General features: G+C 62.9%; 48 protein-coding genes and 1 pseudogene (1 of these 49 running past the window's edge). 22 read left to right on the plus strand and 27 right to left on the minus strand.

Annotation, left to right across the window (positions count from 1 at the left end):
- Nucleotides 1-36: 36 nt before the first annotated feature.
- The gene (locus ASD02_RS04530) at nucleotides 37-321 is read right to left on the minus strand and encodes a MarR family transcriptional regulator (RefSeq protein ID WP_225968538.1); all 285 of its coding nucleotides are present in this window, start codon (nucleotides 319-321) and stop codon (nucleotides 37-39) included.
- 28 nt (nucleotides 322-349) lie between these two features.
- Between ASD02_RS04530 and ASD02_RS04535 the strand changes: the two genes are divergently transcribed.
- Entirely contained in the window at nucleotides 350-1,465 is a 1,116-nt protein-coding gene (locus ASD02_RS04535) for an IS630 family transposase (protein WP_057221884.1), read from the plus strand.
- 125 nt (nucleotides 1,466-1,590) lie between these two features.
- Here the strand turns inward: ASD02_RS04535 and ASD02_RS39495 are convergent.
- From ASD02_RS39495 to ASD02_RS04550, 3 genes and pseudogenes are all read right to left on the minus strand, one after another.
- Nucleotides 1,591-1,728: pseudogene (locus ASD02_RS39495) on the minus strand (Zn-dependent hydrolase); the annotation flags it as partial.
- Nucleotides 1,729-1,772: 44 nt separating this feature from the next.
- Nucleotides 1,773-2,948, minus strand: coding sequence for a M20 aminoacylase family protein (locus ASD02_RS04545; RefSeq protein ID WP_057221943.1), 1,176 nt, complete (start codon nucleotides 2,946-2,948; stop codon nucleotides 1,773-1,775).
- Nucleotides 2,949-2,953: 5 nt separating this feature from the next.
- Nucleotides 2,954-4,162, minus strand: coding sequence for a diaminopropionate ammonia-lyase (locus tag ASD02_RS04550; protein WP_057221886.1), 1,209 nt, complete (start codon nucleotides 4,160-4,162; stop codon nucleotides 2,954-2,956).
- A 104-nt stretch (nucleotides 4,163-4,266) separates the two neighbouring features.
- Between ASD02_RS04550 and ASD02_RS04555 the strand changes: the two genes are divergently transcribed.
- Nucleotides 4,267-4,761, plus strand: coding sequence for an Lrp/AsnC family transcriptional regulator (locus ASD02_RS04555; RefSeq protein WP_057210102.1), 495 nt, complete (start codon nucleotides 4,267-4,269; stop codon nucleotides 4,759-4,761).
- Nucleotides 4,762-4,764: 3 nt separating this feature from the next.
- Here the strand turns inward: ASD02_RS04555 and ASD02_RS04560 are convergent, their stop codons facing one another.
- Together ASD02_RS04560 and ASD02_RS04565 are read right to left on the minus strand one after the other, a co-directional pair.
- Nucleotides 4,765-5,577: a hypothetical protein gene (locus ASD02_RS04560; RefSeq protein ID WP_057219139.1), complete on the minus strand. Its 813-nt coding sequence runs from the start codon at nucleotides 5,575-5,577 to the stop codon at nucleotides 4,765-4,767.
- Nucleotides 5,574-6,116 (minus strand): RNA polymerase sigma factor, encoded by a 543-nt coding sequence (locus tag ASD02_RS04565; protein WP_057221887.1) that lies wholly within the window; start codon nucleotides 6,114-6,116, stop codon nucleotides 5,574-5,576. Before ASD02_RS04565 ends, ASD02_RS04560 begins: the two co-directional genes overlap by 4 nt.
- 158 nt (nucleotides 6,117-6,274) lie before the next feature.
- On the opposite strand from ASD02_RS04565, the gene ASD02_RS04570 reads away from it, so the two are divergent.
- Entirely contained in the window at nucleotides 6,275-7,681 is a 1,407-nt protein-coding gene (locus ASD02_RS04570) for a S8 family serine peptidase (protein WP_082555443.1), read from the plus strand.
- A gap of 128 nt (nucleotides 7,682-7,809) precedes the next feature.
- On the opposite strand, the gene ASD02_RS04575 is transcribed toward ASD02_RS04570, so the two are convergent.
- Both ASD02_RS04575 and ASD02_RS04580 read right to left on the minus strand, forming a co-directional pair.
- On the minus strand, nucleotides 7,810-8,982 hold the full coding sequence (locus ASD02_RS04575) for a glycerate kinase (protein WP_057219144.1): 1,173 nt from the start codon (nucleotides 8,980-8,982) through the stop codon (nucleotides 7,810-7,812).
- A 168-nt stretch (nucleotides 8,983-9,150) separates the two neighbouring features.
- On the minus strand, nucleotides 9,151-10,629 hold the full coding sequence (locus tag ASD02_RS04580; RefSeq protein ID WP_234907815.1) for an SLC13 family permease: 1,479 nt from the start codon (nucleotides 10,627-10,629) through the stop codon (nucleotides 9,151-9,153).
- Nucleotides 10,630-10,904: 275 nt separating this feature from the next.
- Between ASD02_RS04580 and ASD02_RS04585 the strand changes: the two genes are divergently transcribed.
- Nucleotides 10,905-11,369 (plus strand): pyridoxamine 5'-phosphate oxidase family protein, encoded by a 465-nt coding sequence (locus ASD02_RS04585; protein ID WP_025429268.1) that lies wholly within the window; start codon nucleotides 10,905-10,907, stop codon nucleotides 11,367-11,369.
- Between the two features lie 197 nt (nucleotides 11,370-11,566).
- Here ASD02_RS04585 and ASD02_RS04590 read toward each other — a convergent pair whose 3' ends face one another.
- From ASD02_RS04590 to ASD02_RS04615, 6 genes are all read right to left on the minus strand, one after another.
- Nucleotides 11,567-12,811, minus strand: coding sequence for a Gfo/Idh/MocA family oxidoreductase (locus ASD02_RS04590; protein WP_057219146.1), 1,245 nt, complete (start codon nucleotides 12,809-12,811; stop codon nucleotides 11,567-11,569).
- 74 nt (nucleotides 12,812-12,885) lie between these two features.
- Nucleotides 12,886-13,911, minus strand: coding sequence for a LacI family DNA-binding transcriptional regulator (locus ASD02_RS04595; protein WP_057219148.1), 1,026 nt, complete (start codon nucleotides 13,909-13,911; stop codon nucleotides 12,886-12,888).
- Nucleotides 13,908-14,864: an ABC transporter permease gene (locus ASD02_RS04600; protein WP_025429271.1), complete on the minus strand. Its 957-nt coding sequence runs from the start codon at nucleotides 14,862-14,864 to the stop codon at nucleotides 13,908-13,910. Before ASD02_RS04600 ends, ASD02_RS04595 begins: the two co-directional genes overlap by 4 nt.
- Nucleotides 14,861-15,853, minus strand: coding sequence for an ABC transporter permease (locus tag ASD02_RS04605; RefSeq protein WP_057219153.1), 993 nt, complete (start codon nucleotides 15,851-15,853; stop codon nucleotides 14,861-14,863). The genes ASD02_RS04600 and ASD02_RS04605 overlap by 4 nt, the downstream gene beginning before the upstream one ends.
- Nucleotides 15,853-17,358 (minus strand): sugar ABC transporter ATP-binding protein, encoded by a 1,506-nt coding sequence (locus ASD02_RS04610; protein ID WP_025429273.1) that lies wholly within the window; start codon nucleotides 17,356-17,358, stop codon nucleotides 15,853-15,855. The genes ASD02_RS04605 and ASD02_RS04610 overlap by 1 nt, the downstream gene beginning before the upstream one ends.
- Before the next feature lie 67 nt (nucleotides 17,359-17,425).
- Complete coding sequence (locus ASD02_RS04615) at nucleotides 17,426-18,451, minus strand: ABC transporter substrate-binding protein (RefSeq protein ID WP_025429274.1); 1,026 nt, start codon at nucleotides 18,449-18,451, stop codon at nucleotides 17,426-17,428.
- 464 nt (nucleotides 18,452-18,915) lie between these two features.
- Between ASD02_RS04615 and ASD02_RS04620 the strand changes: the two genes are divergently transcribed.
- From ASD02_RS04620 to ASD02_RS04640, 5 genes are all read left to right on the plus strand, one after another.
- Nucleotides 18,916-19,731 (plus strand): DUF3100 domain-containing protein, encoded by an 816-nt coding sequence (locus ASD02_RS04620; protein WP_057219155.1) that lies wholly within the window; start codon nucleotides 18,916-18,918, stop codon nucleotides 19,729-19,731.
- A gap of 17 nt (nucleotides 19,732-19,748) precedes the next feature.
- The gene (locus tag ASD02_RS04625) at nucleotides 19,749-20,264 is read left to right on the plus strand and encodes a hypothetical protein (protein WP_025429276.1); all 516 of its coding nucleotides are present in this window, start codon (nucleotides 19,749-19,751) and stop codon (nucleotides 20,262-20,264) included.
- A 62-nt stretch (nucleotides 20,265-20,326) separates the two neighbouring features.
- On the plus strand, nucleotides 20,327-21,484 hold the full coding sequence (locus tag ASD02_RS04630) for a M20 aminoacylase family protein (protein ID WP_057219287.1): 1,158 nt from the start codon (nucleotides 20,327-20,329) through the stop codon (nucleotides 21,482-21,484).
- A 22-nt stretch (nucleotides 21,485-21,506) separates the two neighbouring features.
- Complete coding sequence (locus ASD02_RS04635) at nucleotides 21,507-22,424, plus strand: LysR family transcriptional regulator (RefSeq protein WP_225906260.1); 918 nt, start codon at nucleotides 21,507-21,509, stop codon at nucleotides 22,422-22,424.
- A gap of 107 nt (nucleotides 22,425-22,531) precedes the next feature.
- On the plus strand, nucleotides 22,532-22,897 hold the full coding sequence (locus ASD02_RS04640) for a VOC family protein (RefSeq protein WP_057219157.1): 366 nt from the start codon (nucleotides 22,532-22,534) through the stop codon (nucleotides 22,895-22,897).
- A gap of 159 nt (nucleotides 22,898-23,056) precedes the next feature.
- On the opposite strand, the gene ASD02_RS04645 is transcribed toward ASD02_RS04640, so the two are convergent.
- Entirely contained in the window at nucleotides 23,057-23,956 is a 900-nt protein-coding gene (locus tag ASD02_RS04645; RefSeq protein ID WP_057221889.1) for a LysR family transcriptional regulator, read from the minus strand.
- Between the two features lie 104 nt (nucleotides 23,957-24,060).
- On the opposite strand from ASD02_RS04645, the gene ASD02_RS04650 reads away from it, so the two are divergent.
- The 3 genes from ASD02_RS04650 (at nucleotide 24,061) to ASD02_RS04660 (ending at nucleotide 27,741) form a co-directional block, all read left to right on the plus strand.
- Nucleotides 24,061-25,050, plus strand: coding sequence for a zinc-dependent alcohol dehydrogenase family protein (locus ASD02_RS04650; protein WP_057221890.1), 990 nt, complete (start codon nucleotides 24,061-24,063; stop codon nucleotides 25,048-25,050).
- Nucleotides 25,051-25,293: 243 nt separating this feature from the next.
- The gene (locus ASD02_RS04655) at nucleotides 25,294-26,178 is read left to right on the plus strand and encodes an NAD(P)-dependent oxidoreductase (protein WP_057219165.1); all 885 of its coding nucleotides are present in this window, start codon (nucleotides 25,294-25,296) and stop codon (nucleotides 26,176-26,178) included.
- 18 nt (nucleotides 26,179-26,196) lie between these two features.
- Nucleotides 26,197-27,741, plus strand: coding sequence for an aldehyde dehydrogenase family protein (locus ASD02_RS04660; RefSeq protein WP_057219167.1), 1,545 nt, complete (start codon nucleotides 26,197-26,199; stop codon nucleotides 27,739-27,741).
- Nucleotides 27,742-27,812: 71 nt separating this feature from the next.
- Here ASD02_RS04660 and ASD02_RS04665 read toward each other — a convergent pair whose 3' ends face one another.
- Together ASD02_RS04665 and ASD02_RS04670 are read right to left on the minus strand one after the other, a co-directional pair.
- Nucleotides 27,813-29,714 carry a methyl-accepting chemotaxis protein gene (locus tag ASD02_RS04665; RefSeq protein WP_057219169.1) on the minus strand — a complete coding sequence of 634 codons (1,902 nt, stop codon included), beginning with the start codon at nucleotides 29,712-29,714 and terminating at the stop codon, nucleotides 27,813-27,815.
- 284 nt (nucleotides 29,715-29,998) lie between these two features.
- Nucleotides 29,999-33,619, minus strand: coding sequence for a hydantoinase B/oxoprolinase family protein (locus tag ASD02_RS04670; protein WP_057219171.1), 3,621 nt, complete (start codon nucleotides 33,617-33,619; stop codon nucleotides 29,999-30,001).
- Nucleotides 33,620-33,740: 121 nt separating this feature from the next.
- Here ASD02_RS04670 and ASD02_RS04675 point away from each other — a divergent pair, with 121 nt between their 5' ends.
- The 9 genes from ASD02_RS04675 (at nucleotide 33,741) to ASD02_RS04715 (ending at nucleotide 44,647) form a co-directional block, all read left to right on the plus strand.
- Complete coding sequence (locus ASD02_RS04675) at nucleotides 33,741-34,325, plus strand: winged helix DNA-binding protein (RefSeq protein WP_057221891.1); 585 nt, start codon at nucleotides 33,741-33,743, stop codon at nucleotides 34,323-34,325.
- A gap of 13 nt (nucleotides 34,326-34,338) precedes the next feature.
- On the plus strand, nucleotides 34,339-36,171 hold the full coding sequence (locus tag ASD02_RS04680; protein WP_057219175.1) for an ABC transporter ATP-binding protein: 1,833 nt from the start codon (nucleotides 34,339-34,341) through the stop codon (nucleotides 36,169-36,171).
- 51 nt (nucleotides 36,172-36,222) lie between these two features.
- Nucleotides 36,223-37,755, plus strand: coding sequence for an ABC transporter substrate-binding protein (locus ASD02_RS04685; RefSeq protein ID WP_057209860.1), 1,533 nt, complete (start codon nucleotides 36,223-36,225; stop codon nucleotides 37,753-37,755).
- Between the two features lie 61 nt (nucleotides 37,756-37,816).
- The gene (locus ASD02_RS04690) at nucleotides 37,817-38,740 is read left to right on the plus strand and encodes an ABC transporter permease (RefSeq protein WP_025429288.1); all 924 of its coding nucleotides are present in this window, start codon (nucleotides 37,817-37,819) and stop codon (nucleotides 38,738-38,740) included.
- Between the two features lie 4 nt (nucleotides 38,741-38,744).
- Entirely contained in the window at nucleotides 38,745-39,599 is an 855-nt protein-coding gene (locus ASD02_RS04695) for an ABC transporter permease (RefSeq protein WP_057219179.1), read from the plus strand.
- Nucleotides 39,596-41,335: a M14 family metallopeptidase gene (locus tag ASD02_RS04700; RefSeq protein ID WP_057221892.1), complete on the plus strand. Its 1,740-nt coding sequence runs from the start codon at nucleotides 39,596-39,598 to the stop codon at nucleotides 41,333-41,335. Before ASD02_RS04695 ends, ASD02_RS04700 begins: the two co-directional genes overlap by 4 nt.
- Nucleotides 41,336-41,778: 443 nt before the next feature.
- Nucleotides 41,779-42,453, plus strand: coding sequence for a response regulator transcription factor (locus ASD02_RS04705; RefSeq protein ID WP_025429291.1), 675 nt, complete (start codon nucleotides 41,779-41,781; stop codon nucleotides 42,451-42,453).
- Complete coding sequence (locus ASD02_RS04710; protein ID WP_057221893.1) at nucleotides 42,450-43,787, plus strand: HAMP domain-containing sensor histidine kinase; 1,338 nt, start codon at nucleotides 42,450-42,452, stop codon at nucleotides 43,785-43,787. Before ASD02_RS04705 ends, ASD02_RS04710 begins: the two co-directional genes overlap by 4 nt.
- Nucleotides 43,788-44,008: 221 nt before the next feature.
- Entirely contained in the window at nucleotides 44,009-44,647 is a 639-nt protein-coding gene (locus ASD02_RS04715) for an outer membrane protein (protein WP_025429293.1), read from the plus strand.
- A 224-nt stretch (nucleotides 44,648-44,871) separates the two neighbouring features.
- Here the strand turns inward: ASD02_RS04715 and ASD02_RS04720 are convergent, their stop codons facing one another.
- From ASD02_RS04720 to ASD02_RS04755, 8 genes are all read right to left on the minus strand, one after another.
- Entirely contained in the window at nucleotides 44,872-46,404 is a 1,533-nt protein-coding gene (locus ASD02_RS04720) for an FGGY-family carbohydrate kinase (RefSeq protein WP_025429294.1), read from the minus strand.
- Nucleotides 46,405-46,438: 34 nt separating this feature from the next.
- The gene (locus ASD02_RS04725) at nucleotides 46,439-47,281 is read right to left on the minus strand and encodes a class I fructose-bisphosphate aldolase (protein WP_025429295.1); all 843 of its coding nucleotides are present in this window, start codon (nucleotides 47,279-47,281) and stop codon (nucleotides 46,439-46,441) included.
- On the minus strand, nucleotides 47,254-49,002 hold the full coding sequence (locus tag ASD02_RS04730) for a glycerol-3-phosphate dehydrogenase/oxidase (RefSeq protein ID WP_057221894.1): 1,749 nt from the start codon (nucleotides 49,000-49,002) through the stop codon (nucleotides 47,254-47,256). The genes ASD02_RS04725 and ASD02_RS04730 overlap by 28 nt, the downstream gene beginning before the upstream one ends.
- A gap of 11 nt (nucleotides 49,003-49,013) precedes the next feature.
- Nucleotides 49,014-50,009: an aldo/keto reductase gene (locus ASD02_RS04735; protein WP_057221895.1), complete on the minus strand. Its 996-nt coding sequence runs from the start codon at nucleotides 50,007-50,009 to the stop codon at nucleotides 49,014-49,016.
- A complete protein-coding gene (locus ASD02_RS04740) occupies nucleotides 50,006-51,016 on the minus strand; it encodes a sugar-binding transcriptional regulator (protein ID WP_057221896.1) in 1,011 nt (336 codons plus the stop codon). The genes ASD02_RS04735 and ASD02_RS04740 overlap by 4 nt, the downstream gene beginning before the upstream one ends.
- A 2-nt stretch (nucleotides 51,017-51,018) precedes the next feature.
- Entirely contained in the window at nucleotides 51,019-52,008 is a 990-nt protein-coding gene (locus ASD02_RS04745) for an ABC transporter permease (RefSeq protein WP_025429299.1), read from the minus strand.
- 28 nt (nucleotides 52,009-52,036) lie between these two features.
- Nucleotides 52,037-53,584: a sugar ABC transporter ATP-binding protein gene (locus ASD02_RS04750; protein ID WP_057221897.1), complete on the minus strand. Its 1,548-nt coding sequence runs from the start codon at nucleotides 53,582-53,584 to the stop codon at nucleotides 52,037-52,039.
- Between the two features lie 66 nt (nucleotides 53,585-53,650).
- Nucleotides 53,651-54,679 (minus strand): substrate-binding domain-containing protein, encoded by a 1,029-nt coding sequence (locus ASD02_RS04755; RefSeq protein WP_025429301.1) that lies wholly within the window; start codon nucleotides 54,677-54,679, stop codon nucleotides 53,651-53,653.
- A 233-nt stretch (nucleotides 54,680-54,912) separates the two neighbouring features.
- Between ASD02_RS04755 and ASD02_RS04760 the strand changes: the two genes are divergently transcribed.
- Nucleotides 54,913-55,899, plus strand: coding sequence for a substrate-binding domain-containing protein (locus ASD02_RS04760; RefSeq protein WP_057221898.1), 987 nt, complete (start codon nucleotides 54,913-54,915; stop codon nucleotides 55,897-55,899).
- A gap of 79 nt (nucleotides 55,900-55,978) precedes the next feature.
- Here ASD02_RS04760 and ASD02_RS04765 read toward each other — a convergent pair whose 3' ends face one another.
- Both ASD02_RS04765 and ASD02_RS04770 read right to left on the minus strand, forming a co-directional pair.
- Nucleotides 55,979-57,244: an ABC transporter substrate-binding protein gene (locus tag ASD02_RS04765; RefSeq protein WP_057221899.1), complete on the minus strand. Its 1,266-nt coding sequence runs from the start codon at nucleotides 57,242-57,244 to the stop codon at nucleotides 55,979-55,981.
- Nucleotides 57,245-57,266: 22 nt separating this feature from the next.
- Nucleotides 57,267-57,671, minus strand: the 3' end of a protein-coding gene (locus ASD02_RS04770; RefSeq protein WP_057219202.1) for a carbohydrate ABC transporter permease. Its footprint extends 432 nt past the window's final position; the window shows 405 of its 837 coding nt (coding positions 433-837); its start codon lies beyond the right edge, outside the window; its stop codon occupies nucleotides 57,267-57,269.

Raw genomic sequence — 57,671 nt, forward strand, 5'->3', positions numbered from 1 at the left:
MCTAGTACCGCGCCACAGAGATTATGACGGTTTGTCTTATCGTAGAATGGGCAGGGCTTCTGGTGGGATGAGAAGCTGGATGCTTCGTGCGGCGCCTGGCACGCGGGATATGAAACCCGCCTTCTCGAGGGTCAGCACCATCTGGTGAACAGACGGAGCCGTAACGCCGAAGTGGCGACGCATGTCGGCTTCGGCCGGAGGCTGTTTGAAGATGCGGCTGTAGGCGTAGATGAAGGCCAGGTACTGGCCTTGGATTTGCGTAAGGCGATGTGTTGCCGTTGCGGCTTGCGGGTCAAGTGAGGGACTCATTTTCGGATTCATCTGCGTCTCCGCGCTGAAGGAGGTGTCGATGAATATAAAGTTTCACATAGAGCTTAGCCAATCGGAACGTGATCAACTGGCCGCTTTGTTGAGCGGGGGACGCCATGCGTCGCGCAAGATCAAGCGCGCCCAGATCCTGGTCGCGGCGGACGAAGGCTTCAGCGACGAGGCGATCGCGGCAACCTTGAACGTCAGCGGATCGACGATTTACCGGACCAAGCGCCGGTTTGTGGAAGCCAATCTGGAGGGCGCGCTCAGTGAAGAACCGCGCCCGGGCGTTGGGCGCAAGCTATCAGCCAAGGAGGAGGCGCTGTTGGTGGCGACCGCCTGCTCAAAGCCGCCGCCCGGGCGAGCCCGCTGGACGCTTGAGCTTCTGGCCGATGAGATGGTCCGGCTCACCGATCATGACGAGTTGTCCTCCGAGACCGTGCGTCGCCGGCTGGCTGAGAACCATCTCAAGCCTTGGCGCAAAAACATGTGGTGCATCCCAAAGATCGATGGGGAATACGTCGCGCGCATGGAGGATGTTCTCGACCTCTACGCAGAAACGCCTGATCCACAAAGGCCCGTGGTCTGCTTCGACGAGAGCCCGACCCAACTCATCGGCGAAGTGCGCGAGCCCATTGCGGCCAAGCCTGGCCAGCTTGAACGCTACGACTGCGAGTATCGTCGAAATGGCACGGTCAATCTGTTTGTCTTCATGGACGCCCACCGGCCCTGGCGCAGGGTGAAGGTCACCGATCGGCGAACCAACCAAGACTTCGCCGAGTGCATGCGCGAACTGGTCGACGTCGATTATCCCGACGCCCCGATCATCCGCGTGGTGATGGACAACCTCTCCACCCATTCCGCCGGGGCGCTTTACGACGCATTTCCCGCCCCGGAGGCTCGAAGGGTGCTGAAGCGACTCGAGTTCCACCACACGCCCAAGCACGCCAGTTGGCTTAACATGGTCGAGATAGAGATCGGTGTCCTGCGTAGCCAGTGCCTCGACCGTCGTATCGACAACAAAGACACCATAATCGCCGAAGTCGCAGCCTGGGAGCAGCAACGCAACACCCATGGCGCAAAGATCCAATGGATGTTCACAACCGAAAATGCCCGCCAAAAGCTCCGCAAAGCCTACCCCGTCAAAGAGTCATAATCTCTGTGGCGCGGTACTAGNAACACCCATGGCGCAAAGATCCAATGGATGTTCACAACCGAAAATGCCCGCCAAAAGCTCCGCAAAGCCTACCCCGTCAAAGAGTCATAATCTCTGTGGCGCGGTACTAGGCGGTCCCGCCCGAGCTTGTCGGTGTCAGACGCAGCAAGCCGTGTCAGTTGCCCCTGATCGTTGCGCCCGATCGCGCCGAGTTCGCGGATGCGGGTAAGCAGACGTTCGGCATTAATGGACTGATGAGACATGACGGCGCCGCCTTCAATCGTGTTTGTATTGAGCATCGCGACTGTCACTGCCCCACATCCGGTGCGGCCAGCCGTTGCCGGACGATTTCGGCGTGGAACCGGGCACCGAAGATCAAGGCATCGTCATTGAAGTCGTAATGCGGATTGTGCAGCGGCGCGGATTCCTGGCCGTTGCCGATAAAGACGAAGCAACCCGGCACATGCGCGAGGAACCGGGCAAAATCCTCCGATCCGGTCATCGGCTCGGCGGCGACGGCGACATTGTCCGTCCCGAACACCGCACCGGCCGCTGCGAAGGCATGATCGACGAGAGCCGGATCGTTGAGCAGCGGCACGAACTCACGCGTATAGGTCACCTCGACCTCGCAGCCATAGGCATCCGCCGTCCCCTTGGCGATCGTGCGCATCTGCTGTTCGATCCTGGCGCTCACCTCAGGTCGGAAGCTGCGCGCATCACCAAGAATGCGGGCCAGGCCTGGCAAGGCATTGCGCGTGCCGTCGGTGATCAATTCGGTCACGGAGACGACGGCGATATCGGCCGGAGAGAGCCTTCGCGAAACGATGGTCTGGAGATTGACCACTGTCGCGCAGGCAGCGACCAGCGTCTCGTTGCCCGCGTGAGGTCGCGCGGCATGGCCGCCGACGCCCTTGAGCGTGACCTCGAAATTGTCTTCGGCCGACATGATGGCGCCGGCACGGGTCTCGAACCTTCCGACCGGCAGGCCCGGCATATTGTGCAGCCCATAGATCTCGTCGAAGGGAAAGCGTTCCAGCATGCCATCGGCGAGCATGGCAAGTGCACCCTTCCCCCATTCTTCAGCTGGCTGGAAAACGAAGCGCACGGTCCCGTCAAAGCCACCCTCCTCGGCCAGCAGCTTTGCTGCGCCGAGCAGCATCGCCGCATGGCCGTCGTGGCCGCAGGCGTGCATCGTGCCGGGCCGGGTGGAGCAATAGGCAATTGTCCCCTGTTCCGCGATACGCAGCGCATCCATATCGGCACGCAGCGCTATGGCGCGATTTCCCGTTCCATGCCGCAGCGTGCCGATCACCCCGGTGCCACCGATACCTTCGGCGACCTCGTCAAGGCCGAACTCCCGCAGCTTGGCGGCAACGAAGGCCGCTGTCCGCTTTTCCTCGAAACCGAATTCCGGATGGGCGTGCAGGTCATGACGCCACGCCGTCATCTCCGCCACAAGCTTGTCGATATCCGTGTTTGCCATCCGCGTCATACCCTTTCCAATTTCTCAGCCCCGGCGACATCAGCCGGCGCGAGGCCAACCAGCTCTTCGTAGCGTTCAGGATCCGTGGCACCTTCGGTATTGATCACCAGGATCCGCGAATTGGCATCAAGGCCGAGGGCGGCGCGCATGTTCGGGTCTCCGGCGACCGTGATGAGGCCAGCCAGCCCGACACCGCCGCTTTCGCCAGCAACGATTGCCGGATCGCCCCCTTTCGGGCGAGCGAGGCGGTTCATGATCGAAACGGCATCCTCCTCGTCGATCATCATGAAGGCGTCGGCAACACGCGAAAGAATGCGCCAGGCGACAAGAGAAGGCTCGTAACATTCGAGCATCGCCATGACAGTTGGCTCGCCATGTAACACTTTCACCGGATGGCCGGCCCTTGCCGTTTCCAGCAGGCAGGCAGCTCGGGCCGGCTCGACTACGACGAAGCGCGGCCGGTCATGACCGTAACGCAGCGCCAGGTGCCCGGCCGTTGCAGCAGCGATTCCGCCGACGCCGGCTTGCACGAAGACATGCGTCGGTGGTGCGTCGATCGTCCGCAAGGCTTCGCACAAAAGCGCCGTATATCCCTGCATGACCAGACCGGGAATATATTCGTATCCCGGCCAGGAGGTGTCCGATACGACGGTCCAGCCACGCTCGTTGCAGACCTTCGCCGCAAACTCCACCGAGTCGTCATAGGTTCCTTCGACCCGGACGATCTCGGCGCCGTAATGCGCAATCGCCTCTATGCGTTTCTGGCTGACACCGGAATGCACGAAGATCACCGATTTCGCACCGACAAGCTCAGCGCCCATCGCCACTGAGCGACCATGGTTGCCATCCGTGGCGCAGCCGAACGTCATTTGGCGCGCAACCGCGCGAACGTCAGGGCGCGTGAGATCGTCTATGTCGACGTCCAGGCCTGTCTGCTTCCGGACCTCGTCAAGCACCAGCCGGATCACCGCGTAGGATCCGCCAAGCGCCTTGAAACTGCCGAGCCCGAGCCGATGGCCCTCGTCCTTGACGAAGATTGCTCCGACCCCGAGTTCGGCCGCAAGCGCCGGCAAGGAATGAAGCGGCGTCGGCCGATGATCGTCACGGCGCGATAGCTGCCGCTCAACCTCTGCAGCCGCAGCAATCGAGAGCATTTCGGCATCGTCAGGCAGCAGCGGCGATCCGAAATCGGCATGGTGGTTGCGAATGAGCATGTGGGCAATCTCCTCGTTCGATGAAGTTATATTTCACCGAACGAGAGAAATGCGCTCTAAATGGAGAGCCCTTACGCAAGTTTGTAAATGACAATGAGGAAATGATGGCCGTTTCAAAGAGCACATCGGCGGAGCTCGACCGCTTCGACCTGGCAATCCTCTCAATCCTGCAGAAGGACAACACGACGCCACAGCGACAGATCGGCGAGGCCGTCAACCTGTCTGCGCCGGCCGTGCAACGGCGGATCAAGCGCATGGAAGAAACTGGGGTCATCCGCAGCAATGTCGCGGTGATCGAGCCGGCGCGGGTCAACCAGGCCCTGACGATCCTTGTCGAAGTGGAGGTGGAAAGCGAGCAGATCGACCTGCTCGATGCGGCCAAGGCCGCCTTCTCGGCCGCTCCGGAAGTCCAGCAATGCTATTACGTCACGGGCGACGTGGACTTCATGCTTGTCGTGATCGTGCCGACGATGGGCGATTACGAGGCCTTCACCCGCCGCATGTTCTTCGGCAACCCTAACATCCGGCGCTTTAGAACCTTCGTCACCATGGATCGCGTCAAGGTCGGCCTTTCCGTACCGGTAGAAAAGCCGCGCTGAAGGCTACTTTCGTCCGGCGAGCGCCTTCTTCTCCGCCGCCGCCCCCAGCGGCGCGCCGGCACCGATCGAGGACAGATAGGCATCGACGGTTTCAAGCGACGAGGCCGGCGCGAAACCCTCACCGGTTTCCGCTGTGACGATCGCCAGTTGCGTCTGCCAGCGTCCGGCGTTCCGGCAAGCAACCGACACGAAATCCGGCTGATCCGGCCGCTTCATCTCGTATTCGCGGCAGAGCCGCTCGCCGCCCGCCTGGAACGTCGAGACCAATCGAACTTTGGCCTCTCCGTCGCCGATCGCGATTTCCTCCCCCGACGCGCGCTGGTCGAGGATACCCGACACTTCAGGGTCGACCAGCCCCGCGACCTGCGGGTTCGCGACATCTACCTGGCCCGCTCCTCCGATAAGATACCCTCCGACGCCACCGACGACGATAAGCAGCGAGGCGGCTAGCGCCATCATCCATTGCGACGGGCGACGCGGCGCCTGTGCCGCGGGCTCGGGGCGGCGAAACGCGACGACATTGTCCGCATTCGCACTGTCATCGGCCGCAGCAACGGTCTGGCTGTCGTCACGTCTCGCTGCAGCGTCGGCAGCCATCGCGCGCACCTTCTGCGCCAGATGGTCAGGTACAGGCTCGTCGAGCAACGGCTTCATGGCCTCGCTGGTGGCAGCCCGGGTTTCCATGAACATGGCTACGCGCATCATCAGATCGTCATCCGTCTCGATCGCTGCCTCGACGAGGCGTGTCGTCTCGTCGTCGAGTTCGCCGTCGGCAAAGGCCATCAGGATTTCGTCGGTGAATACCATGTCGCTCATCTCGCCCCGCCTCTCATATCCGGTGAACGCGCGGCCGCCGGTTCTATTCCCGCGGCGTCAGCAAGATTCTTGCGGGCGCGGGCGAGCCTGCTCATCACCGTGCCGATCGGAATGCCGAGCACATCGGCCGCCTCCTTATAGGAGAGGTCCTCCACACATGTCAGCAGCAGCACCTCGCGCTGTTCAAGCACGAGATCGTCGATGGCGGCGGCCACGCTCTTTAGCGTCATGCGTGCCTCGGAGCCCGCTTCGCCTGATGGAACGGCAAGTTCGGGCTGGGCTTCGATCTCCTCGGTCGGGCCGGCCGTCTTCTGGCGGCGAAGCTGATCGATCCACAGGTTGCGCAGAATGCGGAATATCCACGCGTCGAAGCGCGTACCCTCCTCGAACCGCTCCGAGCCGGCAAGCGCCTTTTCGCACGCAGCCTGCACCAGATCGTCGGCGATATCGCGGGAGCGGCAAAGCGAAATGGCAAAGCGGCGCAGGTTAGGCAGGAAAGCGACGAGGCGCTCGCCGAAGGCGATATCCTGATCGGTCATTTCACGTTCCTTCCGGCGCTTCGGCGTGCACGCGGGGGAATAATTTGTCCATTCATCCGTTGAGCGATATGTGAACCACACGCAAAAGTCACCACCGATGGGCATGCCTTTCACGGTAAGCTGACCCCACTGGGCACGGTTGGGACAAGGAGAAAACCTTGAAGAAACGCCTGCTTCGATTGACCGCCGCATCGATCTGCGGCCTGGCCGTCGCCAATGGCGACCTCGTGCCATCAGGGATTGCCGGCTCGGCGACCACCGCTCCCTTTGCCCTTGTCACACCGGCCCATGCGGATGACGACGATGGCGGCGACGACGACGGTGACGGCGGTGGCAGTTCGTCTTCTGGTCGCTCCTCCGACCGAGGCTCCGGTGGCGTCTGGCGCGGCGGCGGCAATCTGCTCGACCTCTGGCAGGGCGCGCCGGAAAAGCGAACTGCCCGTCGCCCGCCGCCGGTGCGCAAACCGACCCATGTGCCCGGCGAAATCATCGCGCTTGGGCTCGACGACACCGCAATCCAGCGTCTCGGCGAAAGAGGGTTCACGGCGCGCAGCCGCCATCCCTTCGGACTTTCCGGCTCGCAGATCGTCAAGCTTTCGATCCCCACGGGAATGACGCTCGAGGCCGCACGCCAGCAGGTCGCGGCTGCCTCGCCGGGCGCCATTGCCGATCTCAACCATTATTTCGAGCCGAACGAAGGCTCGGTTCAGCCATCAACGCCGTGCGGCGAAGGCCGTTGCGCGCTTGTGCGCACAGCCATCGGCTGGCCCGAGCCCGATGCCGGCAAGGCCTGCACCGCTGCCGGCCCGATCGGGCTGATCGACACTGCGATCAATCCCGAGCATCCAGCGCTTCAACGCGTCGACCTCGACATCATCCGTCTCGCGGCCGACGAAGCGTCGGAGTCCGGACGCCAGCACGGCACCGCCGTTGCAGCGCTCATCGCCGGCCGGCAGGACAGCCGGGCTCCCGGTTTGTTACGCGATGCGCGATTGATCGCAGTCGACGCCTTCCAGAAGACCAGGGGCGACGCGGATGTCGCCGAGACCTATGATCTGGTCAGGGCGATCGATCTTCTGGCATCCCGCGGGGTGACGGTGATCAACATGAGCCTATCGGGGCCGGATAATCAGTTGCTTGAAAAGACCGTCGATCTGGTCGCGAAGCGCAATATCCTGCAGGTGGCGGCGGCCGGCAATGACGGCCCGAGGGCAAAGCCCGTCTATCCCGCCGCCTACCCTGAACTCATCGCAGTGACCGCCGTCGACCGCAATTTCCGCCCCTATCGCCGTGCAGCACAGGGCGACCACATCGACGTTGCAGCACTCGGCACCGGTGTCTGGACCGCCGCCTCCGTCGATGGTGGACGGCCGCGCACGGGCACCTCCTTTGCCGCCCCGTTCGTGACCGCCGCCGTTGCCATTCTGAGGGCATCGAACCCTTCGCTTTCGGCCGAAGAGATCGGCAAGCTTGTGGCGCAAACGACTGAGGATGTCGGTGCGCCTGGCAAGGATCCGGTTTTCGGCTGGGGTGTCCTAAACGCCCGCGAACTCTGCCGGCAGTAACGGCCGGGCTTCAGCGAACACGATAAACGCCCGATGGTTTTCCAGGCGGCACATTGAAAAAACTCCGGCGGAAAGAAGGTGCCGACTGCGCACCTCCTTTCCGCCGGAGCCGTCATGCCCTGAATTGATCAGGCGGCAAGGCCTCGCTCGGTGAGCAGCATGCCGACCCGCACCATGCGAACGGCATCTTCCGCGGCGCGCACCAGCAGTTTCGGCGCGGCGCTGATGGCATCGTCAAGGCTGCAAGGCGCCTTCAGGATCGAGGCGAAAGCATCGATGCCGTGCTCGAAGTTCAGGGTGACGCCCTTACCGATCGTTCCGGCCAGCGCGATCACCGGACGTCCGGCTTCCTTGGCGCGATGGCCGACCTCCGCCGGCACCTTGCCGAAGGGCGTTTGGCCATCGAGGCTGCCTTCCGCCGTAATCACCAGGTCGGCCCGGGCGATCATGCTGTCGAGATCGAGATATTGCATGACGATGTCGTAGCGCGGGTGCAGCTTGCCGCCGAGCAGGCCGAGGACGGCGGCGCCGAGGCCGCCGGAAGCCCCGGCGCCGGGCGCGCTGCCGACGTCGATACCGGTCGCGCCGTGGATCGCCCCGGCATAGGTCTCCATCGCATGGGCCAGCAGCTCGACCTGCTCAGGCGTAGCCCCCTTCTGCGGGCCGAACACCCGGGCGACGCCGCGCTCTCCGAGCAGCATGTTGTGCCAGTTCACGGCCGCGTCGATCCGAACCTCATTCAGACGCGGGTCTCTTGATGAGAGATCGATGCGGGCCAGTTGACCAAGAGCGCCGCCGCCTGGTGGCAGTGGCCGACCATCCCTGTCGAGCAGCTCGATCCCCAGCGCCTGCGCCATGCCGGCACCACCGTCATTGATGCCGCTGTCGCCGCAGCCAAGCAGGATGCGGCGTGCGCCGGCGTCGAGTGCTGCCCGGATCAGCTCGCCGACACCGTAGCTGGATGTGATGCAGGGGTTGCGGCGATCGCGCGGCACCAGCCTGAGGCCGGCGGCGGCCGCCATTTCGATGATGGCGACCGGTTCATCCTGCCCCCCGAGAAATCCGAAATGCGACAAGACCGGTGTGCCGAGCGGTCCGGTCACGACGCATTCGTGCAAAGTGCCGCCGGTGACCGCGACCAGAGCCTTGGTGAAACCTTCACCGCCATCGACCATCGGCACTTTCAGAACCTTTGCCTGGGGGCAAGCACGCAGCACGCCCTTCTCGATGCAATCGGCCGCTTCTTCCGCCGACAGACTTTCCTTGAAACCAGACGGTGCAACCAGAATGGTCAGTGTCATGTGACAGTCTCCTTGCGTTTTTGTGACAATGCGGATGCCAGGGAGAAACGGTCGCTCGGAGACTTTATTCCGCCGGATGCCAAACTATTTCACCGCCTAAGAAAAAACAAAGGCCGGAGCTGAGCTGACTCCGGCCTTGGCAAAAAAACACGTTTTCAAAGACTTATATCAATAGCCCAACCCCATGAGCGGCCAGACGAAGATCGCAACAAGCGTCAGGAGCCCGATGAATGGAACGAGCAGCATCGCCGCCAGGCGCATGAGGTCCGACGGCGTGAAGGCGGGTGGCTCCATGCCACCGAAGAGCGCCACGGGCTTGGCCGAAACAATCAGCGTCTGGCAGAATCCGCTACCCAGCGTTGCCGCCATGATGAGAACGGCCGGATTAACGCCGAGGCCCGCGAGCGGCAGAGCGAGGGCTGGGATCAGCACTGTTGCCCGCGCTGTGCGGGAGGCGACGACGATGTGCGCGAACGTGGCAAGGATTATCGTGAACAGGATCACCAGCCAGGCCGGCGGCTTGCCGACGAGGCTGAGCATTCCGATGGCGCGATCGGCGAGCAAGGCGGCCGTGCCGGTGCTCATCAGCGCCTCGCCGATGACGAGCGTGCCGGCGAGAAACAGCAGCAGGTTCCACTCGACTGATTTCAGCGCCTTGCGAAAGGGCAACCCCGAGACCTTTTCCGAGGCCATGACGAGGGCGCCGATCAAGGCAACGAAGGGCAAGGCAACGCCATGAAGGCCCGATGTCGCAAGCGCCAGAACGATGAGCGCCGTCACCGCCAGCAGCGTCCGCTCCTGCGCATTGAGCGGCTGCCTTTCAGCCGGCGTGCATGGCTCGAAAGCAGCGTTACGATCCTCGGCGCCGAGGAAGAACCGCAGGATGAGGCCACAGGCAATCAGGCTCGTGACCAATCCGAACGGGGCAGCCAGCAAGGCCCAATCGAGGAAATCCGGCGCTTTGCCGCCGCTGCGACGGATGAAATCGACCGCCACCAGATGGGCGCCGGCACCGGTCAGCGAGGCGGCGGCCGAAAGCAGGATCACCGACGGGAAAAGCAAGGCAAGCGCCCGTGTCACGCCGGGCCGGCCAATGGCGGCCGTCAGCCCCAGAAAGACAGGCATGAAGATTACCGCCCGTGCTGACGTGGATGGGATGATGAAGGCGGTCGCAAAGATCGTCAGAGTTACAGCCCAGAAAAGACTGCTGACGCGCTGGAACGGTGCCAGCAGCCGGAAGGTGAGACGCTCCACCAGCCCGGATGCCTGAAGCACCGAGGCAATGACGAAGGCGGCGATCATCAACCAGACGATATCGTTGCCGAGCGCTGCAAACATCGCCTCTTCGCTGACGGTACCGGTGGCGCCCAAAGCCAGCGCTCCGGCAAGCGCCACCGGCGTTTCAGGCAGGTCGAAGATCGTCCAGCAGACAAGCGTTGTCGCAAACACCATCAGCGCCAGACGCATCGGCATGGTCAGCCCGTCAGCTGCAACAAAGATCAGGATCGTCGCGAAGACCAGCAGCATCGACCCGATCAACAGCCGCACCTGGCGGACCGGCATCTGACCGTCGAAACCTCCCGCCTCGTTGGCGGAAGAGATGACGATATCCCTTCCCGATGTGATTGCTCGAACGCTGCTCATCATGACCCAATCCTTTGCTGCTTCCCGACCGGTTCGCGGCGAATTTCGCCCGCACAAGCCGGTCGTCCTATTTTTTCGATAGGGGCATAACGGCAGCCGTCGCGGTTTATTCCCGACGGCGGTTGGAAAGCGCCGAAATTGTCGGCACCGGCTGCCCCGTAACCGCGGCCCGTAAAAAGCCTGCGGCTGGCAATGCGCAAGCCTTGAGCCATATCAAGGCAGGAACCGATCAAAACTGAAACCCTGCCTGTGGAGCTCATCGTTGAGAGGAACGGATCATGTTCGTCAGAGAAATGACGCGGCCGGAATGCATCGCCCTTGTCACCGCAAGCCATATCGGCCGGCTTGCCTGCGCCAGGGATGACCAGCCCTATATCGTCCCTATCCAATACGCCTTTACAACCGGCCGGCTCTACGGCTTCTCGATGCCCGGACAAAAGATCGACTGGATGCGCGACAACGCGAAAGTCTGCGTGCAGATCGACGAATTCGCCGACAGGGAAAGCTGGAAAAGCGTCGTCATCTACGGCAGCTACAGGGAACTGCCTGACACGAACCAGACGCATCATGAACGCCTTCAGGCGTGGTCACTTCTGGAGAAGCGGATCAACTGGTGGGAGCCGGGCGGACTGAAACCGGCGGAACAAAGCGTCGTCGGCACCTCGCCCCATCTTTTCTATGCCATCGAAATCGATGAGATGACCGGGCGCGCGGCAAGCGCCGAACCTGCCACGACCTCTTAGAGCAATTCCAGGAAAAGTGTGAAACGGTTTTCCGTCCGGAATTGCGTGATTTCAACGAGTTAGATCATTTCACTGTTTCGATGAAACAGTGAATTGATCTAGCGATACCCTTGGCCATGGCGAGAACCTGGCTCGCCAAGTAGGCTGATGGCGGGAGCCGACTTTGCCGCTCTCCCGCCAATTTCACACGCGGGCCGTCAAGCGCCCTTGCGTGCGACGACGGGCACGTAATGTTCGAGTTCCGGCGCCGGGAACTGCAAGGTGGCGTTGATCTCGGCGGAGCGATAGAGCCCCATCAGCATCTCGACCACCGCAAGACCGTCCTCGAAGGTTTCGAGCGGCTTCTGGCCCTTGCGGAAGCATTCGACCATGTGGCGGTTCTCGTCGGTGTAGCCGTAAACGCCGGCTTCGTCCTCAAGCACCGGCATCAACCCCTGCTCGGCATTCTGCTTTTCAACCAGATCCTCGCCTTCCGAACCCGTGACTTCGCGAGACATGAAGATCTTCAGGCCCGTACTCAGCGAGTTGTATTCGAGCGCATATTCCGGTCCGAGCAATTCGAGCTGGATGCGCAAGCCGGCACCGACATAGGCCCAGGAGGTCGTCGCTTCGATCATCAGTTCGTTGCCTTCCTGATCCTCGAGCGTCACCGTCGCGCGCGCAAAGTCCTCCGAAGGGCGGTTGCGATAGTCCACATCGTTGCCGAAGCGCTTGCGCAGTTGTTCGGCATAGTTCGGACGCGTCCATTTCAGGTTGGCGACGGTGCCGTTGACCGACTTGATCTTCAGTGAATTGCGCGGCGCACCGGGCGCGGTCAAGAGATAGCGCGCCACCTCGACGCTGTGGCACATCATGTCGGAGAGAACACCGCCGCCCTGCTTGTCGCCCTGCCAGAACCAGGGCTCGTGCGGACCGGAATGTTCCTCTGCCGCCCGCGCAAGATAGGGTCTGCCGGTGGTGGAGGCGGCGCGACGCCAGATGATTTCCTTGCCGCGCAACACCGGCGTGCAGAACACCTGATTTTCGAGATAGCCATGATTGAGGCCGGCATCTTCGGCCAGCGTCAGCATCTCGCGGGCTTCCGCCACCGTGCGCGCCAAGGGCTTCTCACAGGCGACCGCAAAGACCTTGCTGCGGCCTGACTTGATCGCCCCGTGCAGGGCGCGCATCACGTCGAGGCGCGTATAGTTCGGCGACAGGATCCAGATCGCGTCGACGTCGTCGGCTGACAGTAGCGCTTCCAGGCTCTCATGCGTGCGGCAGGTGCCGAGCCCGAGCGTTTCGACTTCCTTCGCAAATTTTTCGCGGTTTTCCGCCTTGCGGCTGAAGACGCCCGTCACTTCGACATTGCGCACGCCGATCATCGATTTCAGGTGGAAATGGGCGATGAAGCCCGTTCCGACGAAACCCACGCGCAGCGTCTGCTTCGGTAGCTGTGTCATTTTCTTCTCCCAGATTTTTCGGCCGGAGCATGATGCCGAAAGTGTAAGCGGTTTCGGCCGACATCATGCTCGCCTTATGAGTGACGTGCCGCGGCGGTGCTTGCCCGAATGCTCAGGGTCGTCGGCAGCACTATGGGCGGCGCATGCGCCACCTCTTCGCCGGAAAGCATACGAAGCAGCAGCGACATCGCCGTTCTGCCGATGTCGGCGCGCGGCTGGTTGACCGTGGTCAGCGGCGGATAGAAAGCCTTGCTCAGATAGAGGTCGTCGAAGCCGACGACGGAAACATCACCAGGCACATCACGGCCGAGGCGACGCAACTTGTGAATGGCGCCATAGGCCATTTCGTCGTTGGCGGCGAATATCGCCGTCGGTGGCTCGGCCAAGGCAAACAATTGGCCGCAGCAGAGCTGGCCGGTTTCAAGCAGGTAATCGCCCCGAGCCTCGTAGCCGTCAGGGATCGCAAGGCCGGCCTCGTGCATCGCGGCGCGATAACCGTCTCGGCGGTGAATGGCCATCACTTCGGGCAGCGGCCCGGCGATGTGGGCGATCTTGCGGTGACCAAGCGAGATCAGATGCTCGACCGCAGCCCTGGCGGCGGCAAGGTTGTCGACCTGCACATGCGGCAGCCCCGAGTCTTCGATCATTTCCAGCGCGACGACGACGGGCAGATGCGCCAGGTCGAGACCAGCATCATGCCCTGCCGGCGGCAGCTTGCCGGTCATCAGGATCATGCCGTCGGCATGGCCATCGCGCAGCATGTTGAAATACTCCGTCTCGCGATCCGGATCGTTCTCTGTGTTGCCCATGAGCACGGAGTAGCCGGCCTCGCGCGCCGTCGCCTCGACGCCTTTCAGAATGTCGAGATAGAACGGGTTGCCGACGTCGCGCACGACCAAGAGCACCGACATCGACTTGCGGGTGCGCAGGTTGCGGGCGCTGACGTTCGGCCGGTAGTTGAGTTCGCGGGCAAGCGCATGGATGCGCTGGCGCGTTTCCGCCGTCACCAGGCCGGAATCGCTGAGCGCCCGCGACACGGTGGCAACGGAAACGCCGGCACGCTCGGCAATATCCTTGATCTTCGGCCTGTGATCGCTCATGTCCGCATCGCCTTTCCGCGGCCGTAAAACAGCATCAAGAGCAGCAATGTCGCGCCGAACACCATCTGACGGCCGGATTCATCGATGTTGACGGTAGTCAGGATGCCCTGGAGGATCACCAGCAACAGCGCGCCTGCCATGGTGCCGGTGTATCCGCCCTTGCCGCCGGCAAGCGACGTACCGCCAAAGACGACCGCGATGATCGAGGACAGCATGTATTGCTCGCCGACATTGGCGAAGGACGAGCCGGAATAGCCAAGCAGGCAGAGGCCTGCGATCGCCGCGAACATGCCGGAGATCATGAACAGGCCGATGCGCATGCGGCGGACCGGCACGCCGGCCATATAGGCCGCATGTTCGTTGGAACCGATCGCATAAATGCGATGCCCGAAGACGGTGCGGTTGAGCATGAAGGCCATAAACAGGCCGACGGCGATCCAGAGCCAGATGATGCCGGGAATGCCGAACACCAGCGGCTGGGTGACGAAGGCGGAAAGGCCGGGTGCCGCGCGGCCGGAGGGAATGCCGTTGCGGATGACGACCAGCAGGCCCTGGAGCACGCCGAGCATGCCGAGCGTCATGACCAGCGGCGGGATACGCAGCAGCGTGACACCCAGCCCGTTCAGGAGGCCGAAGAAGGCCCCGGTCGCCACGCAGGCAAGGATCGCCGGCAGGATGCCGCCGTCGGCGCCGTTCATGACATTGCCGGCAATGATCGCCGAAAGCGAAACGACGCCGCCGACCGAGAGATCGATGCCTTCGCGGCCGCCGAGAATGACGACGTTCTGGCCGGCCGCAACAATGCCCAGCAGCGAGGCGACAATCAGCAGGCGCAGGATCTGGTCGGCCGAGGCAAAGCCCGGTGACAGGCTTTCGCCAAGATAGAGAAGTGCCACGATCAAAAGCAGCGCGATGACCAGCGGCTTCTTGAGGAAGGAAATAACGGCGTTCATGCGCGTGCCCTCCGGCCGGCAAGCACGCCTGCCATCAAGACGAGGAGGATGGCGAGACCTTGAACGAAGTTCTGCCACTCCGACGGCGTGCCCATGAAGAAGACGAGCGAGTTGACGAGACCGATCGTCAGCGCGCCGAGCAGAGAACCGACCACGGTCGTCCAGCCGCCGGCAAGCGCGCTGCCCCCGAGCACGACGGCCGCGACGCTATAGAGCGTCATCTTGCCACCGACGAGCGGATCGCCGCTGGCGGTGTCGCCGGTCAGGCAGAACGCTGCGAGCGCCGAAAACAGGCCGCAGAGCGCATAACCCTTGATGCGGACCAGGACCACGGGAAGACCGGTCTGGTAGGCCGCCTGCTGGTCGTCACCGACGGCCAGAAGCTGGGTGACGAGGCGGGTGCGCGACAAAAGGAAGAGCAGAACAGCGAGTGCTGCAAGCACATAGAAGACGAAGGGAAGACCGAGCAACCGCCCGCCATAGGTCCGCCAGAACAGCGCCGGCGCCGGCGTGCCGGCCACTGGCATGACATAGAGCGCAACGCCGGTGAAGAAGATACTGGTCGCAAAGGTAGCGACGATCGCCTGCAGCCTGAGCGCTGCAACGACGATGCCGTTGATAACCCCACAGACGAGCCCGAGCAGAACGCCACAGATCAAGGCACCGATGACGGCGCCGGCGCCACCACCCCATTTTTCCATCAAAACGACAATGGCGACATTGACGAGTGACAGCGTCGCACCGGCCGACAGGTCAATATCCCCTGCGGAAACGACATAGGTCTGGGCGATCGCCAGCATGATCAGCGCCATATAGGTGCTGAGCAGCCCCGTCAGCGAGCGGTAGCTCAAGCTGTTGGGCGAGAACACGCCGTTCAACGCCAGAAGCGCGACGACAATGACCAGCGCCGGCAGGAACGGATAGCGCTCGAGCCAGAGTTTTAGCCCACCCGCGCGGGAAGGTCGAATTTCTGTCGTGGTCGGTGTCATCACGCGGCCTCGTATGCAGCCTGGTAAAGATTGTAGCGGGTGCGATCCTCGCCGGTGAGCTCGCGCGTGACCGACCCGCCGTTGAAGACGAGGATGCGGTTGGCATTCCCGAGCAATTCGGCGTCCTCCGAGGAATAGAGCAGGATGCCGAGCCCCTCGCCTGCCAGTTGGCGAATGAGGGCAAAGAGATCGGCCTTGGCCGAGAGGTCGATGCCCTTGGTGGGGTCGTCCAGCAGCAGCACATCCGGCCGATCGATCAGCCAGCGGGCGATGATCACCTTTTGCTGGTTGCCGCCGGAAAGCGAGTTGATCGGATGCAGGAGACTCGCGAACTTCGTATGCATCGCCTCAAGCGCCGGCATCGCCTTTTCCTTGAGCGTTGACGGACGTGCAATCATCAGCCGATCACGCAGGTAATGGATGGGCGTCACATTCTCGATGATCGGTCTGCCGGCAATGACGCCGTCGCGACCGCGGTCACCCGAGACATAGGCGCAACCGCGCCGGATGGCGTCGCGCGGGCTTCTCGCATCGAGACGATCGCCGCCGATGCGGATTTCGCCCGCAGTTGTGGAGCCGGCGCCGAAAATCGCCCGCAACACCGCCGATTGCCCCTGGCCGTGAAGCCCGCCGAGACCGAGGATCTCACCCTTGGCGACCTCGAAGCTGACATTGCGGAAACCGGCACCCGACAGCTTGTCGACGGTCATGGCGTCGCCGGCCGAAAAGCTTGCCACGGCAGGCACTGAGGACTGCGAGGCCGGCATGTCGCCGGCGCCGCCGACCATCAGCCGGATGACCGCGGCAGGATCGGTCTCGTTCAGATTGAGCGTCTTGATCGTCTCACCGTCGCGAATGATCGTCACCCGATCACCGATCGCGGTGATCTCGTCCATGCGGTGCGAAATGAAGATGATGCCGCGGCCGTCGCGCTTTAGCCCGCGCAGGATATCGAAGAAGCGGTCGACCTGTGCCCTGTCGAGTGCCGAGGTTGGCTCGTCGAAGATCAGGATCGGGGCTTCACTTGCCAGTGCCTTCATGATCTCGACAAGCTGTCGCTGATCGGCGCGCAGATTGCCGACGAGCGTCTCGGCCGCAAAACCATCACCGGAAACGCCGGAGAAAAGATCGATGTAGCGCGCCGCGCGCGCCTTCAGGGCGGCACGGTCGATAAAGATTCCGGCTTTGACCGGCAGCATGGCAAGGCAGATATTCTCCTCGACCGAGCGGTTTCCGGCAAGGCTGAGCTCCTGGTAGAAGATGCCGATGCCCTGCGCCCTGGCCGATTGCGGCCCTGATATCGTGACCGGCCGACCGTCGATGAGGATCTCTCCGCCATCGGGGCGCACGCTGCCGGCAATGATCTTGCACAATGTGCTCTTGCCCGAGCCGTTCGAGCCCATGAGCACATGGACTTCGCCGGCGGCGATCTCAAGGTCGCCGCGGCGCAAAGCCAGGGTGGCGCCGTAAGCCTTGCTTACGCCGTTCATCTTAAGTTTCGACATGAGGATCGTCCGTATGATCGGGTCAGAAGCGCCGGGCGGACCACGAGATCCGCCCGGTCTTGAGCGCTTACTTGAAGAGCGCTTCAGCGTCTTCGATTGAAAGGGCGCTGGTGTAGGAGTAGTAGCCCGGCTTGCCGTCGACCTGCTTGGCGGCATCCGCCAGGTTCTTGGAGTCGATGAACGGGATCGGCAGGTACATGGCGTTCTTGTACTGGCCAGCCGTTGCCGGTTCCTTCAGTTCCTTGCCCTGCAGCATGAGGACGGCGACATTGAGCGCGCTTGCCATGACGCCGGGCGGGTTGACGGTCGCGCCGGAGTTCAGCTTATCCTTGCTCCACAGATCGATGAAGTCCTTGCGGATCTCGCCGGTGGCCGCGATCTGGCTTGCCTTGCCGGCGTCCATGATCGACTTCCAGGCGCCGGCAGCCATGCCGTCCTGCACGACGACGCCGTTGACGTCAGGATAGGTCGCCAGGATGTTCTGCATGGCCTGTTGGCCCTGCGCCTGATCCCAGTTGGCGTTGACCTCGTTGACGACTTGGATATCCGGGTAGTCCTTGAAGACGCTCTTATAGCCGGCGACGCGCATCTCGTTTGCCGGGTGGCCTGCGACGCCGTTGATCGCCACGACCTTGCCCTTACCACCGAGCGTTTCGGCCAGCCACTTGGCACCGGCCGCACCCCATGCCGTCTGGTCGATGCCGACATAGGTGGCATCCGGCGAAGAGACTTCGGCATCAGTGGCGATCACCAGAATGCCCGCTTCCTTCGCCTGCGCGAAGATCGGGTCGAAGGCCGTCGGGCTGTTGGGGTTGATGATGATGGCGTTGACGCCCTCGGCAATGAAATTGCGCACATGGGCGATCTGCCCGGGCACGTCGACATTGGCGCTCTGGACGCTGACTTCGACGTCGACGCCCTTTTCCTTCCATTTTTCCGCGGCCGCCTTGGCCTCGTCGATCATCTGCGTGCGCCACTCGCTGCCGACCCAACCATTGGACAGACCAATCTTGAAGGTCTCGGCATTGGCGAGCGAGGCGGAGATGGCAATGGATGCGACGGTGCCGAGTGCTACGGCGATAAGCTTCTTCATAAGATCCTCCCAAAATCTTGCGAGAACCATGAAGCCAGAAAATGTAATCGATTTCAATGGGGGTTTTCAGCGATTTTTGATGGGTTTTTCGAATTTCTGTCGTGAACCTGCGCAAGGTGTTGATCTGGCCGGGCCAATCGCCCGGATTGCTGGGGAAAGTTGGCGCTTTCCGTGCCGCTCGTCCCCACTTGGCCGTATGTGTCCTTGGCCATCGAGGCGGCACATGCAAAAGCAAGGCAAGGCGAAAGCTCGATTCGCATCCGCACTCGGCCAAAGCAGGACCGCGACCATGAAATGACAGAAGCGATGAGCGGTTTTGCAGAAGCCGCCTTCAACCCAGCGACCTGTTGCTGGAACTGCAACACTTCGTTGCTCGCCGACCGGCTAGCCGGCATTTGCCCTCAGCCAATAGTGTTAAGTTTGGGCAAAGAACAACAACTGGTCCCCAACCAGAGGAGAACATCATGACCGGAAAACCCGGAGCCGCCGCAGGCGGGCTCTATCTGCACATCCTTGTGCTCGCGATCGTCATCGTCTCCGAGCTGATCGGCATTCAACGCCTGTCGATCGGCCTCGGCACCGTGATCTTCCTGCCGATCCTTTATGCCTTCGCACTCGGCATCATGCTCAATCCCGCCATTTTCAAGGCGAGCGCCAAGTTCATTTCCAAGGATGCGGTCAAGCTGTCCGGCGCCATGATCACCGTTGCGATCATGCCTTTCATTGCCAAGTTCGGCACAACAGTCGGACCACAGATCTCCAAGATCATCGAGGCCGGACCGGCACTCGTGCTCCAGGAACTCGGCAATCTCGGCACGATCCTCATCGCCTTCCCGGTCGCCGTGTTCCTGCTGAAGATGGGCCGCGAAGCCGTCGGCGCCACCTATTCGATCGATCGCGAGCCCAACATCGCGCTGATCGCCGACAAATACGGCCTCAACTCGCCGGAAGGCGCCGGCGCCATGGGCGTCTATGCCACCGGCACACTCATCGGCACATTCGTCTTCGCGATCATGCCGCCGCTCGTCCACGGCCTCGGCATCTTCGACGTGCGCGCTCTTGCCATGTCCTGCGGCGTCGGCTCCGGCTCGATGCTTGCGGCCTGCACCGGCGGTCTCGTCGCCGTCGTTCCGGACCAGAAGGACATCATCCTGGCGCTGGCAGCGGCCAGCAACATTCTGACCTACGCGACCGGCCTTTATGTCGGCATGTTCGTCGCCCTGCCGCTGACGGAATGGCTTTACAACAAAGCCCGCCCGTCCGAACGCGCAACAGCCTGATCGGGGAGACAGGAACAATGGCCAACCAAACCAACACCACCGCCAATCTTGCCGACGACCTGCCGCTGAATGCGGAGGATGAGCGCAAGATCGATGTCGTCAAACACTCCGGGCTGCTGCTGATCGCCTGCGCCATCGGCCTGATCGCCAACTGGGTCGGAACGGGCACGTCGCCGCTCATCGCCCTGCCGGGCATGGCGGTGCTCTATGTCGCCTGCATCATCGGCCTCGGCTTTGCCCGCTTCGTACCCTTTTACCTGCCTGGTGTCGCCTGGGTATCGCTGATCGCGATCCTGATCACCATTCCCGGCGTCCCGGGGGCTGCCTGGGTCAGCGAACAGGTCGAGCATCTGAATTTCCTGGCGCTCGCCACGCCGGCGCTTGCCTATGGCGGCCTGGCGCTGACAGCGAGCGAATTCGCCATCGCCCGTCGTTCGGGCTGGAAGATCGTCATCGTGGCGATCTGCGTGATGATCGGAACCTATATGGGCTCCGTCGTCGTCGCCGATCTGTTCCTGAGATTGGGCCAGTAGGATAGAACTGTGGCCGGCCGCTTTGCGGCCGGCCTTCAATTTGCAGATACAGGATGAACGAGATGAGCCGCCACGACATCAGCCCTGACCGCATCGCGGAAACGATCGCGTGGCGCCATCACCTGCACGCCCACCCCGAACTTGCCTTCGAGGAACGGGAAACGTCGGCCTTCATTGCAAGCAAGCTCTCGGAGTGGGGCATTGCCGTCAAAGGCGGCTATGGCGGCACCGGCCTTGTCGGCACGCTGTCGCGCGGCACCTCGTCGCGCACCATCGCCATCCGCGCCGACATGGACGCGCTGCCGATCGTCGAAGCCAGCGGCGTTGCCTACGCGTCGAAAACATCCGGCAAGATGCATGCCTGCGGCCATGACGGTCACGTCTCGATGCTGCTCGCCGCGGCGCGACAAGCCTCCGAGATGGATTTCGACGGTACCGTACACTTCATTTTCCAGCCGGCGGAAGAAGCGGAAGGTGGCGCCCGCGCCATGGTCGCCGACGGCCTCTTCCGTGATTTTCCGGCTGACGCAGTCTATGCCCTGCACAATTGGCCGGCGCTTAACGTCGGCACCTGCGTTGCCCGCGACGACGCGATGATGGCCGCCTTCGGCGTGTTCGAAATCCGCATCACCGGCAGAGGCGCCCACGGGGCGATGCCGCATGAGGGCGCCGACCCGCTGGTTGCCGCAGCCCAGATCGTCTCCGCGCTGCAGACGATTGCCAGCCGCAACGTCTCGCCGCTCGACGCAGCCGTCGTCTCCGTGACCCAGATCCACGGCGGCGATGCCTGGAATGTCATCCCGCAGGAAGCTGTCATCCGCGGCACGACACGCTGGTTTGCGAAAGAAGTCGGAGAAATCCTCGAAAAGCGCATGCGGACGCTGACGGCGGCCATCGCCGAGGGCCTCGGCTGCAGCGCCGATCTCGACTATCAGTACCGCTATCCCGCCACGATCAACGATGCTGCATCGGCCGCCTTCGTGCGCTCGGTCGCAGCAAAGGACAGTGCCCTTTCGGTCGTCGATGCCGCCCCCAGCATGGCTGCGGAAGATTTCGCCTTCATGCTGGAGCAACGCCCCGGCTGTTACCTCTGGCTCGGCGCACGCCGCGAAGGCGCCAACCCCGGCCTGCATTCACCGCACTACGATTTCAACGATGCGATCGTTCCGCAGGGCGTCGACCTCTGGACAAGGCTGATCGCCACATCTCTTGGTCGTTGACCTCAAACCGTTTCCGTCGCACATGACCACCATGGACGTGCTCGACGCGAAAGCGCTCAAGATTTTTATGGCCGTTGCCCGCATCGGATCGATCCGGGGTGCGGCCGAACACATGGGGCTGGCGCCGTCGGTCGTCAGCCGCCAGATCGCCGACACCGAACGCGAGATCGGCCTTGCGCTGTTCGAACGAACAGCACGCGGCACAGTGCTGACGGATGCCGGCGAACTCGTTCTCGAACACGGCAAGCGTGTTCTTGAAGACAACGGCCTGCTCGCCGAACAGCTCGACCAGATCCGCGGCGTCCAGCAGACGCGCATCCGCATTCGCTGCGGCGAAGGTTTCATGGCGGACCTTGTCGAACACGGGCTGTCGTCATTCTCGAGGGCGCATTCATACGTCCGCTATATCGTCGAACTCGGCAGCACCGAGGACGTGGTCGATGCCATCGCCAACAGCGACGCGGATATCGGCATCGCCTACACACCGCTGACGGACCCGCGCATCCGGGCGCTGGCAATCGCCCGCCAGCCGCTTTGCGTCATTGCTCCGATCGGGCATGCCCTCGCCAGCCGCACCGGTCTAAAACTGGCGGACTGTCTGACCTCGCCCTGCGCCATGCTCGGCAAAGGCAACGGCGTCACCCAGATCGTTGCCCGCGTCGCCGCCGACGCCGGCATGGCACTGGCGCCGTTGCTCGAAACCCATTCGATCGAAGTGTTGCGCCGTTTCGTCGCCTCCGGTCTCGGCGTCACCTTCCTGCCGAGGACCGCCGTCTCCGGCGAAATCGACCGCGGCGTCATGCAGGCGGTCGACCTTGAAGATCCGCTGCTGCGCGAGGCGAGCGCTCACCTGATGGTGCGTGCGCATCGCCGCCTGCCGCTCTCGGTAGAAAAACTCGGCCAGCATCTCGCGCAGGAAATGCAGTCCTTCAAAGCCTGAGGCTTACCGAACCGGCATCCGGACGGCCCGTTCTGCACTCAGTTCCACCGACAGGAAACCTTTACGCGAGTTGACCGTTGTAGCTCCAGGACAGAGGAGAAGGTTGAATGGCATCCGTCCGATACATCGTCGCGGACGTCGACGAGGCGGTCGCGTTTTATCGAGACAATCTCGAATTCAAGATCGACAAGCACAACCCGGGCAAGTTCGCCGCGCTGCTGCGCGACGACCTGACGCTGTATCTCAGCGCCCCAGGTGCCGGGAGCGGTGGTCAGGCCGGCGGTGATCCGAAGCCGGGCGGGTGGAACCGATTTATGATCATTACAAACGAGGTCGATGTCCTCATTGAGCGGTTGCGCCGCGTTGATGCAAGATTCCGCGGTGAAATCAGCGACGGCGGTGCCGGCCGCGCCATCCTACTCGAAGATCCGTCGGGCAACGTCATCGAGCTATTCGAGTTCAAGAAGGACTGAACCTGACGTAAAGCTGATGGCGGCGGGCGGTTGCCTTCGATACGTCGTCTGCTCATGGTCATGGCGCGTTCCGCCACCGACGTCAGGTTCCCGTCTTTGACCAAACGGACGGGCCGGAATCCACGCCCATCTCAGTCGTCCGGTTGATGGGTTCACGGCTTAGATCATCGCCGTGGGCAAAGCGGCCACCAGCGCATCGACCGCAAGACGGACTTTCAGCGGCAAGTGCAGCGTGCGCAACCAAAGGGCATAGTTGTCGAACACATATCCCGGCTCGCCTTGCAACACTTCGACAAGGACGCCGGACTTGATGCGGTGGCGAACGAGCCACGACGGCAACCAGGCCAGCCCCATTCCGGCAGCCGCAGCATCGGCGATGGCCTCGAGATCGTCCAGCCGCAAGCGATTGGCGGGCGTCACTTCCAAAACCTGCTGCCCGTCGCGCGGGAAAAGCCAGGGATGCACCCATCCAGGTCGATTATATGTCACCGCATGATGGCGGCCCAGATCGTCGATCTGTCTCGGGGCGCCATGGCGCTCGACATAGGACGGCGATGCGCACACAACCATGCTGTGGCTGGCAAGCCGACGGGCGATCAGCCCGGACCTGTCCTCCAGAGTGCCGGTGCGGATGGCAAGATCGTAACCGTCCTCGGCGAGATCGGCGATGCGATCGCCGAAGGAGAGCTCAAGCTCGAGCCTTGGATATTTCCGGGCAAACTCCATGAGAATGGGCGCGACGCACCGCCGGCCGAGCAGCGCCGGCATGGTGACGCGCAACCGACCGCGCGGCTCGGAAAGCTGATCGGCCGCAAGTGCGTCCGCCGCTTCGGCCTCCGCAAGGATGACACGACAGCGATCATAGTAGGCGCGGCCGAATTCGGTCAGGCTCTGTCGACGCGTGGTGCGGTTGATCAGACGCACGCCGAGCCGCTCTTCGAGAAACCGAACATGCTTGCCGACCATCGGCCCGGAAAGGTCGAGCGCTTCCGAGGCGGCCGCAAACGAGCCGAGATCCACGGCTTTGACGAACACCGCCATGCTCGTAAGGCGATCCATATTCGAAACTCCTGGTTTCTACTGCTCTGCCAAATCCGACATTTATCGAATTCCAGCCGACGCGCATAGCTTATTCAGTTCAATCATTACGGAGTTTATGGCTGATGGCACGCGTCGTTCGTTTTCATGAGCATGGTGGTCCGGAGGTTCTGCGCATTGAGGATCACGATGTTGCCGGACCCGGTACCGGCGAGGTCCAGATTCGCGTCAAGGCCCTTGGCCTCAATCGCGCCGAGGCGCTGCTGCGCTCGGGCCGGTACATCGAGACGCCGACATTGCCGTCCGGTCTTGGCCTCGAGGCTGCGGGGGTGATCGAAACGATTGGCGGCGGGGTCGACGGTTTCGCGCCAGGCGACGCCGTCAGCATCATTCCGCCGATATCGATGGTCCGCTGGCCCGCCTATGGTGAGCTGGTCACCGTCCCTGCCGCGCAGGTGGTCAAGCATCCGCCGTCGCTCAACTGGGAAGCGGCAGCAGCCGTCTGGATGCAATATCTCACGGCCTATGGCGCCCTGATCGACATCGCCAAGCTCGGCAGGCAAGATTTGGTCGTGATCACCGCCGCCTCGAGCAGTGTCGGATTGGCGGCCATCCAGATCGCCAACCTGGTCGGCGCAACCGCAATTGCCGTCACGCGAACCTCTGCCAAGAAGCAGGCCTTGCTCGATTTCGGCGCAGCCCATGTGATCGCCTCAGCGGAGGAAGACCTGGAAGCCCGACTGAAGGAGATTGCCGGTCCGCAGGGCATCCACGTGGTATTCGACCCGATCGGCGGGCCGATATTCGAACCGCTGACGGCGGCGATGTCACATGGCGGCATCCTGATCGAATATGGCGGCCTCAGCCCTGAGCCCACGCCTTTTCCGCTGTTTGCCGTCCTCAGCAAGACGCTGACGTTGCGTGGTTACCTCGTCCACGAGATCATCGGTAATCCCCAGCGGCTGGAGGCGGCCAAGGCCTTCATCCTCGACGGGCTGACCTCAGGTTCGTTGCAACCGGTCATCGCCAGGACCTTTCCGTTCGAGCAGATCGTCGAGGCGCATCGCTATCTCGAGACGAACGAACAGTTCGGCAAGATCGTCGTGACAATCTGACGATTGGAGCATTTCCAGGAAAAGAGCCAAGCGGTTTTCCGTCGGGAATGCCTAAAGCAAAGGGATCGGGCGTTTCTGCCACTCCGCCAAAACCGGAAACGCTCGATGCCTCGGGCCGGCATCCGCTGAACCACCGACGTTGCGGCGCCAGCAACGCAGTGTACCGGCCCCGCCGTCTACCCGCCCCGGATACCCCGTGCCACCTTCTCAGCACCAAAACAAACGCTGAGGGTGACACCGGATATGACGACGAAAGAGAGAGCGATAGGCGTGGTCGGGCTTGGAGCCATGGGGCTCGGCATGGCGACCACGCTCGCCAGCAACGGCTTTGCGGTGAAGGGCTTCGACCTTTCCGACGGCAGACGCAAGCTGGCGGCCGAAGGCGGTGTGACGCCTTGCGAAACGCTTGCCGACGTCTTCGTCGATACCGATTTCATCGTTTTCTCGCTGCCGACCGCCAAGGACGTCGCAGCCGTCGTCGAGGCCAATCTTGACGCCCTGAAGGCTGCCGACGACCGTGTCGTCATCATCGACACGTCGACGTCGGAACCCGACGTTTCGAGCGATCTCGCCGCCGGTCTCAACGCACTTGGCCACGGTTTCCTCGATGCGCCCGTCTCGGGCGGGCCGGCGGGTGCTGCAAGCGGCATGCTGACGATGATGATCGGCGGCAGTGACGCCGATGTTACCCGCGCGAAAATGGTGATCGATGCGATGGCGGCCAAGGCCCTGCATGTGGGCCCAAGCGGTGCCGGCAATGTCGCCAAGCTCGTCAACAACTTGCTTGCAGCCGCCCATATGGTGACGACGGGCGAGGGCCTGAAGCTGGCGCTTTCGGCAGGGCTAGAGCCCGAACAGGCGCTCAAGGTGCTGAACGCCGCCTCGGGCAAATCGATGATCAGCGAAGTGCATTTCCCGACCTGGGTGATGAACGACCGCTTCGACAGCGGCTTCACCATGGGCCTGATGCGCAAGGACGTGCGGCTTGCAAGTGAGCTTGCCGCCCGCACCGGCGCCGCACTGCCGCTTTCGGCGGCAGTCGCTCGGCTCTGGGCCGAAAGCCCGCTCGACAATGCCGACGACTTCACCCGCATGGGCGCCTTTCGCGCCGCGGCCAACGACAACTGAGACGACAAGGGGAAGACGATGAACGACATGACCATGCCGGCCGCGAAGGCCGAGCGCATCCGCGCGCTGTTTCATGGCTTCCTGCCCGGCAGCGAGATCGGAAGCTATGTCGACGGCGTGCTGGTGGCAGGCTCCGGGCCTGAGCAGAACCTGACCGACCCGGCGACCGGCGAGGTTTTTGCCACGTTCAAGGACGCCGGCAACGACGTCATCGATGCGGCCATGGAAGCGGCGACGCGGGCGCAGCGCGAGTGGATGGCCATGACGGCATCCGCCCGCGGCCGGGTGATGAACGAGATCGCCCGCAAGATCCGTGAGCGCGCACCGGAACTGGCCGAGCTCGAAAGCCGTTCCGCTGGCCGGCCGATCCGCGATATCCGCGGCGAAGCGCTGCGGGTCGCCGAGATGTTCGAATATTATGCCGGCTGGTGCGACAAGCTGCACGGCGAGGTCATTCCGGTCCCGACCTCACACCTGAACTACATCAGGCACGAACCGGTCGGCGTCGTTGCCCAGATCACGCCCTGGAACGCGCCGCTCTTTACCGGCGGCTGGCAGATCGCACCGGCGATCTGCGCCGGCAACGGCGTCGTGATCAAACCGTCGGAGCTGACGCCGCTCAGCACGCTTGTCCTCGGAGCACTTTGCGAGGCGGGCGGCGCACCGCGCGGACTCGTCAACGTCATCGCCGGCCAGGGCGTGACCGCAGGCGCCGCGATGGTTGCCCATCAGCAGACAGCGCTCGTCGTCTTCGTCGGCTCGGCCCAGGCCGGATCTGCGATTGCGGCAGCAGCTGCGAAGAACGTCGTGCCCTGCATTCTCGAACTCGGCGGCAAGTCCGGCAACATCGTCTTTGCCGATGCGGATGTCGACCGGGCGATCGTCGGCGCGCAGTCGGCCATCTTCTCGGGCGCCGGCCAGAGCTGCGTTGCCGGTTCCCGTCTGTTGATCCACCGCTCGGTGCATCAGCAATTCGTCGAGCGTTATGCCCGCGCCGCCGAACGCATCCCGGTCGGCGATCCCTATCTCGACGCCACCCAGATTGGCCCGATCAACAATGCCCGCCAATGGGCAAAGATCGACGAGATGGTGCGCCAGGGTGTTGCCGAAGGCGCAACGCTTGCAACCGGCGGCGCCAAGCCCGCAGCGCTTTCGTCCTCCGGCGGCTTCTTCTTTGCCCCGACCATCCTCGACAACGTCAAGCCCGACATGACCATCGCGCGCGAGGAAGTCTTCGGCCCGGTCGTCGGCGTCACGGTCTTTGACGACGAGGAAGAAGCGGTGGCGCTTGCCAACAACAACCCTTACGGTCTCGCGGGCGCTGTGTGGACACGGGACGTCGGGCGAGCCCACCGCATGGCCGCGCGCGTGCGCGCCGGCACGTTCTGGATCAATGGCTACAAGACGATCAGCGTGATGTCGCCCTTCGGCGGCTTCGGCCGCTCCGGATACGGCCGCTCCAGCGGCCGCGACGCGCTGCTCGCCTACACCCAGACAAAGAGCGTCTGGGTCGAAACCGCGGAAAATCCTGCCGTCGTCTTCGGCTATGCCCCGGAGGCGTAGGGCAGTCGAGCGAATGAAATGACAGAAGGGCCGGCGACGCCGACCCTTCTCTCTTGCTCGGGGCCGCTTCGTCAGGCAGCGCGGCTCCAGCTTTCGCGCGTTGCAACACCTTCCAGCTTGAACTTCGCCAGCATCGTGCGGAGCTGGCGACTTTCTTCGGCGAGCGTTCCGCTCGCAGCCGTCGTTTCTTCAACCATTGCCGCATTCTGCTGGGTCATCTGGTCCATGTGGTTGACCGAGGTATTGATCTCCTGCAGTGCGGTTGCCTGTTCGCGTGCGGCGGTCGCGATCGTATTGACGTGGCCGCTGACATTGTTGACCAGGGTCTCGATCTCCAACAGCGCCTCGCCGGTCGAGCGCACCAGCGACACGCCGTTTTCGACCTCGCTTGCGGAGCTGTGGATCAGCGTCTTGATCTCCTTGGCGGCGTTCGCCGAGCGCTGCGCCAACTCGCGGACTTCCTGGGCGACGACGGCAAAGCCGCGTCCGGCCTCGCCGGCCCGGGCGGCCTCGACGCCAGCGTTGAGCGCCAGTAGATTGGTCTGGAAGGCTATCTCGTCGATCACCGAGATGATCTGGTTGATCCGGTTCGACGAATCCTCGATGCGGCCCATGGCGTCGATTGCGCTGCGCACGATCGCACCCGAGCGTCCGGCGCTCTCCTTGGTGGTGCGCACCATCTCGTGCGCCTCATTGGCCCGCGCAGACGCGGTCCGGACCGTCGAGGTGATTTCGTCGAGGGCCGCCGCTGTCTCTTCGAGAGCTGCCGCCTGTTGCTCGGTGCGCTTCGACAAATCGTTAGCCGCCGAGCTCAACTCCACCGAATTGTCGTTGATCGTGCCCGCCGCAGTACGGACGTTCTGCATCGTCGAGCGCAGGGTCACCATCGTGGCGTTGACGTTGGTCTGAAGCTCGGCGAACGCGCCGTGGAATTCACCGCGCATGGATTGCGTCAGGTCGGCGTCTGCGAGTGCTGCCACGACGCGGCGGACCTCGTTGACCGTCAAATCGACGCTCGATACCAGCTCGTTGACGCTGGCGGCAAAGCGGTTGAGGTCCTCGTTATCGTAGTCCTTGGTGATACGGCCGGTGAAATCGCCGGCAACGGCAGCGGCAACGACGATGCTGATATTGGACTGGAGATCGCTGCTGCGTGCATGCAGCACCGCCTCCTGGGCCTTCATGTCGCGCATGCTGATGGCATTCTTGCGGAAGACTTCGACGGCGCGGCCCATCTCGCCGATCTCGTCGCGGCGTGAAGAGTCAGCGCCATCGCCATCAAGCTTGCCGTCGGCAAGTTCGCTCATGATCGACGTCAGCGTTTGCACCGGAAGCACGATGCCGCGGCGCGCGACGAGCAGGCTGACGGCCACGCCGAAGACGATACAGGCGCCGGCTGCAGCCAAGAGGATCGTCATCGCGACGGAGGAAGATTCGAGCGCCTCGGCGCGAGCAGCGGCAAGAGCATCGCCGGAATAGGTGCTGTAGGCCTTGACGGCGGACGTCACGGTCTTCTGGGCGTCGAGCGCCTTGTCGAGCGCGGCCTTGACGGCAGCGGCGTCGGCGCCATTCGATCCGGCGACGGCAATCATTGCGCGGATCTCGTCGAAGTAGCTGTTCAGCGTCGTGCGGATGTCGTTGAGAAGCTTGTCCTCGGCATCGTCGGCGACCAGCTCGATCTTGGTGACGCGAGCGAGCATTTCAGCGGCGCGCGTTTCCGTTTCCGCACCGAACTCCGAAGCCTTACCGGGCGTTGCCGCAAGTTGATAGGTCATGCGGCTGATGGCGATGATATCGACCCTGAGGTCCATCGCCTCGCGCGCGGCTTCTTCGCGGGCGCCGACTTCGACGATCGTCGTTCCGAGTGAAGAGAGCCCGCGCGCACCGGCAAGGGCGATCAGGGTTGACGAAATGCCCATGACCACGACCACGAGGCCGACCTTGGTCAATATCGATAAATTCTTGAACGTCACTGCCGTGACTCCTGTGATGTCGCGATCGCGCTGGTTTTCGAGGACATGGTCGGCCAAACCGGTGGGAGGAGACCCGGAATGTTGCGCGCGCTCCGAGGGAGGAGGCGGAGATCTCAAGCGCACCGACCGAGAGATACTTAGTAATTGCGAATTTAAATTAGCGTTAAAACAGCAACATCAGGATCGGCCCGGCCAAGGCGGCGCCCATCCGAACGGCCTTTCAAACGCAAAGCGGGCGGGCGATTTCTCGCCCGCCCGCAGACCGCCGCAGCAGTCTTGGGAGATCATTTCTTGCCGTAGCCGCCGCCCGTGGGCGTGACGACGGTAAAGGCCTCGCCGGCTTCCAGAACCGTATGGGCGCAGCCAGACAGTTCCTCGGTTCGCCCGTCGTTGCGACGGACGAGGTTCTGGCCGAGATTGCCGGGCTCACCGCCCTTGATACCGAAGGGCGCAACACGGCGGTGACCGGAAAGGATCGCGAAATCGAGCTTTTCCCGGGCACGAATGGTGCGCTTCGTGCCGTCGCCGGCCGACCACTTACCCTTGCCGCCGGAGCCGCGGCGGATGTGGAAGTCCTCCAGCACCACCGGGAAGCGGGTCTCAAGAATTTCCGGATCGGTCAGACGCGAATTGGTCATATGGGTGTGGACCGCATCGGCGCCATTGTAACCCGGCCCCGCCGACGCGCCCGAGCAGATCGTCTCGTAATACTGGTAGTGCGCGTTGCCGAAGGTCAGATTGTTCATCGTGCCTTGAGCGCCTGCCTGGCTTTCGACGGCACCGAAGAGGCAGTTGGTGACAGCCTGGCTGACTTCGACATTGCCGGCAACGACCGCTGCGGGATAACGCGGGGTCAGCATCGTGCCTTCCGGGATGACGATGTGGATCGGCCTGAGGCAACCGGCGTTCATCGGGATATCGGCCTCGACGAGAACGCGGAAGACATAAAGCACCGCCGCCCGAGTGACCGGAGCGGGCGCATTGAAATTGTCCGAACGCTGTTCCGACGTGCCGGTGAAGTCGACCGTGGCCTCGCGCTTGTCACGATCGACGGTGATCTTCACCACGATCTTGCAGCCCTGATCCATCTCGTAGGAGAATTCGCCGTTAGGCAGTTGGTCGAGGACGCGGCGCACGCTTTCGGCGGCATTGTCCTGGACGTGGCCCATATAGGCCTCAACGACATCCTCGCCGAACTGCGCGATCATCTTCTTGAGTTCCGCCACGCCCTTTTCGTTGGCGGCAACCTGCGCCTTCAGGTCGTTGACGTTCTGCACGATGTTGCGAACCGGATAGCGCGCGCCATTGAGCAACGCCTCAAGTTCGGCCTCGCAGAAGCGGCCGGCATCAATGAGCTTGAAGTTGTCGATATAGACGCCTTCCTCCTCGATGTTGGTCGCAAGCGGCGACATCGAGCCGGGCGAGATACCGCCGATATCGGCATGATGGCCGCGGCTTGCAACCCAGAAACGGATCTCCCTACCCTGGTCGTCGAACACGGGCGTGCAGACGGTCAGGTCGGGCAGATGCGTGCCACCGTTGTAGGGCGCATTGATCAGGAAGACGTCGCCGGGGTGAATAACCGGGTTCTCGCGGATCGCAGTTGCGACAGAGGCATCCATGGAGCCCAGATGCACCGGCATGTGCGGCGCATTGGCGACGAGATTGCCCCTGTTGTCGAAGACCGCGCAGGAGAAGTCGAGACGCTCCTTGATGTTCACCGAATAGGCGGTGTTCTGCAGCGTCACGCCCATCTGCTCGGCGATCGACATGAAGAGATTGTTGAAGATCTCGAGCATGACCGGATCGGCCTTGGTGCCGATCGCGCTGCGCGCCGGCAGCGCCTTGACGCGGCGAAGCACGATATGGTCCTTGGCCGTCAGTTCCGCCTGCCAGCCGTCCTCGACGATCACGGTCTGGTTCGGCTCGATGATGATCGCCGGACCGTCGAGGCGCTGACCGGGCTTGATCTCGGAGCGAAGCGCCACCGGCGCATCGTGGAACTGGCCCTGGGAATAGAAGCGGGTGCTGCGGCTAAGCGCGGGGGCGCCTGCCGTCGTCACCAAGCCTTCACCTTCCATCTGGGCAGCGCCGCCGCCGACGGTTTCGACCTCGACAGCGTCGATCACCAGCGCCTTGTTGTCGGCGACGAAGCCGTAGCGGCGCTTGTGCAAGGTCTCGAATTCGGCGCGCAGGCGGGCGATATCGTCATGCCCGGGAAAGGTCGCATCGACAGCCAGGACCGTGTCGGTGCCGGCATAGCGGATATGGGCGCGAAGATGGGTGCGGATCTCGTCGCGGGCGATGCCCTGTGCTTCGAGTTCGCCGAGGCATTCGACCTGCAGTTCGGACCCAAGCTCGGCAAGCGCCGAAGGCGCCTTGTCGTCGAGCGCAACGCCGAGCGCCTTCTGACGGGTGGCGCGGATATCGGCAAGGCCCATGCCATAGGCCGACAGCAGGCCGGACATAGGATGCACCAGAATGCTCTTCATCCCGAGCTGGTCGGCGACAAGGCAGGCGTGCTGGCCGCCTGCGCCGCCGAAGCAGCTGAGCGCATAGCGCGTCACGTCATAGCCGCGCTGGACCGAGATCTTCTTGATCGCCTCGACCATGTTGGCGACCGCAATGCGGATGAAACCGTCGGCAACATCCTCAGGCGCCCGGCCATCGCCGATTTCGGCGGCCATCGCGGCGAAACGCTCACGCACCGTCTCGACATCGAGACGCTCGTTCTGCTCCGGCCCGAACAGCGCCGGGAAGAATTCCGGCATCAGCTTGCCAAGCATCACATTGGCGTCTGTGACCGCAAGCGGGCCGCCGTTGCGATAGCAGGAAGGGCCCGGATTGGCGCCGGCGGAATCCGGTCCGACGCGGAAGCGCTCGCCGTCGAAATGCAGGATCGAACCGCCGCCGGCGGCAACCGTGTGGATCAGCATCATCGGCGCGCGCACGCGCACGCCGGCGACTTCGGTTTCGAAGGCGCGCTCGTATTCGCCGTCGAAATGGGCAACGTCGGTAGAGGTGCCGCCCATGTCGAAGCCGATGACGCGGTCGAAACCGGCCGCTTCACCGGTTTTCGCCAACCCGACAACACCGCCAGCCGGACCGGAGAGGATCGCATCCTTGCCCTGGAACATGTCGGCGGCCGTCAGGCCACCCGACGACATCATGAACATGACGCGCGCGCCGGAGCGCTCGACGTCGAGTTCGCTCGACACCTGCGCCACATAGCGGCGCAGCACCGGCGAGAGATAGGCGTCGATGACGGTGGTATCGCCGCGACCGACATATTTGATCAGCGGCGAGACTTCGTGGCTGACCGACACCTGCTCGAAGCCCATTTCGCGGGCAAGCCGAGCAACCAGCGCCTCGTGCTCCGGATATTTATAGGCGTGCATGAAGACGATCGCGACGGTGTTGTAACCCTGGTCGCGAAGCGCCGTCAGCGCCTGGCGCGCCTCGGCCTCATCCAGTGCCTGCTCGACCGTGCCGTCAGCCAGGACCCGTTCGCCGAGCTCTACGATATCCTTGTAGAGCGCTTCCGGCTTGATGATTTCGGTGGCGAAGATGTTCTTGCGCTCCTGGTAACCGATCCTGAGCGCGTCACGGAAACCGCGCGTCGTCACCAGTGCGAGCGGTTCGCCCTTGCGCTCAAGCAGCGCATTGGTCGCGACCGTCGTGCCCATACGCACTTCGCTGATGAGCCCGGTCGGGATCGGCGTGCCGGTCGGCAGGCCAAGATGCAGGCGGATGCCGTGCACGGCCGCATCACGATAGGCTTCCGGATTCTCCGACAACACCTTGCGCGCATGCAGAACGCCTTGCGGGTCCCTGCCGATCACGTCGGTGAAGGTGCCGCCACGGTCGATCCAGAAGTCCCAGCTGCCGGTTTCGCGTGCGCTCATCGTCCATCCCTCTCACTCGTCTGCCGCCAGCTCGGGTCGGCTCCGAAATTCATCAAAGCAGTTCGTTGACAAAATGTCGATAAAATGATGACATAAAATCGTCAAGATGAGGAAGTGCTGAATGACAAAGAAGTCTGAGGAGAGCTATGAAGGGAGGGAGTGGGCGCAAGACGCTCTGCCCGACCACATGAAGCCGGTGTCTGCGATCGGACCGATCGTCTCCTCTGCACATCTGGCCGAAGGCGGATCCCCAAGGCTCTCGGAAGTGGAGTACGGCCTGATTCTCGCTTCTCACGCGTTTCATCGCTGGATGGTGCGCTGCATGGCTGCCGCCGGTGTGCCCGGCCTTTCCTCCACAGAAATTCTCATCCTGCATACGATCCGCCACCGCGACCGCGGCAAGAAGCTCGCCGATATCTGCCTCGTGCTCGACATCGAAGACACGCATGTGGCGACCTATGCCATCCGCAAGCTCGAGGCGGCCGGCCTTGTCACCACAGGCAAGGCGGGCAAGGAAAAGACCATCCAGATCACCGACAAGGGCGCGGAAGCCTGCACCCGTTATGCGCAAATCCGCGAGCGCCTGCTCGTGACCTCGACGGCCAATGCCCGCCCTTCCGAGGAGACACTCTCGGAAATCGCCGCTGTGCTGCGCTTCATGTCGGGGGCCTATGAACAGTCCGCGCGTGCCGCGACCACATTGTGACAAGGAAGATCGCGTGACCGCTGATACGACACCCCCGCTGCTGGCCGTGGAAAACCTGTCCGTCGCCTTCAATGGCAATGCCGTCGTCGAAGACCTGAGCTTTTCGGTCACGGCGGGACGGACGCTGGCAATCGTCGGCGAATCGGGCTCCGGCAAATCGGTGACCTCGCTTTCGATCATGCGGCTTGCCGACATGATGGGAGGTAAGTTCCCCACCGGTCGCATCCTGTTCCAGGGCAAGAACGGCGCGGTGAACCTGACGGCCGAACCGCAGAAAGCGATGCGCAGCATTCGCGGCAAGGAGATCGCCATGATCTTCCAGGAGCCGATGACGTCGCTCAATCCGGTGTTCACGATCGGCGACCAGATCGCCGAAGTGCTGATGCTGCACGAGAAGATGACGAAAGCCGAAGCACTCACTGAAACGTGCCGGCTGCTCGACATGGTGCGGCTGCCCGATTCCACCGAGCTCGTCGGCCGTTATCCGCACCAGCTCTCCGGCGGCATGCGCCAGCGCGTGATGATCGCCATGGCGCTTGCCTGTCGCCCCAAGCTTTTGATTGCCGACGAGCCGACGACGGCGCTCGACGTGACCATCCAGGCACAGATCCTCACCATCATCCGCGACCTCCAGAAGGAGCTCGGCATGGCGGTAATCTTCATCACCCACGACATGGGCGTCGTCGCCGAGATGGCCGACGATGTCGTCGTCATGTGGAAGGGCCGCAAGGTCGAGGAAGGCCCGGTCGCCGAGATTTTCTCCAATCCACAGCATCCCTATACCCAGACGCTTCTTTCCGCCGTGCCGAAGCTCGGCAGCATGACCGGCGAAGACTTCCCCAAGCGCATGCCGCTGACGATGATGATCGACGGCGCGCCGAAGCTTGTGGGCGAAGAGCATATCCAGCGCACCGCCCGCTACGACGCAGCACCGATCCTCTCCGTGCGCGATCTCGTTACACGCTTTGACGTCAAGAAGAACCTTTTCGGCAGGGCCACGCACCGCGTTCACGCAATTGAAAATGTCAGCTTCGACATTTTCCCGGGCGAGACCCTGGCACTTGTCGGCGAATCCGGTTCCGGCAAGTCGACGATCGGCCGTACAATCCAGCAGCTCCAGAGCGCCACCTCAGGTGAAATCCTCTTCGGCGGACGCCCGGTCTCCGCCATGAGCTTTGCCGAGCGCCAGCGGCTGAAACAGGAAATCCAGTACATCTTCCAGGATCCCTTCGCCTCACTCGACCCGCGCAAGACCGTCGGTTTCTCGATTGCCGAACCGATCCGCACCCATGGGCTGATCCTTGGCAACAAGGAAATCGAAAAGCGCGTTCACGAACTGCTCGAGCGGGTGGGGCTGACCTCCGCCCATGCCGAGCGTTACCCGCATGAGTTCTCCGGCGGTCAACGCCAGCGCGTCTGTATCGCCCGGGCGCTCGCATCCCGGCCCAAGCTCATCATCGCCGACGAGGCGCTATCGGCGCTCGACGTGTCGATCCAGGCCCAGATCATCAATCTGTTCATGGAGCTGCAGGAACAGGAAGGCCTCGCCTATCTCTTCATCAGCCATGACATGGCCGTGGTCGAGCGCATGAGCCACCGCGTCGCCGTGCTCTATCTCGGCCAGGTGATGGAATTCGGTAGCCGCCGCCAGGTGTTCGAAACCCCGACCCATCCCTATACCCGCCGGCTGCTATCGGCCGTTCCGGTCGCCGATCCCGGCAAGGGGCGCGACCGGGGGATGATCGAAGGCGAGATCCCGAGCCCGATCCGGCGTGTCGGAGAAGAACCCGCGGTGCTTCCGCGCAAGGAGATCGCGCCGGGCCATTTCGTGGCCCTGGACGCGTAAAGCCGCTTTCTCTTTTCAGGGGAAGGCAGTCGAAACAGGAGTGAGTAAAAAATGATCAACAAAAAGGGGATCCACGCCGCCTTCATCGCGCTTGCGCTGACTGGCAGCTTTCTGACGGCCGCGCCGGCCTTTGCCGCCGGCACATTGACGGTTTCGTCGCCACAGGATCCGGGCAGCTGGGATCCGGTCGACACCTTCCTCGTCAACTGGGCATCTGTCTCCACCAACATTTTCGACGGCCTGACCTATCGCGGCCCTGACCGCAAGCTGGTTCCAGGCCTTGCAACCGCCTGGGAAGAGCTCGACGGCGGCAAGCGCCTGCGCTTCACGCTGCGCGAAGGCGTCAAGTTCCACAATGGCGAGCCTTTCAACGCCGAAGCCGTGAAATACACCTTCGATCGCCTGCTCGGCGAAGAAGGCTCCAAGGGGCCACAGAAATCCAACTATGCGGTCATCGAGCGTGTCGAGATCGTCGACGAGAAGACTGTCGATCTCCACCTGAAGTCACCGGATCCTGTTCTACTGACCAAGCTCGCCGGCTACGGCGCGATGATCGTGCCGCCGAAATACATCCAGGAAAAGGGTGAGGACTATTTCAACACCCATCCTGTCGGTACCGGCCCATTCAAATTCGTCTCCTATGAGCCGAAGGTGGCGATCAAGCTCGAAGCCTTCGCCGATCATTGGGGCGGCGCACCGAAGCTTTCCAACCTCGACTTCCGCTTCATCGCCGAGCCGGCAACCGCCGTTGCCGAATTGCAGGCCGGCCGCGTCGATCTCGTCATCCCGCCGACCATCCCGATCGGCATGATCCCGACGATCGAGGGTGACGACAAGCTCGAACTCGTCTCGACCCCCGGCCCGACCGTCTATGCGCTGCGTTTCAACACCCGCGACGGCATCACCAAGGATCCGAAGGTCCGCAAGGCGCTGATCCTCGGCGTCGACCGCGACACCATCATCCAGTCGATCCTCGGCGGCCAGGCCGCTCCGATCGCCAGCTTCCAGGGCGAACTGTCGTTCGGCTTCGACCCAAGCATGAAGCCGTTGCCATACGATCCGGAGCAGGCGAAGGCGCTGTTGAAGGAAGCGGGCGTCGCGCCGGGTGCTTCCGTCCAGATCGACGTGCGCGGCAACGACGCAACCTTCAACGAAGTTGTTCAGGCCGTCGCCAGCTACCTGCAGCTCGTCGGCATCAACGCGACGATCAAGCCTTACGAAACCAACGTTCTGTTGAACGACATCATTCCGGCCGGCAAGACGGGCGCGATGTTCCAGCAGGCCTGGGGCGGCTGGACGCTCGATTACGACAACACGGCCTACTCGATGTACCACTCGGGTGAAAAGTGGAACCCGTACGACAGCGACGCCGAACTCGACAAGCTGCTCGAATCCCAGCGTTCAATCACCGATCAGCCCAAGCGCGAGGAAATCCTCAAGCAGATCGCCAACTACGCCGCCGACCGCGCGCTGGAAATGCCGCTCTACAACCTCAACGCCATCTTCGGCGTGAGCAAGCGCGTCAAGAACTTCACGCCTGTTCCCGACAGCCGCCTGCGGCTGACGGACGTCACGGTCGAGTAACAATCAGATCCGCCGCTCCCCAATAGCGAGCGGCGGGTCGTTTTCATGAAGGGCGGGTAAGTTGGCCGGATTTTTGATCAAACGTGTTCTGCAGGCGGTGTTCGTTGTTTTCGTCGTAACGCTCATCGTCTCCTTTGCCATCCGCCTGACGGGCGACCCGGCACTGATGCTCGCCCAAGGTGCGGGTAGCGTCACCGAGGAAGACCTCTCGCGCATCCGCGAGGCGCTCGGCCTCAACCAACCCTTCATGACGCAGTATTTTGCCTTCATCAAAGGCCTGTTCACATTGGATTTCGGCCGCTCGTTCATGGGCGGCACCCCGGTCTCGCAGCTGATTGCCGCCGCCCTGCCGGCAACGATGATGCTGGCCTTCGCGTCACTCATCGTTTCGATCATCATTTCGATCCCGCTCGGCATCAAGGCGGCTGTCGCCCGCGGCAAATGGGCTGATCAGGCGATCCGCATCCTCTCGCTCGTTGGCCTGTCCTTCCCGAACTTCTGGCTGGCGATCATGCTGGTGCTGTTGTTTTCGATCACGCTCAAATGGCTGCCGCCGAGCGGCATGGACGGGTTTGCGAGCTTCATCATGCCGGCTGTCACCATGGGCATCATCCTGACGGCAACCAATGTCCGCCTGGTGCGCACGGCGATGCTCGAAACCCTGCAGTCGCAATACATCATGGTGGCCCGCGCCAAGGGCCTCAGCGAAAGCAAGGTGCTCTACAAGCATGCGCTGCGTAACTGTGCCATCCCGCTCATCACCTATTTCGGCCTCCAGTTCGGCGGTCTTCTCGGCGGCATCGTCGTCGTGGAGCGCGTGTTCAACTGGCCGGGCATGGGCACCCTCGCCTTCGACGCCGTCGGCGCCCGCGACTATCCCGTGCTGCAGGCCGTCATCACCGTGCTCTCGCTGATGATCGTCGGCGTTAACCTCATCGTCGACATCGCCTATGGCCTCGTCGACCCGCGCATCCGGACGGAGTGAGCCGATGACCACCAAGGCCGCAAACACCCGTTTCGCCCGTTTCCGCAACCTCGAATTCATCCTCGGCGCGCTGCTTGCCGGCGGCATGTGCCTCGCTGTTCTCTTGTCAGGTGTGCTCTTTCCGGGCGGCGCCGACAAAATCGATCTGATGGCGCGGCTGACGCCGCCCTTCGTCAACTGGGCACATCCGCTCGGCACCGACCCGCTCGGCCGTGACGTGCTTGCTCGCGTCGTTGCCGGCGGCAAGATTTCCCTGCTCGTCGGCTTCACCTCGGTAGCCGGTGCCGTCGTAATCGGCGTGGTGATGGGCCTCGTCTCCGGCTACTATCGCGGCTTCTGGGACATGGTCGTCATGCGATTTGCCGACGTGCAGCTGGCGCTGCCCTTCATCCTGCTCGCCATCACCTTCATCGCCATCGTCGGCGGCGGGCTGACCAACACGATCGTGCTACTGATCATCTCGCAATGGGTGCAATATGCCCGTCTCGTGCGCGGCTCGGTGCTGTCGCTGCGCGAACGGGAGTTCATCCAGTCGGCCCGCGCCATCGGCGTTCGCGATGTGAAGATCCTGTTCCAGCATCTGCTGCCGAACCTGATCGGCCCGGTCATCGTGTTGATGACGCTCAACGTTGCCAACAACATCCTGCTCGAGAGCAGCCTGACCTTCCTCGGCCTCGGCGTCGACCCGCTGATCCCGAGCTGGGGCGGCATGCTCGCCGACGGCCGCACCTACCTGCAGAACGCCTGGTGGGTCAGCGTCTTCCCAGGCCTTGCAATCCTTCTTACCGTCCTTGGCCTCAACCTTCTCGGCGACTGGCTGCGCGACAGTCTCGACCCAACAGGCAGAACTTCACGATGACCACAATTTTCGAAGGGACGTTCGAGCGCACGCTCGACACCATGCTCGCAACCTATGGCAAGGAGGTTGCTCGCGGCACCCGGCTGGAGGCATGGCTCTTCGATGATCGCGAAAGCCGCAGGGCGGCCGAGCAGAAGCTTGGTGCCTTCGGCGTCGAGGCAAAGCTCAGGAGCGCCTACAAGCCGCTCTTGCACTTCTTTCTCGAGGAGGTCGACCGCAAGGCACTGAAGCGCGTCGATATCCGCTATCCGCAGCCCGAAAACTGCCCGGCGAACCGCTTCCTGCTCGAAGCCTATCCGCTGGCAGCGCTCGTCGGCGACGCCGAGATCGTCTTTGTCGGCGGCAGCGATACGGCACTAACCTACGACGTCGCGCTGACCTTTGCCGACGGATGCACGGAAGCCCATACGGTGTTTGCGCCCAACCGCCAGCACACCGATTTCATCGGCGAAACACTCCTGTCTCCGACCGGCTGGGTCCGTCTCGACGACAGCAGCAGCAAGCGGCGGGAATGCCACCTCGAAACTGACTATGAGCGGCTGTTTGCAGGCGCCATGCGTGCAATCGCCGAGCACGGCTGGGGCGACAGCGAACCCTATTTCGACGAACTCAACATCCGTGCGACGTTGCCGATCAACGATCTGCAGCTGCCGGTCGGCGAAGAGGTCGTCAGCCTGCGCGAAGCGATGCATGAGGACTTCTATTTCTCGCTGCTCGAAGTCTTCCAGAAGAAGTCGGGCCGTCCGTTGGGCGACCGTGGCCTGAAACCCGGCCAGATCGTCCCCGAAATCGTCTTTGCCGATGGCAAACCCACGGTCCGTGTCGAAACACGGCTGCTCGCCACGACGGACGCCGACGGCGAAATCCAACCTCTCGACACGGCTCAGGCACCGCTCGCGGTTGCGCAGATCCATGCCGAACTGGAAAAGATCGAAGGCCAACCCTTCCAGGCGCATTCGCGGGCGGGACGCCCGGTCAAGGCGCGCTATCACAAGGGCACCGATGCTGCCGTGATGATCAGCGGCGGCCAGCACCCCAACGAGACCACCGGCATCGTCGGCGCATTGCGCGCGGCTCAGACGCTGGCCACTCTCCCCGGCACGCACTTCACGATATCTCCGCTCGAAAACCCCGACGGTTATGCCGTTCACCATCGGTTGCGTGCCGACAACCCGCTGCACATGCATCACGCCGCCCGCTACACTGCACTTGGCGACGATCTTGAATATCGTGCCGGCGCTGCCCTCAACGAGCGGGCGATCCGCAACGAGGCCGAAGCCCTGTCGGGCGCCGAGCTTCATGTCAACCTGCACGGCTACCCATCGCACGAGTGGACACGGCCGCTGTCCGGCTATGTGCCGCGCGGCTTTGCCATGTGGACGCTGCCGAAGGGCTTCTTCCTGATCATGCGCCACCACGCCGATTGGGAAGCGCGTGCCGAACAGCTGATCGAAGCGGTGACGGCTCGACTCGCCACTGTGCCCGGTCTTCTCGCCTACAATGATCAGCAGATCGCGCTTTACGAAACCCATGCGGGCGAAACCGGCTTCCGCATCATCAACGGCTTCCCCTGCATGATCTCCGTCGACGATCGCCACAAGGCGCCGCTGACGCTGATCACGGAATATCCCGACGAAACCATCTATGGCGACGCCTTCGTTGCCGGCCATGGCGCGCAACGGGAGACGGTTCTGGCCGCCTACGAGGCGTTCCAGTCGATGATGGCAGTTGCCTAGGCTGACGCCCGACAAATCTTTCAAGGATGTGATGGGCTTTCGGGGCCGTCACATCTGCCCGTTTCACCGGCATGCGTATCGCCGCCGCCATGCCCGGTGAATGAGCTACTGCGCGGTTCATACGTGCGGTAGCGAACTGCGCAGCGCGCGTGCTGTTCGGTGCGGCCATACGGCAGGCACTCGCTCTGCTTCCTCGATGCGCCGATGACGATCGCCTCCGTGATAATCCCTGCATGAACGCCCTTTCGCCAAGACGCGCAATACTTGCCTCTCATATCACTTGGAGCCGCCGGATACCGTAAAGGCTGCCGGCGCAGCGTTGCGGCCGCATTGCGCGCCAGCCTGTAGATGATGCACTCAGAGCGCGAACCAACCGCAACTTTGCGGCAATGGTGCTCAAGCAAATGTGCGCCTACCGCACAGACACGTTGGAGAATCGAGACATGCGCCTACTCCTTGTAGAGGACGAGCCTGAGATGGCTGCCGCGCTCGGCGTTGCCCTTGGCCGCTACGACATGATCCTCGACCATGCGCCGTCGCTCGATCACGCCATCGCCGCGATGGCCAACCGGGTCCATGACGCGATCATTCTCGACCGGCAATTGCCTGACGGAGACGGGTTGACGCTCATTCCCCGTGTTCGCGCGCTGAAGTCGGGCATCCCGGTGATCGTGCTGACGGCGCGTGGCGCCGTCGACGAGCGGATCAAGGGGCTGGACATGGGGGCCGACGATTATCTCGCCAAACCCTTCGCGGTCGAGGAATTGTTGGCAAGACTACGCGCGCTGATGCGCCGGGCACCCGATATCGCACCGATGACCGCACGCATCGGCAATCTTGTCTTCGATTTCGGCGCTCGGGAAGCGCGGATCGACGGCCGCGTGCTCGAGCTTCCCCGCCGGGAACTGCTTGTGCTCGAAGCGCTGGCGCGACGGCAGGGGCGCACCGTGCAACGCTCGACGCTGGAGGAATCCGTCTACGGGTACGACGACGAAATCCAGTCCAACTCGCTCGACGCCCATGTTTCGAGACTGCGCAGGAAATTGCTGGAGTCCGGCTCCGGCGTGGAGATCCACGGCATTCGTGGGGTCGGCTACCTGCTGAGACCGATGTCATGAGCGACAACCCCAACCACTCGCTGAAGAAGCGGCTCATCTGGCACATCCTCACATTTCAGGTGCTGCTGCTCGTTGCCGTCATTGCAGGCTTCATGGCGCTTTTGATCCGGGCCGATCTCGGCGGCATGATCCTTGATGCCAGTTCGGCGTCGATTGCCGCCAGTGCCGTCGAGGTGACCCCCGACCAGAAACTGAGGCTGAAAAACACGCCGCAGCTTCAGGCCCTGCTCGCCGAAACGCCGGGCTTCTGGTTCGTCGTGCGCAACGAGCGCGGCGACACGATCCAAAGCGGGCCGGTCCCCGATGCCTATCGCGGCATCGGCGAGCATCTCGACCGCGTCGCCTTCGCCGACATCCGCGACGGACTGGAACCCTACCTGCTCTCGGCGATCGTTCGCGCGATCGAGACCGAGAACGGCACTTACACGGTTCTGACCGGCGGCGGACGCCTGTGGAGCGCCTCGTTCGCGGTGTTTTTCCTGACGAACCTGCTGCTGCTGCCGATCGTGCTCATCCTCGTGCTCATTCCCGCCTTCGCCATTCCGATCATCGTGCGCCGTGCCTTTTCCAGCCTCGCCGAGGTCGCCGACCACGCCAAAAGCATCGACGTCGACCGCCGGGGCGCCCGTCTGCCCGATGGCCGCGTGCCGGGCGAGGTGCGCCCGCTGGTCGAAGCCGTCAACGGTGCGCTGCAGCGCTTGGACGAAGGTTACGAGCGCCGCCAGCGCTTCATTTTGGATGCAGCCCACGAGTTGAGGACCCCGGTCGCGATCCTGCAGACCCGGCTGGAGGGCATGGACATCGGGCCGTTGCGCGCCCGTCTTCTTGTTGATACCGCCCGTATTGCCGGCCTTGCCGAACAGCTGCTCGACCTCGAGCGCATCGACCGCGACGGCGCGCATTTCGCACCCCTCGACCTGGTTTCGCTCTGCCGCGACGTCGCCGCCGACCTCGCCCCTCTCGCACTGTCGGCCGATTGCGACATCTCTTTTACCCATGGGCCCGATCAGGTTAGCGCGCGGGGAGACGCTGGCGCGCTGGAGCGTGCCGTCACCAATCTGGTGCGCAACGCAATCGAGCATGCCGGCGGCCTGATCTCCATTCACGTCGAGCGTGGCGGTATCATCGAGGTCAGCGACGAGGGGCCTGGCATTCCCGAAAGCGAACGGGAGCGGATCTTCGAGCCGTTTCACCGGTTGCAACCGCGTGACCACGGTGCTGGCCTTGGGCTGCATCTCGTCAGCGAGATCGTCAACCGTCACAAGGGCCACATATCGGTGGTCTGTGCGCCGACCGGTGGCGCCTGTTTCCGCATGACCCTGCCGGTCGCGTGAAAGACTTTGGGCGATTGACTGCCGCATCTTCGCCATAGAGCCTAACAGGTTATTAATAACAAAATCAGCGATTTAGTCGATATTTGCAATGTTGATGCAATCCGTGCGGCGCACAAATGCGCACATCTTCCAGCGTCGATAATCGTGCCAGCCGGCGCGAAGCGAAGAGAGAAGATAAATGCGCCGCGACCGGCGCCTAGTCCAATCCACGGAGCAACGCCATGCGGCAACGTCACAAACTTCCCCTCTGGCTCGGCATCACCTTTTTGGCCACAGCCGGTGTGCAACAGGCACTGGCCGCCGACCCCTATTCGCCGGAACCGGCTTCGTCCTACCAGGACCCGCCTGCCTTCAATTGGAGCGGTGCCTATGTCGGCGCCCATGGCGGTCTCGGCTTTACCGGTAGTCCCAATCCGTTTTCCGACCGCAACGGCGTCGTCTTCGGCGCACAGGCCGGCTACAACATGCAGGTCGGTCCCGGCATCGTCGGTGCCGAAATCGAAGGCTCCTATCTCGGCGACACCGAACACAAGGTCAGCGGCGGCAAACTCAAGGAAAAATGGCGCGGCGCGATCAAGGCGAAGGCCGGCCTCTCGTTCGACCAGACACTCGTCTACGGCACGGCCGGTTATGCCATGACCAACTACAAGAAGGGCGGCGGCGTCCAAAACGATGTCGGCTTCAAGGGCGGTTATCTGGTGGGCGCCGGCGTCGAGCAGGCTTTCGCCGGCGGTCTCTCGGCGAAGATCGAATACAACTACATCACCACGCCCGACGTCCGCACCAACACGGCCTTTGGGTCGAGCGAGAAGGACATCAACAGCCACGTCATCAAGGCCGGCGTGAACATGCGGTTCTGATGGTTCCCACGCGACGCAGCGCCGTCACCCGATCCTCCCTGGGTCAGCGGCGCTCGGTTCGACGTGGAACGATCAAGCCGAAGGCCGGTCCCGGCCCTCGGCTTCACTCTTTCGCTGGCCCGCGTCTAGAGCGTTTCCGGTCTAAGTGGAGTCAGAAACGCTCTATCTCCTTGTTTTTACGCATTTCCTGACGGAAAACCGCGTCGCACTTTTCCTGAAAATCTCTAAGCTGCCGCCTCCGAAACCTCGGCTTCGGCATTCGAAAGCCGCCGCCAGATCGGCGCCATTGCGTCGGCGATGTCCCGATAAAGCTCGTACCGTCGCGTGTAGTGGCGCGCTATCGCCGCGTTCGGGCGGTAGTGGCGTTCCGTCCTCACCATGGCTGCCGCACCTTCCGAGAAATCGGCAAAGATCCCTGCCCCCGTGCCCGCGGCAATCGCGGCGCCGAGCGCGCCGGTTTCGCGCGAACGGGCGACCGACACCGGAACCCCGAGCACATCGGCAAAGATCTGCGGCCAGATCAGGCTGCGCGATCCGCCGCCTGAAAGCACCGCCTCGTCGAAGGTCGCGCCCGCCGCCCGCATCGTGGCGATGTGCTGGCGGTGGCCGAAGGCGACACCTTCGAGAACCGCGCGAACCAGGTGACCCTTCGTGTGCCAGCCGGCGACGCCATAGAACCCGGCGCGGGCGTTACCGTCCTGCTGCGCGCCATAGAGGAAGGGATGATAGATCGGGTCATTCGCGGCCGGTTCGATATCGGATGCAAACGAGCAGCAGACGTCAAACGGCGATCGGCCGTCGTCGATGCCGCTGTCAGCAAAGAACTCGCGCACCAGCCATTCGAGATTGGCCGCCGACGTCGCGCTCGATTCGATTGCCATGTAGCGGCCGCGATCGAAGGTGGAGGACATGAACACCGGGCCCGAAAGGTCAGGGCCATCGATAATCACCTGGTTGATGCTCCAGGTTCCGGCGATGATCGAGGCAGCGCCGGTGCGCGTGACGCCCGAGCCGATTGCCGAGGCGACGACATCGAAGAGACCGCCGACCACCGGCGTGCCCGCAGCAAGACCGGTTTGTGCTGCCGCCTCCGGCGTGACCGTGCCGACCACATCCGCACTTTCGGCGAGGTCAGGCAAGAGGCCGGTTGCCTCGCCGAGATCGAAGGCCGCCATCAGATCGCGGTCGTAGCGGCGGTTGACGACATTAAGGAGGCCGCAGCCGGTCATATCCGAGACGTCGCTGACCCGCTTGCCGGTCAGTCGGTTGACGATGAAATCCTTGCACAGAAACACCGTGCCGATCCTGGCATAGGTCTCGGGCTGGAAACGCTTGAGCCAGGCAAGCAAGGTCGGCGTCTGCGACGGCCAGGGCCGTTGCCGGCCGATGGCATAGGTGCGGTCGCCGACACCCTGCGCCTTCCATTCTTCCACTAGCCCGGCGGCACGCGTGTCGAGCGACTGGATGCCGAGAAGCGGCTCACCGCCCTGGTCGAGAGCATAAAGGCCGTTGCCGTGACCGGCGCAACCGATCGCCACGATCTCTTCGGCACGGATGCCGGCACGTTCGACGCATTGGCGGATGACTGCCCGGGCATGGGTCCACAGCTCTTCGAGCCCCCGCTCGACATGCCCGGGCCGCGGAACCCGGCTGTGCCCCTCCTGCGCAGCCGCCGCGATCTCGTTGCCCTCAAGGTCGAAAATCACCGCCTTGATGACGGTGTTTCCGGCGTCGAGTCCCAGAAGATAGTCTGCCATTGAAGAACCCCTCCCAAGGTTCGGATCGTCTTTCTCAGCCTTGCTGATACAGGGCGAAGGCGGCTGCGCCATCGGCGTCATCGTGCACGATGGCCATCAAACCGCGAACGACGGCGCTCGGGTTTGCATGCTGGTAGATATTGCGCCCATAGACCATGCCCACAGCGCCCTGCCGCATCAAGGCCGCAGACTTGTCGAACACGGCACGCAGGTCCTCCTTGCCGCCGCCGCGCACCAGAACCGGGCAGCGGGCTGCCTCGACCACGCGGTGGAAATCCTCGGCATTTGTCGTCGGGTCGGCCTTGACGATATCGGCGCCCATCTCACGGGCGAGCCGCGTCAACGTGACGATTTTTTCCGCATCGCCATCGACCATGTAGCCGCCGCGCTCGGTGACCGGCTGCATGACCAGTGGCTCGATCATCAGCGGCATGCCGTATTTTTCGCAATCGGCACGGACGCGCGAAATGTTCGTGACGCACTGGCGAAAGAGGTCCGGTTCGTCGGGCAGCATGAACAGATTGACGACCACGCAGGCGGCATCCATCTCCAAAGCGCCGACCAGCGGTTCGGCCTCGTTCTGCAGCACAGCCCACATGTCGCGGTGGCGGATGCGATTATACGGGTTGCCCATGTCGATACGCATGACCAGAGCCGGCTTGTCCTTGCCCGGAAGGTCCTGGAGCAGATCGGCCTGGCCATAGTTCATCTGGATCGCATCGGGCCTGGCGTCGACCAGGGCCCTCACTACGGATTCCATGTTCTCAAGACCGTCGAGGAACGACGGTTCGTTGCAGACGCCATGGTCGATGGCCACGTCCAGGCAGCGTCCTGCGCCAAAAAGACGGTTCATCCGGACCTTGCGGTTGTTTCGCATAATGCACTCCTTTGTTCGTTCCGTGCGGAAAGCACGTCTTCATCGACGCCATGGCGTTCGAGGAGAAGGGTGAGAAAACGGGCGCGTTCAAGCGCCTGGCGGGCCACTGGCCAGTGCTTTTCGGCCGCGAGCAATGCGAGCACGGCGTCCGTCATTTCGAGCGAAAGCTCGCCGGTGATCGCCAGGGTCGTGCGCCGAAGCAAGAGGTCGTCGAGTTGTTCGACCTTCTCGCTGCGGATCAGGAACTGGATTTCGCGGGTCGAATAATCAGGATGCGGAAGCGGAGCGTCGGGCGCGGCAGCGACGAAGGCGGCGATGCGCTCGGCATCCGTGCCATAGCGCTCAAAGAGCGTGGCGACGCGCGTCGGCGCAAGGGCCGCCGCCGAGGCGACCCGCGCAATCCAGGCTTCCCGGTCGGCGGGAAAATCCCGGCCGCCACCAATCGCCCGATCGGCCGTGGCCACGCGGCGAGGCTGATCCAGTCGTTCGAGCACAAGATCGGCAGCCAGCTCTCCGAAGGAGCGGAAGGTCGTCCATTTGCCACCGATCATGCATAAGACCGGCGGCCCGGCATCGGCGGTCTCGACGAAGGTACAATAGTGATCGCGCGGGATGCGGCCGGTAAAACTGTCCTTGCTCGCCGGCAGCGGCCGGACCCCGGAAAACTGGAAGGCGATCTCATCGGGACGAACCTTGATCGTCGGCAGGACGAAAGCGAGCGACTGCAGGATGTAGTCCCGTTCCGCCGTCTCGCAGCGCACGGTTTCCGGATCGTCGACGCGAATGTCGGTGGAGCCGACCAGAACCTTGCCGAGATAGGGAAACAGGATGCAGATGCGCCCGTCCTCATTCTCGTAGTAGATCATGTGTCCATCGAGCGCGCGGGTCAGATCGTCGTTGTCGATGATCAGATGCGACCCTTTGGTGCCGCCCATCAACGGTGCCGGCCGGGCCGGTTCGGAAAACAGGCTCTGATTAGCGATGTCGATCCAGCCGCCGGTGGCGTTGATGATCACGGTCGGCTCGATCAAGACCTCCGTGCCGGCGATATTGTCTCTGACGGCATAGCGCCCCGGAGCTACCAGCTTCAGCTCGGCATAGTTGACAGCGCGCGCATGGGTACCAGACGACAGCCCGTCCTCAAGCAGTTCGATGCCGAGACGTTCGGGCTGACTGACCCAGGCGTCATAATAGGTCGCGGAATTCTTGATCGCGGGATTGAGCGCCGGCCATCGGCCAAGCGTCGCGCGCCGACCGCGAAACTCGTGGCGGGGCATAATGGCGCGCTTGCGCGTCAGGAAATCGTAGATCGCAAGCCCTGCCTTGATGACGACGGCGCCACGGCGGCTCGGCCGCCGGCTCAAGCCAAGGAACCGGACCGCGCCGTTGGCGATGCCGGAGAACACGTCGAACACGGGAACCGTCGTCGGTAGTGGACCGACATAGTGCGGCGCGTTGCGAAGGAGCCGGTCGCGCTCGACAAGCGATTCCCGCACCAGGCTGAATTCGCCGTTTTCGAGATAGCGCAATCCGCCATGAACCATGCGCGACAGCGCGGCGCTGGCGCCGGAACAGAAATCGTGTTTCTCGACGAGCACGACATTGACGCCCTGCAGCGCCAGCTCGCGAAACACGCTGAGGCCGTTGATGCCGCCGCCGAGGACGCAGACGTCCACCTTCGGGCTCTGGCGGAGCCCGTCAAAAATCTCTTCTCGGTTCATGATGGCGTCCGTTACCTATCCATGTGAGCGAGCTTCGCCGCTATCGCTTCATCGATCGCCGCGAGGTCCTGGCCGTCGAGCCGGATTGTGCCTGCACGGGCGTTGTCGAGCGCCTGCGCCGGATTGCGCGCGCCGCAGAGCGCAAACGTCACGCCGGGCTGGGCAAGCGTCCATGCAATGACCGTCTGGGCTATGCTGGCCGCATGCTTTTCGGCGATGGGCCGTATCGCCTCGGCAAAGGCCGTCGCCTTCTGACGGTTGCCGACGGAGAAGCGCGGGTTGTCGCGGCGCTGATCGTCTCCGGCAAACACCCGGTCCGGGCCGACGGTACCGGACAAGAGGCCCAGGGCAAGCGAGGAATAGCTGAGCGTGGCGACACCGTTGGCAGTAGTCAGCGGCAACAGTTCCGCCTCGATCTCGCGATCGATCATGCTGAAACGCTCCTGGATCGCGTCGAGGCGGCCGGTGGCGATATAGGCTTCCAGCTCGGACCGGTCGACGTTGCTGGCGCCTATCGCGCGGATCTTGCCGGCATTCTTCAGGTCTTCCAGCGCCCGCACCGTCTCCTCGATCGGCGTGGTCGGGTCCTGCCAATGGGTGATGTAGAGGTCGATATAGTCCGTCCCGAGCCGTTTCAGGCTCTCTTCGACCTCGTGAACGATGGCGTCGCGACCGAGGTAGCGATGAACAGGCTTTCCGTCCTGGTCGAAGAAGTGACGCCCCTTCGTCGTATGCCAGACGAGGCCGCATTTGGTCGCGATCACCGCCTTGTCGCGGCGGCCGGCCAACGCCTTGCCGACGATTTCCTCCGAACGCCCGAGACCATAGGCGGGAGCCGTATCGATCAGGGTCACGCCGGCATCGAGCGAGGCCTGGATCGCGGCGATCGATTCGCCTTCGTCCGTTCCGCCCCACATCCAGCCGCCGATCGCCCAGGTGCCGAGCCCGACGGCGGATGCCTTGACAACGGTGCGGCCGATCTCGCGCGTCAACTGTTCATTGCTCATGCCGAAAGTCCCTTTTCGCTTGCCATGGCAAGGATGCGCTCGCCGGTCGCCTCGTCGGTCACGAGTGTATCGAGATGCCTGCCGCGCAGGACGCTGAGAATGGGGCCGGCCTTGTTCGGTCCGCTCGCCACCCCGATCTTGGTCGGGATCGACGCGAACTCGTCGAGCGTGAGCGAGACGAGCGAACGGTTGAGGCTGTAGTCGCAGACCCGGCCCTGGTCGTCGAGCAGATGCGCGAGCAGCTCGCAGCTTGCACCGGAGCGCTCGATCGCGGCGCGGTCGGTGCTCGAGGACGGGTGCAGGTCGTAGTAGCTCGAATCGTCGGAAAGGATCGAGCCGATGCCGACGATCGCCACCTTGGCTTCCCTGGCGCGCTTGAACACGTCGGCCACCGAGCGCATGTTGATCAGCATGGCGCGCTCCGCGGCACTGTCGGCAAAGAGCGGCGCATGGATCTGATAGGACCTGCCGCCGAGCCGATCCGCCAGGAGGGTCGAGACGTGGTTGACGTCGGTATAGTGCTTGCCCTGCACGCAGCCGGTCGCCGGGATCACCTCGACATCCAGGCGCCGTGACGGGTGCAGACCGGCAACGACGGCGCTGACGCCCTTGCCGCCGGTGATGCAGATGGTGTCGCCGTCGGCGATCTCTTCCATCAGCAGCCGGGCCGCAGCCTCGCCCACAGCCTGCAGCGCCGTCTGCTGGTTGTCGGAGACGGTGGGAACGACGACGGCGCGGCTGATGCCACCAAGCGCAAGCAATTGCTCCTCCATGTCGACCAGCGGTTCGACGGGCGACTTGATCTTGATTTCAACCAGGCCGAGCTGGCGTCCGCGCTTGATCAGACGGTTGACCGTCGGCTGCGAGATGCCGAGCCGGTCGGCAATCTGCGACTGCGTCAGGCCCTCGAGGAAGTGCAGCACCAGTGCCTGATGCATCTGCCGGGCAACGACGAGTTCCTCGCGTGCACTGGAAATGAGGTTCTGATTGGGCTTGGCGATAGGCATGTTCAGATGGCCTTCCGCTTGTGCAGGAAATGATCGATGGAGACGGCGGCAAGCAGAATGCAGCCCTTGATCATGTCCTGCCAATAGACCGAGACGTCGAGCAGGATCAGCGAACTGGTGACCACCGACAAAAGGGCGATGCCGAGGATGGCACCGAGGATCGTGCCTGATCCACCGTTGAGCGAGGCCCCACCGATGACCGCGGCCGCAATGATGTTGAGTTCCATGCCGACGCCGAAGGTGGGCGTGGCGGCGCCGAAGCGCGACATGTAGATGACGCCGGCGACACCGGCGAGCGTCGAGCAGAGCACGGTTACCCAGAACTTCACCTGCTTGGTCTTGATGCCGGAATAGAGCGCCGCCTTCTCGTTGCTGCCGGTGTAGAACACCTTGCGAAATGCGGTCGCCCGGCGCAGCAGGAAGTCGAACAGGATCACGACGGCGACGAAGATCAGGATGACATAAGGCACGCCATGGAAGGTGCCTTGGCCGACGGCTTTGAACGATGCCGGCATGGTGAACAGCGACAGCGGTGTGCCCTTGGTGATGACGAGGCAAAGTCCGCGCACGATCACCATTGCCGCAAGCGACGTGATGAAATGGTTGAGCCCGACCACGGTGACGAAGAAGCCCATGATGGCGCCGATGAGGCTGCTAGCGAGGATCCCGAAGAGCGAGGCCGTCCATGGATCGACCCCGGCGAGGAACAGCGACCCCGCGAGCACCATGGCGAAGCAGACGACCGAGCCGACCGCAAGGTCGATGCCGCCGACGATCAAGAGGATCGTCATGCCGACAACGACGATGCCTTCGACCGAGAAGCTCATCAGCATCGCGCGCATGTTGCCGAAGGTGAGAAAGTGTGGCGAGGCAAAGCTCATGACGATGCCGAGCGCAAGAATGATGGCGATCAGCCCAGCCTCGCGCATTGTGCCGATCCGTCGCCAGGCCGGAACCTGAACCTGCGTTGCAACCACCGTATCGACTGCCATTTCCGCCTCCCCATTCCGTCTGCTTGTTTCAGGCAACATGCTCGGCCGCCTTGATTTTCTGTGGTTCGCCGTGCTGCCCGACCCCGGAGGCAAGGCGGATCACCGCCTCCTCCGTCATCTCGGCCTCGCCGAGTTCGCCGGCAATGCCGCCCTCGCGCACAACCAGCACCCGGTCGCACAGCCCCAGAAGTTCAGGCAGTTCCGACGAGATGACGACGATGCCGATGCCCGAGCACGCGAGATCGCGCAACAGGCGGTGAATTTCCGATTTGGCGCCGACGTCGATGCCGCGCGTCGGTTCGTCCATGAGAATGACCTTCGGCCGCACCGCGAGCTGCTTGGCGATGGCCACCTTCTGCTGGTTGCCGCCCGAGAGCGACGATACCGGCATGGCGATACCGCCCATGCGCACGCCGAGCCGCCGGGTGAAATCGCGGGCGAGGTCCGCTTCCGCCTTCGCGTTCATCAAGCCGAGCGGCCCGGTCAGCGTCTTCAGATCCAGCACCGAAATGTTCTGAGCGATCGACATGTCGACGAACACGCCGGAGCCCTTGCGATCCTCCGAGAGGTAGACGATGCCGGCGTCGACCGCGTTTCTGTAGTTGCCGATCGTCTGCTTCTTGCCGTGCAGCAGCACGTCGCCGCGAACCTTCCAGCGCAACCCGCAGATCGCCTCGGCGATCTCGGTGCGGCCGGAGCCGATCAGCCCGCCTATCCCCAGAATTTCTCCTTTGCGCAGGTCGAAGGCGACATCATGAATGCGTTCGCCGTCGCTGAGACCCCGAACCGACAGGATGACCTCGCCGGACTGTTCGCCTTGTGCCTGCTTCGGCGGATAGAGCTGCGTGATCTCGCGGCCGACCATGCGGCGAACGACATCATCGGGCGTCACATCGGCAATGTGCTCCGTCGAGACGTGGCGGCCGTCGCGAAAAACGGTGACCCGGTCGCACAGGCTGAAGATTTCGGCCATGCGATGGCTGATATAGATGATGGAAATGCCTGCGGCCTTCAGGTCGCGGATGATGCCGAAAAGCGCTTGCGCTTCGGCCTCCGTCAGCGCCGCCGTCGGCTCGTCGAGGATCAGCACCCGGCAATCGAGCGTCAGCGCCTTGGCGATCTCGACCAGCTGCTGGCTGGAAATGGTAAGGTCGGCGACCTTGCGGCGCACGTCGATCGGCGCCAGCCGGTTCATCACGGCTTGCGCATCGCGGGCAAGCGACGCGTAGTTCATCAGCGGCGAGCGCCGCCGGTTTGTCGCGGCCATGAACATGTTTTCCGCCACCGTCGCGTCCGGGCAGAGCGCGATCTCCTGGTGGACAAGACCGATACCGAGCGACTGAGCTGCGGCCGGCGATAAGATCTTCGTCGGCGTGCCGTCGACGAGGATTTCGCCCTCGTTCGGCTGCAGCACGCCGGCGATGATGTTCATGAGCGTGGATTTGCCGGCGCCGTTCTCGCCGCAAAGTGCATGGATCTCGCCCTTTTCGAGGTTGAAATCCACATTGGTCAGCGCCTTCACAGCCCCGAAGTGCTTGGTGACGTTGCGGACCTGAAGGACCGGCTGCGATATCATCGCCTTCTCCACTCTCAATCGTTTGACCGGCTATCCGGACATCCGGATAGCCATGTCAAAAGCCCCTTACTCGTCAATGCCCTTGGTGCCGCGGCGCTTCAGGTACTTGTCCCAGTAAAAGTCATCCGCATTGGCGGCGGTGACGATGGAGAGACCGTTGTCGACGAAGGGAATGCTCATCGGGTTGAAGCCGGAACGCTTGGCGTCGTTCATCGGGTCGATGAGGTCTGGGTGCTTGGCCAGCCACAGCAACATGAAACCCATATAGCCCTGCATGCCCTGGTTCGGGTTGATCGAGCCGAACACTTCGCCGGCCTTGATCATGTCGAGGATGTTGGCGTTGACGTCGGCGCACATGACGAGAACCTTGCCGCCGCTTTCCTTGCTGGCCTGTGCGGCACCGATCGCCGAGTTGGCTTCGGGCATGAAGACCGCGCCAAGGTTCGGGTTGGCCTGGATCAGGCTCATCAGGCCCTGATAGGCCTTGTTCGGATCCTGGTTCGAAGCGGCGCGGCCGACGAGTTTCATGTCGGGCCACTTTTCAGCCATGCGGCCGACGAAAGCGGCGATGCGCTTGTCGTGGTTGTCCTGGCCGGGGTTTTCCAGAACGGCATATTCGCCCTTGCCGCCCATCTTCTCGGCGATCGCATCGGCGGCATAAACGCCTTCGCGGGTATTGTCCGAGGTGATGAACGAAATGCGCTTGGAGAGCGGCGAGTCGGCGGCGAAGGTGACGACCGCGGTGCCCTGGTCGATCGCCCGGTTGATCGGCTCGATGAACGGATCCGAGTTCATCGGATGAACAAGGATACCGGCCGGGTTCTGCGCCAGCGCCTGATCGAAAGTGGCGATCTGCTTGTTGACGTCATATTCCGGGGTGCCGGTATATTCGGTCTCGCAGCCGAACTGCTGGCCGGCCTGCTTGAACATTTCATAGACCGGGAACCAGTATTCGACGCCCGAAACCATGACGTTCATGACGTATTTTTCGCCGGGTTCGCAGCGAAACGGGTTGGCCGTCTCCGCGCTGGCAGGGCCAGCCAGAAACGTCGTTGCAATGACCGCCAGTGCGGTCGAGCTCAAAAAAGTGCGCAAGCGTCCTCCTCGAGGCCAAAGCCCCTCCCAAAAACCAATCGTGCCGTCAGAAATGACCGCTGATGTGTGAGTTTGCCGGAACTCCTCCTCGACTTCCGACTGTGGTGATTAAAACGACGACCAAGGCTTCTGTCAATATAATTCATGGCATGAATAATAATTCATGCCAGTTCTGCAGTGGGTGGCGCAATCGGTTCAATTTCCTGTCACGGATGTTCGCTAGACACCGGCAAATGGCAACCCTTCAGCAAATCGCCTTTCAGGCCGGCTGCTCGTTGGCAACCGTGTCACGCGTCCTCAACGGCGAAGGCCCGGCAAGCGACGAGATGGTCCGCCGGGTCCGTCGCGCCGCAGCCGAGCTTGGCTACCGACCGGCGACATCGACCGCTCGAGGGACGAGCCGCAGCAGTCCCGTGGTCGGCGTGCTCGTCCCAAGCGTGACCAACCCGGTGTTTGCCGCATCGCTCGCTGGCATCCAGCACCGCATGCATGCGGCCGGCCACGGAGTATTGATCGCCCAATCAAACTACGATCCGTCGCTGGAGGCAAAGGCAGTAAGCGCCTTGCTCGAACAAAGGCCGACCGGCCTCATTCTTACACTGTGCAATGCACAGACGAGTGAGGTGCTATCAGCGGCCCTTCCGCCAACAGTGTTGCTCAACAATCTGCCGGTCCCGCGTTTTGCCGCTGCAGTCACAGTCGACAATCATCGTGCGGGCCGAGAGATCACACGGCATGTCCTGCAAAGTGGACACGCCCGAATCCTTTACGTCTCCGGCCATTTCGCCTCCTCTGATCGAGCGCGGCTGCGCTACGAGGGTTACAGCGCGGCAATGAAAGAGACAGGCCTCGCGCCGCTGGAAAGCGTGGAAATCCGGTTCGTTGACGGCTATGAGCACCTCGAACTCACCACCGCGATCGAACGGCATCGGCCAACAGCGATCATCGCCTCCAACGATCTGCTGGCGCTGGGCGTCATCAGCGCCCTCAGGCGCGAGGGCCTTTCGGTGCCGGGCGACGTTTCCGTGGCCGGCTTCGACGGCATCGCCATCGGCCGCCTGATGAGCCCATCGCTGACGACGATGACCATGCCGGACGGCGACATGGGGGTGGCCGCCGCAGCCATGTTGCTTGATATCGCCGCGAACGCCTCGCAGTCCCGCCATCTGCGCCTCGGCCATCGACTTTACGTCGGTGAGACGGTGCAGCAATTGCGCTAGGCGAAACTGAGATCACCACCCCGCAAAATCTCGCGGGATGGTCTCGGTTTCAACGACCAAGTGGGCCGATTGGCGCCGCTTAGCTGCGCGGAAGCAGCCCTTCCACTTCGGCCGCTGCATCCTCGAGCGCCTCCTGCGGCGTCGCAGTCTGCTCGACGACACGCGAGAGGTTCTCGACGATCGACTGCGTCACCTTCACTCCGTTGGTACCAGGAAAGGCATACCATGGCATCATCCGCGGCATCTGCTCGAGGCCTGCACGAAACAGCGAGTTCTCCTTGTAGAAGTTGGCGAGATATTCGGGCGACGCTGCGGCCAATTCATTGTTCGGCACGTAACCGGTGCCGGGCACCACCACCGATGCGCCATAGGGGCCAGCGGCGAACTTCGCAAACTTCCAGGCCGCCGCCTGCTTCTCGGCGTCGCGGGTGAGGATGACCACCGCGTTGCCGCCCGTCGGCAGCGTGCCGTTTTCCGGATCGATCAGCGGGATGTGCGCGGTGCGCAGGTCGAACTTGCTACCGACATTCTTGATGGTGTTGCGAAGGGCGCCCGTGGTCTGGAAGGCAAAACCGACCTTGCCGGCAACGAACGCCTGTTCGCCGGCCTGTTTGGTCAAAACCGGAAGGCCACCTTCCTTGACCATACGATCAAGCACCGCGATCGCCTTCTCGCCCTCCGTGCCGTTGAATGCAACCTTGCTTTCGTCTTCGTTGAGCATGTGACCGCCGGCGCCGAAAAGAAGTGCGGAGAACATCCAGTCGTCGCCCTGCCAACGGAAGTCGATGCCTTCGTTGCCGTCGCCGAGCGCCTTGATCTTGCCCCCGAGCGCGATCACTTCGTCCCATGTCTTGGGCGGGCTGTCCGGGTTGCCGCCAGCTTTGCGAACGAGGTCGGCGTTGTAGTACATGATCGGATTGGAGGTCGCGAAAGCGAGACCGACCTGTTTGCCGCCGACCTGGGCGAGCTTCAGGATGTTGTCCGAAAAGCCCTGCTCGGCCATGTTGCCGTCCTTGGCGAGGAACGGGCCCAGGTCGACTGGAATGTCGCGCTCATTGACCATGCGCAGGCGATTCAGCCCGATGAACGTCAGGTCAGGCATCTCAGCCGTGCCGGCCTGGCGCATGATCGTCTGAATGCCTTCTTCATAGGTCGCCGACGGATTGGCGAAGGTAATCTTGACGTCGGGGTTTTCCTCCATGAACTTCTTCGAAATCGTGTCCATCACGTCCTTGAAGAAGCCTGGCATCGGATAGTGCACAGTCAGCACCGTTTCGGCATGAGCCGCAACGGTGAAGGTCATTGAGATCGCGGCGGCCGCGAAAAGCTGCTTGAACTGCTGCATGACGTACTCCTGGTTGGACCGGTCAGCCTTTAAGCCCGGTCATGGTGATGCCCTCGACAAAACGCTTCTGTGCAAGCAGGAAGGCGGTGATGAGAGGAAGGGTGATGATCAGAGTGGCCGCCATCAGCGCGCCGTAGTCGTCGCCTGCTTCGGCCGCTCGGAAGTAGAGAAGTCCGAGCGGCGGCGTAGCGTAATCCTGGTTGGTCACGACGATCAGCGGCCAGAACAGATCGTTCCAATGGGCAACGACCGAAAAGATCGCAAAGGCGGTAATCGCCGGCCAGGCATTGGGCACGACCACCCGAGCGACGATGCCGCCTTCCGACATGCCGTCGAGGCGTGCCGCCTGGATGAGATCGTCCGGGATGGCGCGGAAGAACTGCAGGAACAGGAAGATCGCGAACACCGATATAGAGAACGGAGCGAC

Source organism: Ensifer sp. Root1252, from assembly GCF_001425885.1.
GTDB classification, from domain to species: Bacteria; Pseudomonadota; Alphaproteobacteria; order Rhizobiales; family Rhizobiaceae; genus Ensifer; species Ensifer canadensis.

Coding starts and splice junctions, on each gene's coding strand:
- ASD02_RS04555 (WP_057210102.1), top strand. CDS start 4,267: ATGGCCGTTTCAAAGAGCACATCGGCGGAGCTCGACCGCTTCGACCTG.
- ASD02_RS04740 (WP_057221896.1), bottom strand. CDS start 51,016: ATGCCTATCGCCAAGCCCAATCAGAACCTCATTTCCAGTGCACGCGAG.
- ASD02_RS04625 (WP_025429276.1), top strand. CDS start 19,749: ATGGCCAACCAAACCAACACCACCGCCAATCTTGCCGACGACCTGCCG.
- ASD02_RS04535 (WP_057221884.1), top strand. CDS start 350: ATGAATATAAAGTTTCACATAGAGCTTAGCCAATCGGAACGTGATCAA.
- ASD02_RS04650 (WP_057221890.1), top strand. CDS start 24,061: ATGGCACGCGTCGTTCGTTTTCATGAGCATGGTGGTCCGGAGGTTCTG.
- ASD02_RS04700 (WP_057221892.1), top strand. CDS start 39,596: ATGACCACAATTTTCGAAGGGACGTTCGAGCGCACGCTCGACACCATG.
- ASD02_RS04710 (WP_057221893.1), top strand. CDS start 42,450: ATGAGCGACAACCCCAACCACTCGCTGAAGAAGCGGCTCATCTGGCAC.
- ASD02_RS04600 (WP_025429271.1), bottom strand. CDS start 14,864: ATGAACGCCGTTATTTCCTTCCTCAAGAAGCCGCTGGTCATCGCGCTG.
- ASD02_RS04730 (WP_057221894.1), bottom strand. CDS start 49,002: ATGAACCGAGAAGAGATTTTTGACGGGCTCCGCCAGAGCCCGAAGGTG.
- ASD02_RS04615 (WP_025429274.1), bottom strand. CDS start 18,451: ATGAAGAAGCTTATCGCCGTAGCACTCGGCACCGTCGCATCCATTGCC.
- ASD02_RS04590 (WP_057219146.1), bottom strand. CDS start 12,811: ATGACACAGCTACCGAAGCAGACGCTGCGCGTGGGTTTCGTCGGAACG.
- ASD02_RS04745 (WP_025429299.1), bottom strand. CDS start 52,008: ATGGCAGTCGATACGGTGGTTGCAACGCAGGTTCAGGTTCCGGCCTGG.
- ASD02_RS04735 (WP_057221895.1), bottom strand. CDS start 50,009: ATGAGCAATGAACAGTTGACGCGCGAGATCGGCCGCACCGTTGTCAAG.
- ASD02_RS04705 (WP_025429291.1), top strand. CDS start 41,779: ATGCGCCTACTCCTTGTAGAGGACGAGCCTGAGATGGCTGCCGCGCTC.
- ASD02_RS04640 (WP_057219157.1), top strand. CDS start 22,532: ATGGCATCCGTCCGATACATCGTCGCGGACGTCGACGAGGCGGTCGCG.
- ASD02_RS04580 (WP_234907815.1), bottom strand. CDS start 10,629: ATGATGAGCAGCGTTCGAGCAATCACATCGGGAAGGGATATCGTCATC.
- ASD02_RS04610 (WP_025429273.1), bottom strand. CDS start 17,358: ATGTCGAAACTTAAGATGAACGGCGTAAGCAAGGCTTACGGCGCCACC.
- ASD02_RS04560 (WP_057219139.1), bottom strand. CDS start 5,577: ATGAGCGACATGGTATTCACCGACGAAATCCTGATGGCCTTTGCCGAC.
- ASD02_RS04630 (WP_057219287.1), top strand. CDS start 20,327: ATGAGCCGCCACGACATCAGCCCTGACCGCATCGCGGAAACGATCGCG.
- ASD02_RS04545 (WP_057221943.1), bottom strand. CDS start 2,948: ATGGCAAACACGGATATCGACAAGCTTGTGGCGGAGATGACGGCGTGG.
- ASD02_RS04715 (WP_025429293.1), top strand. CDS start 44,009: ATGCGGCAACGTCACAAACTTCCCCTCTGGCTCGGCATCACCTTTTTG.
- ASD02_RS04725 (WP_025429295.1), bottom strand. CDS start 47,281: ATGCGAAACAACCGCAAGGTCCGGATGAACCGTCTTTTTGGCGCAGGA.
- ASD02_RS04765 (WP_057221899.1), bottom strand. CDS start 57,244: ATGCAGCAGTTCAAGCAGCTTTTCGCGGCCGCCGCGATCTCAATGACC.
- ASD02_RS04605 (WP_057219153.1), bottom strand. CDS start 15,853: ATGACACCGACCACGACAGAAATTCGACCTTCCCGCGCGGGTGGGCTA.
- ASD02_RS04550 (WP_057221886.1), bottom strand. CDS start 4,162: ATGCTCATTCGCAACCACCATGCCGATTTCGGATCGCCGCTGCTGCCT.
- ASD02_RS04565 (WP_057221887.1), bottom strand. CDS start 6,116: ATGACCGATCAGGATATCGCCTTCGGCGAGCGCCTCGTCGCTTTCCTG.
- ASD02_RS04585 (WP_025429268.1), top strand. CDS start 10,905: ATGTTCGTCAGAGAAATGACGCGGCCGGAATGCATCGCCCTTGTCACC.
- ASD02_RS04620 (WP_057219155.1), top strand. CDS start 18,916: ATGACCGGAAAACCCGGAGCCGCCGCAGGCGGGCTCTATCTGCACATC.
- ASD02_RS04645 (WP_057221889.1), bottom strand. CDS start 23,956: ATGGATCGCCTTACGAGCATGGCGGTGTTCGTCAAAGCCGTGGATCTC.
- ASD02_RS04720 (WP_025429294.1), bottom strand. CDS start 46,404: ATGGCAGACTATCTTCTGGGACTCGACGCCGGAAACACCGTCATCAAG.
- ASD02_RS04675 (WP_057221891.1), top strand. CDS start 33,741: ATGACAAAGAAGTCTGAGGAGAGCTATGAAGGGAGGGAGTGGGCGCAA.
- ASD02_RS04575 (WP_057219144.1), bottom strand. CDS start 8,982: ATGACACTGACCATTCTGGTTGCACCGTCTGGTTTCAAGGAAAGTCTG.
- ASD02_RS04660 (WP_057219167.1), top strand. CDS start 26,197: ATGAACGACATGACCATGCCGGCCGCGAAGGCCGAGCGCATCCGCGCG.
- ASD02_RS04595 (WP_057219148.1), bottom strand. CDS start 13,911: ATGAGCGATCACAGGCCGAAGATCAAGGATATTGCCGAGCGTGCCGGC.
- ASD02_RS04760 (WP_057221898.1), top strand. CDS start 54,913: ATGGCAACCCTTCAGCAAATCGCCTTTCAGGCCGGCTGCTCGTTGGCA.
- ASD02_RS04685 (WP_057209860.1), top strand. CDS start 36,223: ATGATCAACAAAAAGGGGATCCACGCCGCCTTCATCGCGCTTGCGCTG.
- ASD02_RS04695 (WP_057219179.1), top strand. CDS start 38,745: ATGACCACCAAGGCCGCAAACACCCGTTTCGCCCGTTTCCGCAACCTC.
- ASD02_RS04635 (WP_225906260.1), top strand. CDS start 21,507: ATGACCACCATGGACGTGCTCGACGCGAAAGCGCTCAAGATTTTTATG.
- ASD02_RS04750 (WP_057221897.1), bottom strand. CDS start 53,584: ATGATATCGCAGCCGGTCCTTCAGGTCCGCAACGTCACCAAGCACTTC.
- ASD02_RS04655 (WP_057219165.1), top strand. CDS start 25,294: ATGACGACGAAAGAGAGAGCGATAGGCGTGGTCGGGCTTGGAGCCATG.
- ASD02_RS04670 (WP_057219171.1), bottom strand. CDS start 33,619: ATGAGCGCACGCGAAACCGGCAGCTGGGACTTCTGGATCGACCGTGGC.
- ASD02_RS04530 (WP_225968538.1), bottom strand. CDS start 321: ATGAATCCGAAAATGAGTCCCTCACTTGACCCGCAAGCCGCAACGGCA.